The organism is Clostridium sp. NkU-1 (genome assembly GCA_001312405.1).
The window spans coordinates 110,916-166,810 of record BBDR01000008.1 but is presented as its reverse complement, the minus strand read 5'-3'; the positions used below and the strand labels follow the sequence as shown (position 1 = coordinate 166,810).

Annotated in this window: 68 protein-coding genes and 6 pseudogenes (1 of these 74 only partly in view); 61 read left to right on the top strand and 13 right to left on the bottom strand. The window is 44.5% G+C overall.

The annotated features are described in order from the left end of the window. The 5 genes and pseudogenes from JCM10519_RS14090 to JCM10519_RS14070 all read left to right on the top strand — a co-directional run. Window positions 1-965 carry the 3' portion of a nitronate monooxygenase family protein gene (locus JCM10519_RS14090; protein WP_347844236.1) on the top strand. It extends 160 nt beyond the left edge of the window, so the window shows 965 of its 1,125 coding nt (coding positions 161-1,125); its start codon lies beyond the left edge, outside the window; the stop codon is at window positions 963-965. Window positions 966-1,105: 140 nt separating this feature from the next. Beyond that, the gene (gene uraA, locus JCM10519_RS14085) at window positions 1,106-2,422 is read left to right on the top strand and encodes a uracil permease (protein ID WP_347844235.1); all 1,317 of its coding nucleotides are present in this window, start codon (window positions 1,106-1,108) and stop codon (window positions 2,420-2,422) included. 204 nt (window positions 2,423-2,626) lie between these two features. Beyond that, window positions 2,627-3,243: pseudogene (locus JCM10519_RS14080) on the top strand (nucleoside recognition domain-containing protein). Between the two features lie 225 nt (window positions 3,244-3,468). After that, the gene (locus JCM10519_RS14075) at window positions 3,469-3,954 is read left to right on the top strand and encodes a deaminase (protein ID WP_347844234.1); all 486 of its coding nucleotides are present in this window, start codon (window positions 3,469-3,471) and stop codon (window positions 3,952-3,954) included. Window positions 3,955-3,982: 28 nt separating this feature from the next. Further along, a complete protein-coding gene (locus JCM10519_RS14070) occupies window positions 3,983-5,161 on the top strand; it encodes a cytosine permease (RefSeq protein WP_347844233.1) in 1,179 nt (392 codons plus the stop codon). Between the two features lie 583 nt (window positions 5,162-5,744). Here the strand turns inward: JCM10519_RS14070 and JCM10519_RS14065 are convergent. From JCM10519_RS14065 to JCM10519_RS14050, 5 genes are all read right to left on the bottom strand, one after another. After that, window positions 5,745-7,682, bottom strand: a complete 1,938-nt coding sequence (locus tag JCM10519_RS14065) for a cation-translocating P-type ATPase (protein WP_347844232.1) — start codon at window positions 7,680-7,682, stop codon at window positions 5,745-5,747. A 126-nt stretch (window positions 7,683-7,808) separates the two neighbouring features. After that, window positions 7,809-8,084: a metal-sensing transcriptional repressor gene (locus tag JCM10519_RS14060; protein ID WP_054739918.1), complete on the bottom strand. Its 276-nt coding sequence runs from the start codon at window positions 8,082-8,084 to the stop codon at window positions 7,809-7,811. Window positions 8,085-8,346: 262 nt separating this feature from the next. Continuing rightward, on the bottom strand, window positions 8,347-8,880 hold the full coding sequence (locus tag JCM10519_RS14055; RefSeq protein ID WP_347844231.1) for a UTRA domain-containing protein: 534 nt from the start codon (window positions 8,878-8,880) through the stop codon (window positions 8,347-8,349). A gap of 1 nt (window position 8,881) precedes the next feature. Continuing rightward, the gene (locus JCM10519_RS30100; protein ID WP_347844230.1) at window positions 8,882-9,142 is read right to left on the bottom strand and encodes a GntR family transcriptional regulator; all 261 of its coding nucleotides are present in this window, start codon (window positions 9,140-9,142) and stop codon (window positions 8,882-8,884) included. Window positions 9,143-9,243: 101 nt separating this feature from the next. Continuing rightward, complete coding sequence (locus tag JCM10519_RS14050) at window positions 9,244-9,492, bottom strand: TIGR03905 family TSCPD domain-containing protein (RefSeq protein ID WP_054739916.1); 249 nt, start codon at window positions 9,490-9,492, stop codon at window positions 9,244-9,246. 274 nt (window positions 9,493-9,766) lie between these two features. On the opposite strand from JCM10519_RS14050, the pseudogene JCM10519_RS14045 reads away from it, so the two are divergent. From JCM10519_RS14045 to JCM10519_RS30095, 5 genes and pseudogenes are all read left to right on the top strand, one after another. After that, window positions 9,767-10,467, top strand: a pseudogene (locus tag JCM10519_RS14045) (5'-methylthioadenosine/adenosylhomocysteine nucleosidase). Between the two features lie 127 nt (window positions 10,468-10,594). After that, window positions 10,595-11,536 carry a hypothetical protein gene (locus tag JCM10519_RS14040; protein WP_054739913.1) on the top strand — a complete coding sequence of 314 codons (942 nt, stop codon included), beginning with the start codon at window positions 10,595-10,597 and terminating at the stop codon, window positions 11,534-11,536. 121 nt (window positions 11,537-11,657) lie between these two features. Further along, the gene (locus tag JCM10519_RS14035) at window positions 11,658-13,004 is read left to right on the top strand and encodes a glucose-6-phosphate isomerase (RefSeq protein ID WP_054739911.1); all 1,347 of its coding nucleotides are present in this window, start codon (window positions 11,658-11,660) and stop codon (window positions 13,002-13,004) included. 196 nt (window positions 13,005-13,200) lie between these two features. Further along, window positions 13,201-13,833 carry a DUF6612 family protein gene (locus JCM10519_RS14030; RefSeq protein ID WP_054739909.1) on the top strand — a complete coding sequence of 211 codons (633 nt, stop codon included), beginning with the start codon at window positions 13,201-13,203 and terminating at the stop codon, window positions 13,831-13,833. Continuing rightward, window positions 13,830-13,970 (top strand): hypothetical protein, encoded by a 141-nt coding sequence (locus JCM10519_RS30095; protein WP_347844229.1) that lies wholly within the window; start codon window positions 13,830-13,832, stop codon window positions 13,968-13,970. The genes JCM10519_RS14030 and JCM10519_RS30095 overlap by 4 nt, the downstream gene beginning before the upstream one ends. 141 nt (window positions 13,971-14,111) lie before the next feature. Here JCM10519_RS30095 and JCM10519_RS14025 read toward each other — a convergent pair whose 3' ends face one another. Continuing rightward, window positions 14,112-14,654: a GNAT family N-acetyltransferase gene (locus JCM10519_RS14025; RefSeq protein WP_347844228.1), complete on the bottom strand. Its 543-nt coding sequence runs from the start codon at window positions 14,652-14,654 to the stop codon at window positions 14,112-14,114. 409 nt (window positions 14,655-15,063) lie between these two features. On the opposite strand from JCM10519_RS14025, the gene JCM10519_RS30090 reads away from it, so the two are divergent. The 18 genes from JCM10519_RS30090 to JCM10519_RS13970 all read left to right on the top strand — a co-directional run bounded on the left by JCM10519_RS30090 (window position 15,064) and on the right by JCM10519_RS13970 (window position 27,424). Further along, complete coding sequence (locus tag JCM10519_RS30090; RefSeq protein ID WP_347844227.1) at window positions 15,064-15,666, top strand: extracellular solute-binding protein; 603 nt, start codon at window positions 15,064-15,066, stop codon at window positions 15,664-15,666. Next, window positions 15,647-16,303, top strand: coding sequence for an extracellular solute-binding protein (locus tag JCM10519_RS30085; RefSeq protein WP_347844226.1), 657 nt, complete (start codon window positions 15,647-15,649; stop codon window positions 16,301-16,303). Before JCM10519_RS30090 ends, JCM10519_RS30085 begins: the two co-directional genes overlap by 20 nt. Window positions 16,304-16,584: 281 nt before the next feature. Further along, window positions 16,585-17,331 (top strand): sugar ABC transporter permease, encoded by a 747-nt coding sequence (locus JCM10519_RS14015; RefSeq protein WP_347844225.1) that lies wholly within the window; start codon window positions 16,585-16,587, stop codon window positions 17,329-17,331. A gap of 66 nt (window positions 17,332-17,397) precedes the next feature. Next, window positions 17,398-18,153 (top strand): carbohydrate ABC transporter permease, encoded by a 756-nt coding sequence (locus JCM10519_RS14010; RefSeq protein ID WP_347844224.1) that lies wholly within the window; start codon window positions 17,398-17,400, stop codon window positions 18,151-18,153. A gap of 137 nt (window positions 18,154-18,290) precedes the next feature. Next, window positions 18,291-19,574, top strand: a complete 1,284-nt coding sequence (locus tag JCM10519_RS30080) for a glycoside hydrolase family 2 TIM barrel-domain containing protein (RefSeq protein ID WP_347844256.1) — start codon at window positions 18,291-18,293, stop codon at window positions 19,572-19,574. Then, window positions 19,571-20,530: a glycoside hydrolase family 2 TIM barrel-domain containing protein gene (locus JCM10519_RS30075; protein WP_347844255.1), complete on the top strand. Its 960-nt coding sequence runs from the start codon at window positions 19,571-19,573 to the stop codon at window positions 20,528-20,530. The genes JCM10519_RS30080 and JCM10519_RS30075 overlap by 4 nt, the downstream gene beginning before the upstream one ends. Then, window positions 20,496-21,242 carry a beta-galactosidase small subunit gene (locus JCM10519_RS30070; RefSeq protein ID WP_347844223.1) on the top strand — a complete coding sequence of 249 codons (747 nt, stop codon included), beginning with the start codon at window positions 20,496-20,498 and terminating at the stop codon, window positions 21,240-21,242. Before JCM10519_RS30075 ends, JCM10519_RS30070 begins: the two co-directional genes overlap by 35 nt. A gap of 25 nt (window positions 21,243-21,267) precedes the next feature. Beyond that, the gene (locus tag JCM10519_RS30065) at window positions 21,268-21,951 is read left to right on the top strand and encodes a hypothetical protein (protein WP_347844222.1); all 684 of its coding nucleotides are present in this window, start codon (window positions 21,268-21,270) and stop codon (window positions 21,949-21,951) included. Window positions 21,952-21,986: 35 nt separating this feature from the next. Further along, entirely contained in the window at window positions 21,987-23,588 is a 1,602-nt protein-coding gene (locus JCM10519_RS14000; protein WP_347844221.1) for a glycosyl hydrolase family 65 protein, read from the top strand. Between the two features lie 89 nt (window positions 23,589-23,677). Next, window positions 23,678-23,752 carry a hypothetical protein gene (locus tag JCM10519_RS30060; protein WP_347844254.1) on the top strand — a complete coding sequence of 25 codons (75 nt, stop codon included), beginning with the start codon at window positions 23,678-23,680 and terminating at the stop codon, window positions 23,750-23,752. A 225-nt stretch (window positions 23,753-23,977) separates the two neighbouring features. Beyond that, a complete protein-coding gene (locus JCM10519_RS30055) occupies window positions 23,978-24,454 on the top strand; it encodes a DMT family transporter (RefSeq protein ID WP_347844220.1) in 477 nt (158 codons plus the stop codon). Window positions 24,455-24,475: 21 nt separating this feature from the next. Further along, window positions 24,476-25,117, top strand: coding sequence for a beta-phosphoglucomutase (pgmB, locus tag JCM10519_RS13990; protein ID WP_054739907.1), 642 nt, complete (start codon window positions 24,476-24,478; stop codon window positions 25,115-25,117). Between the two features lie 120 nt (window positions 25,118-25,237). Then, entirely contained in the window at window positions 25,238-25,777 is a 540-nt protein-coding gene (locus tag JCM10519_RS30050; RefSeq protein WP_347844219.1) for a LacI family DNA-binding transcriptional regulator, read from the top strand. After that, the gene (locus JCM10519_RS30045) at window positions 25,728-26,240 is read left to right on the top strand and encodes a substrate-binding domain-containing protein (RefSeq protein WP_347844253.1); all 513 of its coding nucleotides are present in this window, start codon (window positions 25,728-25,730) and stop codon (window positions 26,238-26,240) included. Before JCM10519_RS30050 ends, JCM10519_RS30045 begins: the two co-directional genes overlap by 50 nt. Beyond that, window positions 26,222-26,347 carry a hypothetical protein gene (locus tag JCM10519_RS30040; protein ID WP_347844218.1) on the top strand — a complete coding sequence of 42 codons (126 nt, stop codon included), beginning with the start codon at window positions 26,222-26,224 and terminating at the stop codon, window positions 26,345-26,347. Before JCM10519_RS30045 ends, JCM10519_RS30040 begins: the two co-directional genes overlap by 19 nt. 48 nt (window positions 26,348-26,395) lie before the next feature. Further along, entirely contained in the window at window positions 26,396-26,839 is a 444-nt protein-coding gene (locus JCM10519_RS13980) for a MarR family transcriptional regulator (RefSeq protein WP_054739905.1), read from the top strand. A 32-nt stretch (window positions 26,840-26,871) separates the two neighbouring features. After that, a complete protein-coding gene (locus JCM10519_RS13975) occupies window positions 26,872-27,132 on the top strand; it encodes a CDP-alcohol phosphatidyltransferase family protein (protein ID WP_054739903.1) in 261 nt (86 codons plus the stop codon). Then, a complete protein-coding gene (locus JCM10519_RS13970) occupies window positions 27,116-27,424 on the top strand; it encodes a glycosyltransferase (RefSeq protein ID WP_347844252.1) in 309 nt (102 codons plus the stop codon). The genes JCM10519_RS13975 and JCM10519_RS13970 overlap by 17 nt, the downstream gene beginning before the upstream one ends. Before the next feature lie 109 nt (window positions 27,425-27,533). Here the strand turns inward: JCM10519_RS13970 and JCM10519_RS13965 are convergent, their stop codons facing one another. Beyond that, window positions 27,534-27,800 (bottom strand): hypothetical protein, encoded by a 267-nt coding sequence (locus tag JCM10519_RS13965; RefSeq protein ID WP_054739899.1) that lies wholly within the window; start codon window positions 27,798-27,800, stop codon window positions 27,534-27,536. A 169-nt stretch (window positions 27,801-27,969) separates the two neighbouring features. Here JCM10519_RS13965 and JCM10519_RS13960 point away from each other — a divergent pair, with 169 nt between their 5' ends. From JCM10519_RS13960 to JCM10519_RS13935, 10 genes and pseudogenes are all read left to right on the top strand, one after another. Next, window positions 27,970-29,061 carry a hypothetical protein gene (locus tag JCM10519_RS13960; protein WP_054739897.1) on the top strand — a complete coding sequence of 364 codons (1,092 nt, stop codon included), beginning with the start codon at window positions 27,970-27,972 and terminating at the stop codon, window positions 29,059-29,061. A gap of 231 nt (window positions 29,062-29,292) precedes the next feature. After that, the gene (yyaC, locus tag JCM10519_RS13955; RefSeq protein ID WP_054739895.1) at window positions 29,293-29,892 is read left to right on the top strand and encodes a spore protease YyaC; all 600 of its coding nucleotides are present in this window, start codon (window positions 29,293-29,295) and stop codon (window positions 29,890-29,892) included. 62 nt (window positions 29,893-29,954) lie between these two features. After that, entirely contained in the window at window positions 29,955-30,851 is an 897-nt protein-coding gene (locus JCM10519_RS13950) for a hypothetical protein (protein ID WP_347844217.1), read from the top strand. Next, entirely contained in the window at window positions 30,775-31,212 is a 438-nt protein-coding gene (locus JCM10519_RS30035; RefSeq protein ID WP_347844216.1) for a LysM domain-containing protein, read from the top strand. Before JCM10519_RS13950 ends, JCM10519_RS30035 begins: the two co-directional genes overlap by 77 nt. A gap of 226 nt (window positions 31,213-31,438) precedes the next feature. Beyond that, complete coding sequence (locus tag JCM10519_RS30030) at window positions 31,439-31,978, top strand: DUF5711 family protein (protein WP_347844215.1); 540 nt, start codon at window positions 31,439-31,441, stop codon at window positions 31,976-31,978. Then, window positions 31,921-32,559: a DUF5711 family protein gene (locus JCM10519_RS30025; protein ID WP_347844214.1), complete on the top strand. Its 639-nt coding sequence runs from the start codon at window positions 31,921-31,923 to the stop codon at window positions 32,557-32,559. The genes JCM10519_RS30030 and JCM10519_RS30025 overlap by 58 nt, the downstream gene beginning before the upstream one ends. Further along, window positions 32,556-33,524, top strand: a pseudogene (locus tag JCM10519_RS30020) (hypothetical protein). The gene JCM10519_RS30025 and the pseudogene JCM10519_RS30020 overlap by 4 nt, the downstream one beginning before the upstream one ends. Next, window positions 33,493-34,080 (top strand): hypothetical protein, encoded by a 588-nt coding sequence (locus JCM10519_RS30015; RefSeq protein WP_347844251.1) that lies wholly within the window; start codon window positions 33,493-33,495, stop codon window positions 34,078-34,080. The pseudogene JCM10519_RS30020 and the gene JCM10519_RS30015 overlap by 32 nt, the downstream one beginning before the upstream one ends. After that, the gene (locus JCM10519_RS30010) at window positions 34,011-34,529 is read left to right on the top strand and encodes a transketolase C-terminal domain-containing protein (RefSeq protein ID WP_347844213.1); all 519 of its coding nucleotides are present in this window, start codon (window positions 34,011-34,013) and stop codon (window positions 34,527-34,529) included. Before JCM10519_RS30015 ends, JCM10519_RS30010 begins: the two co-directional genes overlap by 70 nt. A 99-nt stretch (window positions 34,530-34,628) precedes the next feature. Next, window positions 34,629-35,573, top strand: coding sequence for an ROK family glucokinase (locus JCM10519_RS13935; protein ID WP_054739893.1), 945 nt, complete (start codon window positions 34,629-34,631; stop codon window positions 35,571-35,573). A 55-nt stretch (window positions 35,574-35,628) separates the two neighbouring features. Here JCM10519_RS13935 and JCM10519_RS13930 read toward each other — a convergent pair. The 4 genes and pseudogenes from JCM10519_RS13930 to JCM10519_RS13915 form a co-directional block, all read right to left on the bottom strand. Further along, window positions 35,629-36,775 (bottom strand): annotated as a pseudogene (locus JCM10519_RS13930) (flavodoxin domain-containing protein). A gap of 45 nt (window positions 36,776-36,820) precedes the next feature. Then, window positions 36,821-37,066: a hemerythrin domain-containing protein gene (locus JCM10519_RS13925; protein ID WP_054739891.1), complete on the bottom strand. Its 246-nt coding sequence runs from the start codon at window positions 37,064-37,066 to the stop codon at window positions 36,821-36,823. Between the two features lie 54 nt (window positions 37,067-37,120). After that, on the bottom strand, window positions 37,121-37,519 hold the full coding sequence (locus tag JCM10519_RS13920; RefSeq protein ID WP_054739889.1) for a DUF542 domain-containing protein: 399 nt from the start codon (window positions 37,517-37,519) through the stop codon (window positions 37,121-37,123). A 125-nt stretch (window positions 37,520-37,644) separates the two neighbouring features. Then, complete coding sequence (locus JCM10519_RS13915; RefSeq protein WP_054739887.1) at window positions 37,645-38,334, bottom strand: cyclic nucleotide-binding domain-containing protein; 690 nt, start codon at window positions 38,332-38,334, stop codon at window positions 37,645-37,647. Window positions 38,335-38,715: 381 nt separating this feature from the next. On the opposite strand from JCM10519_RS13915, the pseudogene JCM10519_RS13910 reads away from it, so the two are divergent. The 3 genes and pseudogenes from JCM10519_RS13910 (at window position 38,716) to JCM10519_RS13900 (ending at window position 41,564) form a co-directional block, all read left to right on the top strand. Continuing rightward, window positions 38,716-40,385: pseudogene (locus JCM10519_RS13910) on the top strand (putative manganese-dependent inorganic diphosphatase). Between the two features lie 15 nt (window positions 40,386-40,400). Further along, window positions 40,401-40,874, top strand: a pseudogene (locus JCM10519_RS13905) (flavin reductase family protein); the annotation flags it as partial. 162 nt (window positions 40,875-41,036) lie between these two features. After that, a complete protein-coding gene (locus JCM10519_RS13900; protein WP_054739952.1) occupies window positions 41,037-41,564 on the top strand; it encodes a shikimate kinase in 528 nt (175 codons plus the stop codon). A 90-nt stretch (window positions 41,565-41,654) separates the two neighbouring features. Here the strand turns inward: JCM10519_RS13900 and JCM10519_RS13895 are convergent, their stop codons facing one another. Both JCM10519_RS13895 and JCM10519_RS13890 read right to left on the bottom strand, forming a co-directional pair. After that, complete coding sequence (locus tag JCM10519_RS13895) at window positions 41,655-43,133, bottom strand: methyl-accepting chemotaxis protein (RefSeq protein ID WP_054739885.1); 1,479 nt, start codon at window positions 43,131-43,133, stop codon at window positions 41,655-41,657. Continuing rightward, on the bottom strand, window positions 43,121-43,333 hold the full coding sequence (locus tag JCM10519_RS13890; protein WP_054739883.1) for a hypothetical protein: 213 nt from the start codon (window positions 43,331-43,333) through the stop codon (window positions 43,121-43,123). Before JCM10519_RS13890 ends, JCM10519_RS13895 begins: the two co-directional genes overlap by 13 nt. Before the next feature lie 412 nt (window positions 43,334-43,745). On the opposite strand from JCM10519_RS13890, the gene JCM10519_RS13885 reads away from it, so the two are divergent. From JCM10519_RS13885 to JCM10519_RS13795, 20 genes are all read left to right on the top strand, one after another. Next, a complete protein-coding gene (locus tag JCM10519_RS13885) occupies window positions 43,746-44,843 on the top strand; it encodes a glycosyltransferase (protein ID WP_054739880.1) in 1,098 nt (365 codons plus the stop codon). 104 nt (window positions 44,844-44,947) lie between these two features. Beyond that, complete coding sequence (locus tag JCM10519_RS13880; RefSeq protein ID WP_347844212.1) at window positions 44,948-45,466, top strand: glycosyltransferase; 519 nt, start codon at window positions 44,948-44,950, stop codon at window positions 45,464-45,466. A gap of 19 nt (window positions 45,467-45,485) precedes the next feature. Then, the gene (locus tag JCM10519_RS13875) at window positions 45,486-45,998 is read left to right on the top strand and encodes a glycosyltransferase family 2 protein (RefSeq protein ID WP_347844250.1); all 513 of its coding nucleotides are present in this window, start codon (window positions 45,486-45,488) and stop codon (window positions 45,996-45,998) included. 63 nt (window positions 45,999-46,061) lie between these two features. Beyond that, entirely contained in the window at window positions 46,062-46,550 is a 489-nt protein-coding gene (locus tag JCM10519_RS13870) for a hypothetical protein (RefSeq protein ID WP_347844211.1), read from the top strand. Window positions 46,551-46,554: 4 nt separating this feature from the next. Next, complete coding sequence (locus tag JCM10519_RS13865) at window positions 46,555-47,115, top strand: hypothetical protein (protein ID WP_054739871.1); 561 nt, start codon at window positions 46,555-46,557, stop codon at window positions 47,113-47,115. Between the two features lie 294 nt (window positions 47,116-47,409). After that, on the top strand, window positions 47,410-48,234 hold the full coding sequence (locus tag JCM10519_RS13855) for a hypothetical protein (protein WP_054739867.1): 825 nt from the start codon (window positions 47,410-47,412) through the stop codon (window positions 48,232-48,234). Window positions 48,235-48,399: 165 nt separating this feature from the next. Next, window positions 48,400-48,591 (top strand): hypothetical protein, encoded by a 192-nt coding sequence (locus tag JCM10519_RS30005; protein WP_347844210.1) that lies wholly within the window; start codon window positions 48,400-48,402, stop codon window positions 48,589-48,591. Continuing rightward, window positions 48,560-48,982, top strand: a complete 423-nt coding sequence (locus tag JCM10519_RS13845; RefSeq protein WP_054739862.1) for a hypothetical protein — start codon at window positions 48,560-48,562, stop codon at window positions 48,980-48,982. The genes JCM10519_RS30005 and JCM10519_RS13845 overlap by 32 nt, the downstream gene beginning before the upstream one ends. 600 nt (window positions 48,983-49,582) lie before the next feature. Further along, window positions 49,583-50,512: an iron ABC transporter permease gene (locus tag JCM10519_RS13840; RefSeq protein ID WP_347844209.1), complete on the top strand. Its 930-nt coding sequence runs from the start codon at window positions 49,583-49,585 to the stop codon at window positions 50,510-50,512. Continuing rightward, entirely contained in the window at window positions 50,463-50,606 is a 144-nt protein-coding gene (locus tag JCM10519_RS30000; RefSeq protein WP_347844249.1) for an iron chelate uptake ABC transporter family permease subunit, read from the top strand. The genes JCM10519_RS13840 and JCM10519_RS30000 overlap by 50 nt, the downstream gene beginning before the upstream one ends. Continuing rightward, window positions 50,603-51,394, top strand: coding sequence for an ABC transporter ATP-binding protein (locus JCM10519_RS13835; RefSeq protein ID WP_347844208.1), 792 nt, complete (start codon window positions 50,603-50,605; stop codon window positions 51,392-51,394). Before JCM10519_RS30000 ends, JCM10519_RS13835 begins: the two co-directional genes overlap by 4 nt. A gap of 31 nt (window positions 51,395-51,425) precedes the next feature. Further along, window positions 51,426-51,734 (top strand): hypothetical protein, encoded by a 309-nt coding sequence (locus tag JCM10519_RS13830; RefSeq protein WP_054739861.1) that lies wholly within the window; start codon window positions 51,426-51,428, stop codon window positions 51,732-51,734. Then, complete coding sequence (locus tag JCM10519_RS13825) at window positions 51,709-52,320, top strand: ABC transporter substrate-binding protein (RefSeq protein WP_054739859.1); 612 nt, start codon at window positions 51,709-51,711, stop codon at window positions 52,318-52,320. The genes JCM10519_RS13830 and JCM10519_RS13825 overlap by 26 nt, the downstream gene beginning before the upstream one ends. A gap of 17 nt (window positions 52,321-52,337) precedes the next feature. Further along, window positions 52,338-52,535, top strand: coding sequence for a hypothetical protein (locus JCM10519_RS13820; RefSeq protein ID WP_054739857.1), 198 nt, complete (start codon window positions 52,338-52,340; stop codon window positions 52,533-52,535). Between the two features lie 11 nt (window positions 52,536-52,546). Continuing rightward, entirely contained in the window at window positions 52,547-53,236 is a 690-nt protein-coding gene (locus tag JCM10519_RS13815) for a hypothetical protein (protein WP_054739855.1), read from the top strand. Further along, window positions 53,233-53,514, top strand: coding sequence for a molybdopterin-binding protein (locus JCM10519_RS13810; RefSeq protein WP_054739853.1), 282 nt, complete (start codon window positions 53,233-53,235; stop codon window positions 53,512-53,514). Before JCM10519_RS13815 ends, JCM10519_RS13810 begins: the two co-directional genes overlap by 4 nt. Window positions 53,515-53,522: 8 nt before the next feature. After that, window positions 53,523-53,759, top strand: coding sequence for a hypothetical protein (locus JCM10519_RS13805; protein ID WP_054739851.1), 237 nt, complete (start codon window positions 53,523-53,525; stop codon window positions 53,757-53,759). Window position 53,760: 1 nt separating this feature from the next. Further along, window positions 53,761-53,889, top strand: a complete 129-nt coding sequence (locus tag JCM10519_RS29995; protein WP_347844207.1) for a hypothetical protein — start codon at window positions 53,761-53,763, stop codon at window positions 53,887-53,889. Between the two features lie 97 nt (window positions 53,890-53,986). After that, entirely contained in the window at window positions 53,987-54,742 is a 756-nt protein-coding gene (locus tag JCM10519_RS13800; protein WP_054739849.1) for a radical SAM protein, read from the top strand. Window positions 54,743-54,787: 45 nt separating this feature from the next. Next, complete coding sequence (locus JCM10519_RS13795; protein WP_347844206.1) at window positions 54,788-55,603, top strand: DUF364 domain-containing protein; 816 nt, start codon at window positions 54,788-54,790, stop codon at window positions 55,601-55,603. Window positions 55,604-55,895 lie beyond the last annotated feature (292 nt).

The following is a 55,895-nucleotide window of genomic DNA, read 5'->3' as shown; positions in this document are numbered from 1 at the left end:
AGCCTGATTTTAAGCAGAATCCTTTGGAAGCGAATTTGCGGGCCATTGGACAGGAAATGAAAAAGGCAAGGGAAATCGCGCCGGAGGGCATCATAGGCTTTAACATTATGGTTGCCACGAAAAGTTATGCCAGCTATGTAAAAAAGGCGGTAAAGGCCGGGGCGGATTTGATCATATCCGGAGCCGGGCTTCCTGTAAGCCTGCCGGAATATGTGGCAGAAGCTGCAGAAGAGGCAGGAATTGCGTTAAAGACCAAGATAGCGCCCATTGTATCAACGGTTAAGTCTGCCATGGTTATTTGTAAGATGTGGGACCGTAAATACCATCAGGCACCTGACCTGGTAGTGGTGGAGGGACCATTGGCAGGAGGACACCTGGGATTTTCCAGAGGGGATTTAGAAAACCTTGGAGTAGATACAGAGGATGTGGAACATACTTATAAGCAGGCGGAATATGAAGAAGAAGTAAAAGGCATCATCCGGCTGGTAAAGGAGTATGGGGATAAGTACAATAAGGTGATCCCTGTGGTGACTGCAGGAGGCATTTACTCTCATGAGGATGTAGCGCACCAGCTCTCCCTTGGAGCCGACGGTGTCCAGGTGGCGACCCGGTTTGTGACCACTGTGGAATGCGATGCCCCAGAAGAGTTTAAGCAGGCGTATCTTCAGGCAAAAAAAAGAAGATATCGTCATTACCAAAAGCCCGGTGGGAATGCCGGGAAGGGCTATAAAAAAAATCCTTTCTTAAAGACAGTGGGAGATACGCCTTTCCGTCTGGAGCATTGTTATCAATGTCTGGATAAATGCGACAGGAAGACCATTCCTTATTGTATTACAAAGGCTTTGGTGGACTCCGCGGAAGGACGGACCGAAGATGGACTGATCTTTTGCGGAAGCAAGGCCCATCTTGCAACACGGATGGAAACAGTGGAAGAGGTTATAAAAGATCTGGTTGGTGAGAAGTAATTCCCGTTGCGGGGGATTTGACTAAAAGGGGCTGCAAAGCTTCCGGTTTAAAGAAACCGGAGCTGCAGCCTTTTTAATGGCGCGTACGGCAGATAAGACTGTTTTTTAAGTGGTTGCGTGAACATAGAGGTAGTGCTATAATGGGAAAGATAAAAAAATTGTTAAGAAGACTTAGAGAGAAATGGAGAGCTGTATGGAAAGCAAAAAAAATCATTCAGGTGGAAGAAAAAGTGCCATTTAAGCTGCTGGTGCCCTTAAGTATCCAGCATATGTTCGCAATGTTCGGGGCATCAGTCCTGGTTCCTTTTATATTTGGAATCAACCCGGCAGTTGTACTGTTCATGAATGGAATTGGAACATTATTTTTTATTTTCATAACAAAGGGAAAAGCACCGGCATACCTTGGCTCCAGTTTTGCATTCCTGGCACCGGCAGGAATTGTTATCAGCAAATGGGGCTATAATTATGCCCTGGGCGGGTTTGTTGCCGTGGGTATTTGCGGTTGTGTTCTGGCACTGATTATTTATAAATTCGGTTCGGACTGGATTGATACTGTCCTTCCTCCGGCGGCTATGGGACCGGTTGTGGCTTTAATTGGCCTGGAACTGGCAGGAACAGCCGCATCCAATGCAGGCCTTAAGGATGAAATGATTGATATGAAGAATGTCATTGTTTTTCTGGTAACTCTGTTGACAGCGGTGATTGGTTCTGTGGTATTCAGAAAATTCTTATCTGTTATCCCGATTTTAATTGCGATTATTGCAGGATATGTGGCTGCACTTTTATGCGGTATTGTAAATTTCAATGAGGTCAGCACTGCAGCATGGCTGTCCCTTCCAAATTTTTCAGTACCTAAGTTCAGGTGGGAAGCAATTGTCATTATTCTCCCAGTGCTTCTGGTCGTTACTTCAGAACATATCGGCCACCAGATTGTAACCGGTAAAATAGTTGACAGAGATTTGATTAAGGATCCCGGACTTCACCGCTCCTTGCTGGGAGATTATATATCAACCACACTTTCCGGTCTTGTTGGCTCCGTGCCCACCACCACATATGGGGAAAATATCGGTGTTATGGCAATGACAAAGGTATACAGCGTCTATGTAATTGGTGGAGCAGCTGTTCTCTCTGTTATCTGTTCCTTTATCGGAAAGATGACAACACTGATCAACACAATTCCAGGGCCGGTAATCGGCGGAATTTCCTTCTTACTGTATGGAATGATTGGAGCCTCAGGTATTCGTATCTTGGTCGATGCAAAGGTAGATTATGGAAAATCCAGAAATATGGCAATGACCTCCGTTATCTTTGTAACAGGACTTTCCGGTGTTGCCGTAAAGCTTGGAAGCATCCAGTTATCAGGTATGGTTCTTGCATGTGTAGTAGGCATGCTGATGGGCCTCATGTTCTTTGTGCTGGACAAGCTGAACCTGACAAATGACAGGGATAATGGGTAATTAAAGTAAGAAAAGATCCGGGAGCGTCAATAACCGGGAAATGTGAACGGCAGATTATAAAAATACTGCAAAGCAACGGAATATCAGTTGTTTTGCAGTATTTTTCATATTGCTGTAAATATCCTCTGATTGTAATAAGGTCATTTTAAAGGGAATAAGATGGATTAAGAAAGATTTGAAAGATGTTAAGAAGAGGAAAAAGCAATGCTGAATTATTTATGGGCCTTTATGATGCTGGCAGGTGTCCTTTGGGGGGCTTTCCACGGGAATTTAAGCGGGGTGACAGACGGGGCTTTGACCTCTGCTAAGGAAGCTGTTATGCTGTGCATCACCATGCTGGGAATCATGTCATTTTGGAGCGGCATCATGGAGATCGGGCGAAAATCCGGACTGATCGAACGGATTTCTCAGAAGATGCGCCCCCTACTCCGTTTCCTTTTTCCCCGGATCCCGGATGGCCATCCGGCCCTTGAATACATCTCTACCAATATTATCGCCAATATCCTGGGGCTTGGCTGGGCGGCTACCCCGGCAGCTTAAGGCCATGGAAGCCTTAAAGGAACTGGAAGATAAGCGCAGGAAAGGAGAAGTTTCCGGGAGGTATCTGGCAAAGCCGTTTCCTGAAGGAACTGCAAATAATGAGATGTGTACCTTTCTTATCATTAACATTTCTTCCCTGCAGTTAATACCGGTTAATATGATTGCCTACAGGAGCCAGTACGGCAGTCCAAACCCAGTGGCCGTAGTGGGACCGGCGCTCCTTGCCACCCTTTTTTTCAACCCTTGTGGGCGTGGCCGCCTGCAAACTGCTGGACCGTTAGGCGGTCCTTATAGGACTGTTTTATCATAAATCCCTTACTTTACAAGGTTTGGGATTTATTTTTATGCCGAAAAAAATGGAATAAAAGCAATTGTGATTTAGATAATGTGCACAATAATTTTCCTCTTTATTAAGCACATTTTTTATTTACAACACATTTAATATATGTTAAATTATTACCATAAATAAGATATAAGGTATTACCTTATACAACAGGAGGTCTAATATGGACTATGAGATTGACGTTAAAAATCTGAAGCGGTGCGCGGAGATATCCCGCCAGTCAAGGGAAGGAGGCAATACGCCTTTTGGGGCGCTTTTAGCAGGAAAGGATGGAAGCATTCTTCTGGAACAGCCAAATGTAGAGATTACCGAAGGGAAATGTACGGGTCATGCTGAGACACAGGTAGCTGAGAGAGCATCCCAACTATACTCTAAGAATTTTCTTGGGGAATGCACACTTTATACAACGGCAGAGCCATGCGCATGTGTGCAGGAGCGGTCTACTGGGCAGGCATCGGACGGGTGGTGTACGGTATGTCTGAAAAAGATCTGCTTGCCCATACAGGGGCAGATCCTCAGAATCCCACCTTTGATCTGCCTTGCCGTGAGGTATTTGCAAGGGGACAGAAAAAAAATTGAAGTTGTAGGACCATTTCCGGAGCTGGTAGAGGAAATTGCAGAAGTCCATAAGGGGTATTGGAACAATTAAAAATTGATGAATCATGGAGGGTTTCGAGATGGAACAAAAAAATCAAAGTCAAGAGGTGGATACAGAATATTCCCGCAGCGCTGTGCCTTTAAATGAGCGGAAAAGCTATTTCAGCCTTACAATTATCTGGACTGGATTTGTTTTTGTTATCACCAGCATGATGGCAGGAGGGGGTCTTGCCGCAGGACTGGATTTTAAGGGGATTCTTATTGCAACGTTGGGGGGCAATATTTTCTTAAGCATCATTGCTGTGCTGATCAGTATTATTGCCTGCAAGACAGGACTTACCTTTGCCCTGCTCACCCGTTATAGTTTTGGTTCCAGCGGTTCCAAGGCCGCATCGATTTTTGTACCGATTGTAAATTTCGGCTGGTATACCATTCAGGCAGCTACTTACGGACATTTTGTGGCCCAGGTATTCCATTTTGGCTGGGTTGGCGAAGGAGTCTGTATGGCGGCCAGCGCCGTTGTCATGGGAATTTTCGCCATGTTCGGTATCCAGGCAATTGCTATCTTGGGATACATCGCCATCCCGGCAATCGTATTCCTGTCCATTGCCACTGCCATCCGTTCTCTGGGTGTCATGGGCGGCGCAGAGGCTCTGTTCTCCTACGTTCCAAGTGCGAATATACCTCTGTTTTCAGGGATTACAGCTGTTATCGGTACCTGGGTGCTTTCTACCGCCACCTGTATTGCAGATATCATGCGTTATGCCAAGGATACGAAAACAGCCGTATCCGCCACTCTTACAGGTCTTTTAGGCGGTAACATCCTCATGATCGTCTGCGGCGCGATTGCAGCCATTGCCATGCAGAACAGCGACTTGACTGTTATTCTCTTAAGCTTTGGGCTGGTCATTCCCAGTCTGATCCTTATGACCACCAACATATTTACAACCAATGCGGCAAACCTTTATTCAACCTCCTTAAATCTTTCCAATGCATTTAAGATGGAGAGAAAGAAAATGCTGGGGATCCTTTTGGCTCTGTCTGCTGTTGCAACCCTTACAAGGCCATATGAGATCGGTTTTCTGTTCAGCTTCTTAAATATTCTGGGAACCGTTGTTCCGCCGTTATCCGGAATTATCCTTGCTGACTATTTCCTGGTTCACAAGGGACGGTACGAGGATTTTGACAAAGCTTCCTTCCGCAAATGGAATCCGGTTCCTGGATCACCTGGGCTGTTTGTATCGCAGCGGTATACATAATTCCCTTTGGACTTCCCTCACTGAACGGAATGATACTGGGAGCCATTATTTATACGATATTAATGGCTGTAACAAACAAGCAGGTGACTGGTAATCTGGCTGAAGAAGCGTAGAAGGAGGGAGTTATATGAACAGATATAAATTAAGCGCCTGGTGGGTACGGTCATCATGGGGATCGGATCATTCATGGCTTGTCTGGCTGAGAAGACGCCGTATATTTTTACTGGAAATGTGCTTCTTGTGGCGAGCATTTTCATCATGATATATGGTTATGCCAAGTGGCAGCCATAAATAAGCGGTTATAGAAGGCTGGCAGATATAAAGTCCCTTATCATAATGGGAAAGGTACATAATGAAGCAACTGCAGAAACAATAAAAACATCATGGACAGCTCCAAATGCTGAAAAAACAGGATGCACTGATAACGGTACATCCTGTTTTTATCTTTTTTGGCCAACTTGGCCCTTGGCAATGACTGCGTATTTATATAAATAATCGATACAATACAGAACCTACCGTTATGATCGCCCCTATGACGGATATTACGCGATAAATCTTAACGGATTCAAGGTCGTGCTTCTCTTTAAACATGTACACGATTCCTGCAATCAGCACACCTGCTCCCACGGTTAAAAAAAAGAATAAATAAAAATAATTCTTTCACTTTTTTTTCCCTCCATTTCAAAAGTAAAGATGAATTGATAATAACTGCAACCGAACCTACATTATGAACAAGAGCGCCTACCACGGGATTGAGTATTCCGGTAATTGCAAGCGCGATTGCAGCAAAGTTGAGTATCATGGATGCCGCAAGATTCATGTTAATGGTGCGCATTGTTTTTTTAGACAGCATCAGCAGATGCGGGATTTCCCGTATATCATCACCGACAAGGGCAATATCCGCCGCTTCGATTGCAATATCGCTTCCTATGCTGCCCATTGCGATACCGACTTGTGCAGCCTTTAACGCGGGTGCATCATTGATACCGTCGCCAACCATGCAGACAAGCTCCCCGTTTTCCTGATATCGCCTGATTGCATTCAGCTTGTCTTCTGGCAGGCAGTCGGATTGTATGTCACGAATTCCCGCAATTTTTGCCATGTGATTAGCAGCTTGCGGTGAATCACCTGTAAGCAAAACGGTATTTACCCCAGTGGCTGATATTCCTTTTATGACCTCGGCGGCATCGGGACGAATTGTATCGGAGAGTGCAATCAGGCCAAACACATTCTCTTGATCCATAACATAGATGAGGGTGCAGCCCTCGGATTTGAGGTATTCCGCGCTTTCGAGCAAGCGGTCAGGAATGATGAGGCCATTATCCTTAACAAGGGCTTCATTTCCGGAAAAAAATGGATGTCCGTCTACTATAGCAGACACACCGCGCCCCGCCAAAAGCTGAAATGAATCTGGGTCAGCCGGCAGCTTCCTGTATGTTTCTTTATAGCTAGCCACAATCGCCTTTCCAAGTGGATGCTCGGACCTTAACTCCGAAGCCGCGGCAACCTGGAATAATTGTTCATCGTTCATCACAGCAGAGCAGCTTTGAACCTTTACTACAGATGGCTTGCCATATGTAAGCGTACCTGTCTTGTCAAAGGCGATACGCTTTACTTTTGCCAATCTTTCCAGCGCGTCTCCCTGGCTGACAAGAATCCCGTATTTTGTGGCATTGCCAATGCCTGCCATGATTGCGGCGGGGGTGGCCAGCACCAGTGCGCAAGGACAAAATACAACTAAAATGGTAACACTGCGAATAATCTCGCCTGTTACAAACCATGTAATTGCGGCGGCGGCAAGGGCGATAACCACAATCCATGTAGCCCATCGGTCTGCTATTCCAACAATTCTGGCTTTTCCAGCGTCCGCTGATTCTACAAGGTGAATCATGCGTTGCAGTGAGCTGTCCACCCCAACCTTTTGCGCCTGCATGTCAAAGGTTCCAAACTGATTAACGGTTCCACTCTTTACCTCATCGCCTTCACCTTTGTCAACAGGGAGCGATTCTCCTGTCATTACGGACTGGTCAACGGAAGTTTGTCCTTTCATAATGATCCCATCCACAGGAATTGTTTCGCCTGCCAATACGCGAAGGGTATCGCCAACCTTGACCCGCTCGGCGGGAATGGTGATTTCTTCTCCATTCAAAAGAACCCTTGCCGTGGCAGGTGTTAAATGCACCAGCTTTTCAATTCCTTCCCGAGCCTTGGCAACCGTCCGTTCTTCCAGAAATGCGCCAATTGTCATAATAAAGGCAACCTCGCCTGCCGCAAATATTTCACCAATCATAACTGAAGCAATGAGGGCAATGGACACCAATACATCTGCTTTAATGTCAAGCTCTGTAATAAGCCCGGCAATTGCGCCCTTTACGATGGGAATGCCGCAAAGCAGGATGGCAACCCATGCCGCATTAACGGGCAGCGATCCAATGTCAAAGAAACTGACGGTTAATGAAATAGCTGAAAGGCAGAGAAACAGTATGGTCCGCTTTTCGCTGTCTTTGAAAAATGTTAACAAATAAATCACTCCTTTTATACTTATGGGGGTATACGTACACACAACAAGAGTATACCCCTATAGGTATACTCTTGTCAATAAAAAAGCAACCGAAATTCGGCTGCTGATTTTCAGATATATATTCTTTTAGCTCATACGTGAAAAGTGCTCTATAGCTTTTGCAAATTCTGCTATCGTTTTATCGGCGTCCCCGTGTTCGATTCCTTCTCTTACACAATGATTTAAGTGCCCTTCCAGAATTACTTGTCCAACCTTATGCAAAGCGCCTTTCGCTGCATTGACCTGAATAAGTATATCCTCACATGAAATGTCTTCGTCTATCATTTTATCAATCGCCTTGATTTGGCCCATGATTTTATTCAACCGACGATGCAGATTATCTGCATCCATACACTGGCGCATTCTCCCACCTCCTTATACCTATAGGGGTATAAAATAAGAATATCATACTTAGCCCCCTACGTCAATCTAATGGTATTGTAACGTTACACACGAACAGGGATTTTAACCGCATGGTAAAAGAAAAATCCTGTCGGAACAGTTGGGCCATGAGTTAATTGCTGACCTTTAGGCATTGGCCTAAAGAAGAAAAATAAAGCGGACCGGAATGAAAGTGTTCTAAAGCTTTCATTCCAGGCCGCTTGTTGTGTATATGCTGTAAATCCTAAATTTCTTCATAGCGCAGAAGCCTCTTACGTATTTGACTATATTTTAATATGGTGGTGTCTACATACTCCCAGGTATATGCGGCAGCAGTACCATCCTCGTCATAATTCATGCCTTTCAGAAGGAGAAATGCTTTTGGCGGAATGCCAAAGCGTTCCAGAAGTCCGTTTAATAGTTCCACATCCTTACTGTATACTGCATTCAGTTCTACCTTATCCCACTCCAGCTTTTTTCCGGTGGCCTTGTACATAAAGTAAAACACAGAATTAACAAAGTTGTCCAACTCCGCCATATCCACTCCGTTAAGATAGGAGAATGGGATGTAATCCCTTGTAACAGCGCATATCTGCTTATCAGCATAAAATATCTTGTCACAGATAAGAACCAGACTGCCTTCCGCCATTTCAAGGTGGTCTGCCACATCCTTGTTCGCCTTGATGATGTCGTGGTGGATCATTTCTACTCTTGGCATGTAGCCGCTGTTAGCTATCATGTCCACAAAATGCATGGCAGGATTAAAGCTGGCCTTCATTTCAAAAAAAGCTGTTATTAATAAAGGTTCCCCTTCCATGCCTGCGGAATATCATTCCCTTTGCAGACAGATCGTCGAGGACGCTTCGCAGTGTGATGCGGCTGACTCCCAGCATTCTGGACAGCTCTTCTTCTCTCGGCAGCTTGTTATTCACCGAAAGATCCATCTGTTTGATAAAATGCAGCAGTTCCACTTCTACCTGTGTTTTTAAATCTGTTTTTTGAATACGCCGCGGTTTTGGTTCCTTGCTTTTTTCTGTCATGTAATCCCCCCATCAAATTTTATTTAAAAGAGCAGGAATTCCGTTGTTTCCATTTTATCATGACAGAATTATATTGTAAACACGTGTGCAAAATTTAAGCCTTAGGACAGAGTTTCTTTATAATGTTTTAATGCTTGTGCCAGCTGATCCGGACAGGAAGTGGGTCTGAAGCCGCACTGGATCCCTTCCAGTCTTTTGATGGCTTCATCTACATCCATGCCTTCCACCAGCCGGGACACGCCCTGGGTGTTGCCGGAGCAGCCGCCTACAAACTGAACCTGAACCAGCTTGTTATCCTCTACTTCAAAATTAATTTCCTGTGAACAGACGCCGTGTGTTTTATATTTCAACTTAATTTCCTCCAATTCATAATGTTTCATTATAACAGATTATAAAATTATAGGAAATCCGGGCAGCGTTGTCAATAGTTCTTTGCAGGCAGGACAGGTTAGACACAAGGAAATCCGGTGAATTTCCCAAGGATTTATCCTGACAAATTTGATACAAACTGTTATAATAAGTAGCAGCACACAAAAAGCAGTACTTAAGGGAAGCTTATGAAAATACTTCGGGTATACCTTTATGCCCCAGGAACATGGGCATGAGGAGGAAAGGAGAAAAATTATGTTAGGAATCATCGGTGCCATGGATGTCGAGGTGGCAGAAGTAAAAAAAGGCCATGGAGAATGTTACGGTAGAAACCATAGCTGCAATGGACTTTTATAGAGGGATTTTAAAAGGAAGAGAAGCGGTGGTGGTCCGTTCCGGAATCGGCAAGGTAAATGCAGCGGTCTGCACCCAGATCCTGGCAGACCATTACCATGTGACCGCGGTCATCAATACCGGAATCGCCGGTTCTTTAAAGAATGAGATCAACATCGGGGATGTGGTGCTTTCCACGGATACGGTACATCACGATATGGATGCCACCGGCTTTGGATATCCTGCCGGACAGATCCCCCAGATGAAGGAATTTGCCTTTCAGGCTGATGAACGGCTTCGGAATCTGGCTGAAAAATGCTGCAGAGAGGTTAATCCTGAAATTGGAGTTTTTACCGGAAGGGTGGTTTCAGGGGACCAGTTTATTTCTGATAGGGTTAAAAAAACAGTGGATATCCCAGACTTTCGGCGGATACTGCACGGAAATGGAAGGGGCTGCCATCGCACAGGCGGCATACTTAAACCACATCCCTTTTCTTATCATAAGAGCTATTTCAGATAAGGCGGATGACAGCGCAAACATGGACTACAGCGAGTTTGAGGCGAAGGCGGTTAAGCATTCTGTGAACCTTATTTTAGCCATAGCTGAACGGCATTCATATTAGGTTAAGAATCGAATCCTGACAAGATTTGACGAACGATTCTAGGCTCTCTCATCTTCCCAAAGACAAACCGGGTGATTATAATAGACCTATCACCGGTCGTAACCGGGAAGAAAGGGGAGCTATTATTATGCTGGAATTTTTACAGACAGGCAAGGCGCTATTCGTGCTGGCAGCCCTGTGCGGCATCGGCATTGTCACCAGATGGCTGACACGTAACCTCTACAAAAGATTGATCAAAGAATCCGATAACCTTACATTGACTAAAAACAAGAGTCTTCGGGCATTTAAACAGAAGACAGAAAACACGTACCAGATGAACCAGGGAATCCCAAAGGTAAAGCCGTATCTGGAACGGCAGATGTATGATTTTAAATATATGGGTGTAACACTTCACGGATGGAATATGTTTTCCAACCAGATGACGCTCTGGTGCTTTCTGGCAGGAGGTGGGTTGGCATTTGCATCCTATTGGTACCGCACCGATTCTTATTACATAGTCTTGTATGGCTCTGCGGGGATCATGGCTGGACTGTTCACCATTCTGGTGGACCACGGTGCAGGAATTGTGGAGAAACGGCAGCAGCTGTTTGCGTCCCTGGACAATTATCTGGAAAATACGCTGATTTATCGGTTGGATTTGGAAAGAGAGGATTTACAGGCAATATCGGGGCCTCATGTGGAAACCCGTGAAAATATAAGATCCATTTATTCCCAGTCATCAAAGTCCGGGGCAGAAGACGAGCCGGAGCAGGACAAGAAGACGGACAGGAGAAGCGCAAGGCAGAGAAACGGAACCCTGGAAAAGCCTTTAAGGAACCGCTCTCAAAAACAGTCCATGGAGGTATTTTCTGAAGCTTCGGGGGAAGTGCCCGAAAGAGGAGAGATCCAGGCCCAGCCGGAGCTTAAGAACTCCAGGCGGGATGTGGACTACTTAAAACGAAGCCTGGAACAGATTGCCGCCAGCAGGGAAAGAGAACGTGGAGGCAGGCAGGGAGAGGACTGGTTAAAAGATCTAAGTCCTGATGAGTTAAAGCTGATCGGTGAAATTCTCCAGGAATATTTAACATGAACGTTTGGAAGGCCAAATGAAAATCATGTCGCATTTAGAACTGTTCTGTGGTATAATTTTCCCAAGCAGGGGGAAGAGACGTTGCCTTTGCGAGAATAAAAGGAAAAGGAGAATATTAGCAATGGGAAATATAAGTTTTGATTATTCCAGGGCAGCAGGTTTTGTATCAGCAGAGGAAATGGAGAATATGAAGGCCACAGTTGTGTGTGCAAAGAATGTGCTGATGGACAAATCCGGTGCAGGCAATGATTTCTTGGGTTGGATTGACCTTCCGGTGGATTATGATAAGGAAGAGTTCCAGAGAATAAAGACGGCAGCAGAGAAGATTCAAAATGATTCTGATGTTCTGCTTGTCATCGGTATCGGTGGTTCCTATCTTGGAGCCAGGGCAGCCATAGAATTTTTATCCCACAGCTTTTACAATGTATTGCCAAAAGGAAAACGTAAAACACCGGAGATCTATTTCGTTGGAAACAGCATCAGCAGCAAATACATCCATGACTTAAAGGATGTGCTGGAAGGAAAGGATTTCTCCGTTAATATTATATCAAAGTCCGGTACGACCACAGAGCCGGCAATCGCTTTCCGGGTATTTAAGGATATGCTGATTGAGAAATATGGCCGTGAGGAGGCAAATAAAAGGATTTATGCCACTACGGATAAGGCAAGGGGCGCACTGAAGAATCTGGCTGATGAGGAAGGCTATGAATCCTTCGTGGTTCCGGATGACGTAGGAGGACGTTTCTCAGTGCTTACAGCAGTCGGCCTTCTTCCGATTGCAGTGTCCGGCGCTGATATTGATAAATTAATGGAAGGGGCGGAGGCGGCCAGGAAGGAAACCCTGGAAGCGCCCTATGAGTCAAACGGCGCCCTTCAGTATGCGGCCGTGCGCAATATCCTGCTTCGTAAGGGAAAGACAGTGGAGATCGTGGCAAATTATGAGCCAAGCCTTCATTATGTTTCCGAATGGTGGAAGCAGTTGTTTGGAGAGAGTGAAGGAAAAGATCAAAGAGGGATCTTTCCTGCCGCAGTGGATTTGACCACAGACTTACACTCTATGGGACAGTTTATTCAGGATGGGTCCAGAATTATGTTTGAAACCGTACTGGAGATGGAAGAATCTCCCGGGTCGATCCTTCTTAAGGAAGAAGAGGTCGATACCGACGGTATGAACTATCTTGCAGGAAAGAGTGTTGATTTTGTAAATAAGAGTGCTATGAACGGAACCATTCTGGCTCATACCGACGGGAACGTGCCTAACCTGATGGTTAAGATTCCTAAACAGGATGAGTACAGCCTGGGACAGCTTTTCTACTTCTTTGAATATGCATGCGGTATCAGCGGATATATTTTGGGCGTAAATCCGTTTAACCAGCCGGGAGTAGAAAGCTATAAGAAGAATATGTTCGCGCTCCTTGGAAAACCGGGATATGAGAAGGAGAGGGAGGAGCTCTTAAAGAGATTATAGGATGTTGGCAGAAAACGCCGGTGTTCTGGTCCAGACTTTTATAAAAGGTCGGGCCGGGACACCGGCGTTTTTGTGAACCCTGGTTTCATTGGAAAAATTAAAGAGATATTTAAGAAAATTTTAGATATGAAATTACAGCGTAGTATAGTATACTTAAAAGTGCGTTAAAAAAAACACAAGATTAAAGGAGGAAGATATGAAAAAATGTTTAATGCTTTTCCTTGCTCTGGCCACGACCCTGTCATTGGCTGCCTGCAAGGGAGAAAAGGATCCCAAGGTGCTCTATGATGAGGCTTCGAAAAAAACATCGGAGCTGGCCTCTATGGATGTGATCTCTGCGATCAATATGCAGATGACCCAGGGAGAGGAAACCACGGATATCAAGATGGACCTGGATATGAAGATGGCGGACATAAATACGGAGAAGATGAGATACCTTGCACAGGGGACTACTTCCCTTATGGGCCAGGATCTGAATATGCTCATGTATTATGAGAATGGGTATTATTATATGGATTCCATGGGCCAGAAGGTTAAATACGCCATGGATTTAGATGCCATGATGAAACAGATAAAGCAGAGCACAGAAGGTGCAAGTGTAGATTCTTCTTATCTGAAGGAGATCACGGCAAAGAAGGATGGAGAGAACCAGGTCCTTACCTTTACGGTTGATGCTGAAAAGATGGACTCCTATGTAAAGGATATGCTGGTTCAGTTAGGAACCAATATGGAAGGGGTAACCTACTCCATCAAGGAGGCCAGCGGAGAGGCGACAGTCAATAAGGAAGGGTATTTTACCAGTCAAAGATCAAGATGTCCTTTGAAATGACCGCTGAGGGCGAGACGATAGCCATGGTTATGGATACGGATTCCACCTATAACAATCCTGGTCAGACCGTTGAAGTCACTGCACCGGATCTGGAGGGATATACAGAAATCGATGCCAGCGCGCTGGAGAACCAGTAAATAGATTGCAGGATAAAAGATTCCCAATCATCAGCTGACACCGAATAAAGAAGTATTAAGGAATATTAGAAAGGCAAAGGATTGGAAGCGGCAGAATATGCCGGACAGCTTCCGCCTTTGCCTTTTATTCATATTCCAGGTTTATATTAATGTAGAAGCAGCATACATTCGTTCAGAACTGCCATCATCTCCATTTACCATTGTAAGGAAGTCCCAACCGCACTTTTCATAAAATTCTGTATGGTCAGTTATTAAATATATCTTTTCAAATCCCATATTACTTAAATCTTTTCTGGAAAAATCTAAAATGTACTTTGCAATGCCCTGTCCCCGATAATTTTCTTTTACATACAAAGCGCATAAATTTGGGCTTAAGTCTTTCCGGTCATGGAAGTCATTTTCTATAATTCCTGCCCCGGCTATCATCTCCTGCTTTTCATTTAAAACAATATACCATTGGGGGATTCCTGCTTTTTGGCTGATGGACTGCTTCATGCTTTCCCTGTAAGCCTCAACAGGAATGCCCCACTTTTGAGAAAACCAGAAAGCTGCTTCTTCTAAAAATTCAGGATAGTCACATAATTTCTTCAATGTTATGGTTTCCAATTTATTTCCCCTTCCTTCGAAAACTAAATTTATCTGTTCATTTCTGTCACAGACTTTATGAAAAGCAGTATATATCATTCTAAAGTGATTTACAATTACTTTAACGGTATACCAGTCATTTTTCCAGACTAATATCGATCATATTTTTATCCTTATGTTTTTCTTCTTCAACAGATGCAAAAACAGGGACATTCCGTTGGAACAATACTGCTTTGCCTTAGAATGCCCATCCCCATTTCTTTTATCATGGCAAGTGTTAAGAACAATGCTTATCAATATGGGTAAAACAAGGTAAATATTTACTGGACGAATATTAAAAAAAAATCAAATGGGTTAGTGTTAATTATCATATTAGGTAAATGTGCACAAAAACAATATGGTAAAAATGTTGAAAATAGAAGAAAATACAAGGATTAAACTAAAAATGTTGAAAAATTACTTAGTAAATTATATAATGATTTTATCGAAAAAAAGAGGAGGTATTTTTATGAAAAGAAAGTTGGCAGTATTGTGTATGCTATCACTGACAGCAGTAACCGTATTAAGTGGATGTGGCGGAAGTAAAACCAATCAGGGTACAGCAAAAGACGGAAAAACAAAAATCCGTTTTGCGTCCTGGGATGTGGCGGAAGATGTAGACCGCCAGCAGGAACTGGTGGATAAGTTTAATGGGGCACATGATGACATTGAAGTAACTCTGGAAGCCTATGGACAAGATTTTGATACAAAAATCAGTGCAGGCATGGGATCCGGGGATACTCCCGATGTAATGTATATGTGGAATTATCCGGCATATTATCAGGGGTTAGAACCGTTAGACAGCTTTATTGAAAAAGAAGGGGAAGCGTATAAAGCAAATTTCTATGACACCTTATGGAATTACAATTCCATGGATGGACAGGTATATGGTATTCCGATCGGATTTACAACACACACCTTGTTCTATAATAAGGATTTATTCCAGGAAGCAGGAATCTCTGAACCTACCAATGATTGGACATGGGATGATTTGCAGCAGGCGGCAAAGACCATATCTGAAAAAAACCTCTGCAAAAGGCTTTGCATTCCCAATGAAGCCGGATCCATATGATTTTGAAATGTATTTATGGAGCAATGGAGCAGCATATTGTGACAAAGAAGGAAACCTGGAGGGAAATATTAATTCCAAAGAATCAGAGGAAGTATTTCAGATGTTCCAGGATATGGAGAAAGAGGGATATGCAGTGGCCACGGAAAAAAACGGAACCGATGAATTCCGTTCTGGTGCTGTGGCAATGTATGTCTATGGTGCGTGGTCAATTAATTCCCTGAAAGAAGACGGGTTAAACTATGGCGTGGCTGCGATTCCTGCTTTTGCCAATGCAGGGAAAGATTCTGTCAGTATTTTAAGCTCTTCCGGTATTTCCATTTCTAAAGACAGCAAGAATAAAGAAGCAGCCTGGGAATTTGTGAAATTCTGGACAAATGAAGAATCCAATAAAGCACGTATTGGTTTGGAATTACCGGTATTAAGCAGTGTTGTAGAGTCTGAAAAGATTATGGATCAGCCGGAGTATGCGCCATTTTACTTAATGCTTGAACAAAGCACCGGCTATACTTCTGCAAGCTTTATTATTAAAGAATGGTCTGAATTATCAGAAAAACTGTCCCTGTCCTTTGAAGAAGTATTTAATCCAAGCTCTCTTCAGAGCGTACCGGATGTATTGAACAGTGCAGCACAGCAGTAAAACAAAATGAAACGAAGAATTTGGCCGTCTGGGTGAACAGGCCCAGACAGCCGGATTCCTCTAAGGGGCTACGAAAAAAAGAATCAGCTTAATGGGAGAAACGCTATGAAGCAAAAAAAAGTTTATAAGGAATGCAACTCCGTACTTCTTCATTACTCCGTGGATTATTGGGTTTTTAGTATTTACAATCGGACCGCTTATTCTGTCCCTGGGCATGAGCTTTTTTTGACTGGCCATTGACGTCTGATCCGGTATTTAAGGGGTTTGGCAATTATGCTGAGATGTTTACAAAAGATACTCAGTTCTGGAAGTCCCTGACAATCAGCCTGAAGTATGCGGCGATTTTTGTACCGTTAAATATGGCAATTGCGCTCTTTCTTGCTATGTTAATCACACAGCCGGTAAATGGCGTAAAAATATACCGTACGATTTTCTATATACCGGCAGTTATTTCCGGGGTGGCAGTATCGATTATCTGGGGCTGGATTTTAAACGGGGACTATGGGGTATTGAATTATTTATTATCTTTACTGGGGATTACAGGCCCCAGGTGGCTGGTAGATCCTGCCTGGGCGCTGTTTGCAGTAATTTTGGCCAGTGCTTTTGGTGTAGGAACCATGATGCTTATTTTTTACACGGATATTAAGAATATCCCCATTGATTTATATGAAGCATCATCCTTAGATGGAGCCAGTCCTGCAAAACAGTTTTTCAGCATTACGCTGCCGATTATTACACCAACAATTTTGTTTAATTTAATCACTTCTGTCATCAGTTCCTTCCAGCAGGTGACGCTGGTAATGCTGCTGACCGGGGGAGGTCCGTTAAAATCCACTTATTTCTATGGGCTGTATACTTATAACAATGCGTTTAAGCACCATAAGCTGGGGTATGCAAGTGCCAACGCATGGGTGATGTTTATTATTATCTTAATTCTGACGGCATTGATCTTCAAGTCTTCTTCTACATGGGTATTCTATGAAACGGAAGCAAAGAATGGTAAGAAGAAAAAGGGAGGGAAAAAATAATGAAGATGTCCATGAAATCAAAGGTTATTATCTATACCCTGCTGACTGCTGTTGCAGTTTACTTTCTTGCACCTTTTATTTATATGTTTTTTTACTGCCTTTAAGACAGAAGCAGAAGCCATTGCTTATCCGCCCCGGCTATTTCCTTCCAAATGGCTGTTTGAGAATTTTAAAAATGCATGGCAATCACAGCCCTTTGGCACATATTTAAAAAATTCTATTATCATTACGGTTATGACAACTGCAGGACAGATCATTTCCTGTTCTCTGGTGGCATATGGTTTTGCAAGGTTTGAGTTTAAGGGAAAAAACCTGTTATTTATGATTTTGCTTTCAACGATGATGATTCCATGGGATGTTACCATGATTCCTCAATATATGGAATTTAATTTATTTGGCTGGATTAACACATTAAAGCCCCTGATTGTACCGGCATGGTTTGGCTCTGCTACTATATTTTTTTTAATGAGGCAATTCTTAATGGGAGTTCCCAAGGATTTTGAAGAGGCGGCGCGAATTGACGGTGCCAATGCATTTCAGATTTATTGGAAAATTTTCATGCCGATCTTAAAGCCCTCCCTCATTCTGGTAGGTGTCTTAAATATGATTACGGTGTGGAATGATTATCTGGGACCATTGATTTTCCTTCATGACAGAAGTAAATATACACTTGCTTTAGGACTTGCAACCTTTAAGGGAGTTCACAGCACACGGATTATCCCTATGCTTTGTATTACGATCATTATGATTATCCCGCCAATTATTATATTCATTATTGCGCAAAAGTATATTGTAGAAGGGACAAGTGGTTCTATTAAATAGAAAGAGCAGCCGGGTTAAGTATCTCATGTGCATCTACGCACTGTTTTCTTCCCGGCTATATATTTGTTTGACATAAACACATAGAGGAGAAACAAAGATGACAAGGCGAACAAAAAAAGAGATGGGAAGACCAAACGCTGGCACATATTGGAAGAAGGGAAGCCCGCACAGAGTTTTATAAAGATTCTGCTTCCAGAATTAATTTAAATGGAGAGTGGAGATTCCTCTATTTGGAAGCGCCGGAACTGTCCCCGGAAGGATTTATGAACAGAGGAACAGGAACAGACTGGGATATGATTGATGTGCCTTCTGTGTGGCAGTTAAGAGGATATGACCGGATGCACTATACGGATGTGTTATATTTGTTTCCGATCAATCCGCCTTTTGTACCTTCAGAAAATCCCACAGGAATTTATAAAAAAACAGTCCATTTAAACGGGGAGTGGATTCAGAATGATACTATTTTAAAATTTCATGGTGTGGACAGTGCGTTTGATGTATGGATCAATGGGGCCCATGCAGGATACAGCAAGGTCAGCCGCCTTCCGAGTGAATTCAATATTACAGACTATGTCCAGGAAGGGGAAAACGACATTACAGTACGGGTCTATAAATGGTCTGATGGAACGTATTTGGAAGACCAGGATATGTGGTGGCTTTCCGGGATTTACCGGGATGTGGAATTAATTAATGAGCCGGAAGAGAGTATTATTGATTGTACGGCAGATGGTGATCTGGACAGCTCTTATAAAGATGGAATCTTAAGAGCAGACATTACCACAAAGCAGGAAACATGTGATGGTACATGGAAATTAGAAAGAGATGGAAAGGCAGTTGCCAGTGGAAGCTTCCAGTCAAAAGAGGGCAGGGCCCACTTAAAAGAGCTAATTCCCGGTGCGGACCTTTGGACGGCAGAAACCCCTGATTTATATGAATTAACAGTATCTGCGGGAAAGCATGAAATCGTGGTACGGGTGGGATTCCGTAAGGTTGAAATAAAAGATAATAACTTTAGGGTGAATAATCAGGTGATTCTGTTAAATGGTGTGAACCATCATGATTTCAATCCCAAAGAAGGGCGCTGTGTCACACGGGGACAGATGGAAGCAGATATCCTGCTTATGAAACAGCATAATATCAATGCGCTGCGCTGCTCCCACTATCCAGCCAATGGATATTTGTATGACTTATGTGATGAATACGGGCTTTACGTGATTGATGAGGCAGATCTGGAATGCCATGGATTTGAATGGGTAGAGCGGTATGACTGGATTACAAATGATCCGTCATGGAAAGAAGCCTATGTGGACAGAAGCGTGCGCATGGTAAAAAGGGACCGGAATCATCCATGCATTATCATGTGGTCCATGGGAAATGAATCCAGCTTTGGCTGCAATTTTAAAAGTGCTGCAAGGCAATAAAGGAACTGGACGCGACCAGGCTGCTCCACTATGAGGGAGATTATGAAGCAGAAGTGACTGATGTTTATTCTACCATGTACACTAGGCTTAATAGGCTGAAAGAGATTGGAGAATCAGATTCTAAAGGAAATAAGCCCCATGTTATGTGCGAATATGGACACGCCATGGGAAATGGTCCGGGCGGATTAAAGGCATATCAGGATATGTACCGCAAATATAAACGGCTTCAAGGCGGTTTTCTGTGGGAATGGTATGATCATGGAATTTATACGGAAGAAGGAAAGGAAACCTACTACCGTTATGGAGGCAATTACGGAGATTTTCCTACCAATGGGAATTTCTGTATCGATGGGCTGCTGATGCCGGATAGAACCCCTTCCCCCGCCATGCTGGAATACAAACAGGTCATTGCACCGGTGGAAGTGACAAGGACAGGTGCAGGACGGGAGGTTCTTGTAAGGAACCATTATGATTTCCTGACACTGGGTCACGTTACATTAAAGTGGGAGATCCAGGCGGAAGAACATAGTATTCAGGAAGGATCCATTACCAATATGACTGCCCTCCCTCATGAAGAAGAAAAGGTGGCCATACCCTTCCTTCCATTCATGCCTGAGGCAAATACTGATTACTATCTGAATATTACTGTATGCCAGAAAGAAGATACAAACTTTGCAAAAGCAGGCTATGAAATTTCAAAAGTGCAGTTTCCGCTTGATATAAGCTGTGATGTACTGGAGGAACGCCCAAAAGGAGAACCATTACAGGTATCTGAAACAACGGATATCCTTAAGGTAGAAAATGGGGCAGTCACGGTAACCTTCCATAAAATATTTGGGAAACTGCTGTCTGTTGCAGCAGGGGATCAGGTATATTTAAGTGAAGGTCCGGTAATGAGCGTATACCGTGCTGCCATTGATAATGACATGTATAAAAAAAGAGGATTGGCTGAATAAATATTTTATTCAGAAATCCAGTGAACAGACAGAATATGTTACCTGTAAAGCAGGGACGGATCAGGTAGTTGTTACCATTGGAAAATATTTTGGATGCTTAAATCAGTCCTGGGGCTTTGAATGTGACTATGAATATACCATCTACTCCTGCGGCCAGGTCAAAGTGAATCTGCAGGGCAAGGCGGTTCAGAGAGGAAAGCTGGAACCTTCTTTCCTTCCCAGAATCGGTGTGGTCATGAAGGGGAATAAGTCCCTGCAAAAGGCAGTGTGGTATGGCCTTGGACCCGGTGAAAACTATTCAGACAGCAAAGCCGCCAGCATTATGGGGATTTATTCCAGCTCTGTGGATGAGATGGGAACCAATTATGTATTCCCCCAGGAAAATGGCCACAGGGAAGAAGTAAAGTGGTTTGGGATAGGAGATGGGAATAAGAGCCTGTTATGTAAGATGGAAGCGCCTGTGGGACTGAATCTTGCAAATTATACAGATGAAAGCCTGGAAGAGGCAAGACACCCATTCCAGATACAGCGGGCAGACCATGTTGAAATCCATTTGGATTATTTGCAGTCCGGCCTTGGAAGCAATAGCTGCGGAGAGGAACAGTTAGAAGAATATAAAGTAAAGCTTCAGGACTTTTCTATGGCATTTGTGATGCAGGTTGTTGATGATAAGGAAGTGAGAAAGGAAGCAAAGAAGCGTTATTTGGACTAGGAAGAGATAAAGGAGCAGTCAAAGAATGATAAAAGAGAGATTTTCGGGAAAATTAAAAGAGATGCTAAGCTCCGATGACTGGATGATTTTGCAGCCGGAATATGATCCGGAAGAAAATCTGAAGTTTGAAAGCTTATTCAGTTTATCCAATGGTTATCTGGGGATCCGGGGAAGTCATGAAGAAGGAGGGAACATAACCCTTCCCTATTTATACATTAACGGGGTATTTGATAAATCAGAAACCTTTATGCGGGAGCTTGCTGCCCTTCCTAACTGGCTTGGGATAAAGCTTTATATTGAAAAAGAGCTGATTGGAATAGAGAGCTGCCAGATTCTTAAGTTTACAAGAGCCCTTGATATGAAACAGGCCCTTCTTGCAAAAAGCTTTATACTGCGGGATAAAAAGGGAAGAGAAACCCTGGTGGAAGGAATCCGGTTTGTAAGCCGTGCCAATGTACACCGCATGGGAATCAAACTGTATGTCACACCGTTAAATTACAGCGGAATCATAGAAGTGGAAAACATCATTGACGGAACGATTATCAACTTCCATGATGCCCCCCGTTTTAAAGTAAAGCATACGTACATGACAGCAAATGAATCCCTTGATAAAGACGGTATTTATATGGAGCTGCCACCAGGGATAACCATCTTCATACTGGAGTTGGCTGCCGGATCGAAGCCTATAAAAACGGCAGGGGTATTTTAAAGAACAGGATGTTCCACGCTTTTGGGGAACAGGGAGTGGAGTTTGGTGATTTTGATGCCGTAAAAGGGGAAACCGTAGAAATCATAAAATACGTGTCCATGTATACGGAACGTGAAGCCGCAAGATACGCACTTCACATGAAGGTAAAAGAAGAAATAGATGGATTTTTGGAAACAGGGTTTGAAGAAGAGCTGTCAGCCCATAAGGCGGTTTATGAAGATATGTGGAAGGCCGCAGATATCCGTATTGCAGGTGATTATGAGCTGGACCGGGCAGTCCGTTTTAATATTTTCCATTTAATGAGCACGGGAAATGAGAGAGATTCCCGGGTCAATGTAGGGGCGAAGCTCCTTTCCGGCGAAGAATACGGAGGCCATGCCTTTTGGGATACGGAAATATTCATGCTTCCCTTTTTTGCATACGTTTTCCCTGAAACAGCGAAGAACCTGGAATCCTACCGGTATCATCTGCTGGAAGCAGCAAAGGCAAATGCCAGGAAAAACGGCTATAAAGGCGCACAATATCCCTGGGAATCTGCGGATGACGGCACAGAGCAGTGCCCTGATTGGACCATTGAGCCGGATGGTTCATGCTACCGCTGTTATGTAGCCGTTTATGAGCATCACGTGACTGCAGCCGTTGCTTATGGCATTTATAATTATGTAAAAATCACCAGGGACATGGATTTTTTACTGAACCAGGGAGCGGAGATATTAACAGAGACAGCAAGGTTTTGGGCCAGCCGGTGTGAATATGTGGCAGAAAAGGACCGCTATGAGATCAATCAGGTAACCGGACCTGATGAATGGCATGAGCCGGTGAACAACAATCTTTATACCAATTATCTGGCGAAATGGAATCTGCGGTATGTAATCTCCTTAATTGATACTCTTAAGAAAGGACATTCCAAAGAATATGATGGGCTGATGGAAAAAAACAGGGCTGACTGTTCAGGAAATCAAAGATTGGGAGATGGTCCAGGAAAAATGTACCTTCCAAGAAAAGAAGGCACAGACCTTTTGGAGCAGTTTGAAGGTTACTTTAAGCTGGAAGATGTGGTAATTGAGAAATACGATGAAAATGACTGGCCTGTACGTCCGGAAGCCTTAAAAACCAGGAGAGCAAGTCAGACACAGATTATTAAGCAGGCGGATGTTGTCATGCTGCTCCATCTGATGGGACAGGAATTTACGGAAGATGAGATTCGGAAAAACTACGAGTATTATGAGAAACGTACCCTTCATGGCTCTTCTTTAAGTCCAAGCATTTACTCTGTTATGGGATTAAAGGTAGGAGATGACTCCAAGGCATACCGTTATTTAAAAAGAGCAGCCTTCCTTGATTTGCTGAATTTACAGAAAAATACAAGGGAAGGGATTCATGCCGCCAATACAGGAGGCGTATGGCAGACCGTGGTATTTGGCTTTGCCGGGGTTTCCATTGGGGAAGACGGTATGCTGACTGTACGTCCTCACATGCCAAAGGAATGGGAGGGGCTGGATTTTTGCCTCCACCATCTGAATTCCCGGTTAAGGATCACCATCAGCAGAGATAATAGCGTCTTAGTGAAGGTATTGGATGGAGAAGCTCTGGAAGTAAATGTGAATGGGCAGATCGTAAAGGCAGTAAGGGAATAGAGAGGACATATTCATGAAAAAAAAGGCTTGCAATCGGGGGGCTTATCTTAGTAACCATTATATGGGGCGGCGGTTTTGTTGCCAGCGACATGGCACTGGAGAGCCTGAGGCCATTCCAGATTATGGCAGTCCGGTTTCTGTTAGGCACTGTTTTAATGGGCTGATCAGCATCCGGTCCCTGCGGGGAATCACAAAATCAGAAGTAATGGCAGGGGGGCTTATGGGACTCGCCCTCTTTGCCGGATTTGCATTTCAGATTGTGGGGCTTCAATATACGACACCCTCTAAAAATGCTTTTTTTAACAGCATTAAATGTAGTGATTGTTCCGTTTATTTCATTTCTGATCTTAAAAAAGAAAATAGGAGCAAGAGGGATAGCCGGGGCAGTGATGTCCGTAGCAGGCGTGGCGCTGCTGTCACTGGACCGTAATTTTTCTTTGGGTCTTGGGGATGGGCTGACCCTTATTTGCGCTGTTGGGTTTGCATTTCAAATCTTTCTTACAAGTGAATTTGTAAAGAAATACCGTGCCACTGTATTGAACTTTATTCAGATGATAACTGCATTCCTTTTATCCTTCATCAGCCTGATCGCCTTTGGAGAGACGCAGTTTCACGTGACTGGAAAAGGAATATTAAGTGTGCTTTATTTAGGCGTGATCAGCACGACAGTATGTTACCTGCTTCAGACAGCCAGCCAGAAATATGTGGATGAAACAAAAGCGGCCATAATTCTGTCTTTGGAGTCCGTCTTTGGAACGCTGTTTTCTATTCTGATTCTTGGGGAAATTATTACCCCCCGCATGCTGGCGGGCAGCGTGATTATCTTAGGAGCAGTTGTAATATCAAATCTTTCGGAAGCCGGATAAGCAGAACAGGAGGAATTCCTTATGAAATATAAGGCAGTTATTTTTGATTTAGATGGGGTTATCTGCCACACGGACAGATACCATTATCAGGCCTGGAAACAGGTTGCAGATGAAATGGGCGTTTATTTTGATGAAGAAATCAATAACCGTTTGCGGGGAATAAGCCGGATGGAAAGCCTGGAGATTATTTTAGAGAATTATCAAGGAGACATGAACCAGGAAGAAAAGACGTCTTTGGCAGAAAAGAAAAATGAGATCTATAAGGAATTACTAAAACATATGAGCCCGGAAGACCTTTCTAAAGAAGTTAAGGCAACACTGGATGCCCTCCGCTTAAAAGGGCTGAAGCTTGCCATTGGCTCTTCCAGTAAGAATGCAAAATTTATCTTAGAGCGCCTTGGACTTTCCGGGTATTTTGATGCCATTTCTGACGGAAATAATATTACTAAATCCAAACCTGACCCGGAAGTGTTTATAAAAGCGGCCAGATTCCTTTCTGAGGATCCGGAATACTGCCTTGTGGTAGAAGATGCCAAAGCCGGATTAGAGGCTGCTAAAGCCGGAAATATGGACTGCGGGGCAATTGGGGATGGGATATCCTGTAACATTGCTACTTATGTATTAAACACATTCTCTGATTTGCTGAAAATCGTAGAACCATAATGAATCCCAAGGACGGACCGCAGCAAATTTGGTATTGCAGCCGGCATATGTGATAGTTGCGGCACAAAATCAGATATGATAAAATGAGGACAGTATAAGAAGCGAGGAAGGAAAAAAATAGTGGCAACAATTAAAGAAATAGCTGAAATGGCAGGCGTTTCTGCTGCGACCGTATCTCGTGTCCTTAATTTTGATGACACGTTAAATGTACAGGACGAGACGAAACAAAGAGTGTTCGAGGCCGCAGAGCGATTAGAATATCAGATGCGGAACAAGAAGAAGTATAAAAAGAAATTAAAGCTTGGTATGATATCTTCTTATTCCCTGGAAGAGGAATTAGAAGATACCTTTTATCTATCTGTACGCATTGCAATAGAGAGGAAAATAGAAGAGGAAGGGTTTAAAAAGTTTACGGTCAATTTAGGAGATTCGGTAGAAAGCACATCGAATCTGGACGGATTGATCTGCCTTGGGACCTTTAGTGAATCCATGGTAAACAAGGTAAAAGCCTTTCATAAGCCGGCTGTTTTTGTGGATGCATTAGGTGATCTGGATTTATTTGATTCCGTGGTAACAGATTTAAAACACTCTGTAAAGAAGGTACTCAGCTATTTTTTTACAGGAAGGCCACAAAAAGATTGCATTTATCGGAGGCCGTGATGTAGATGCGGATGGGAAAGAAGTGGCGGATTTAAGGGTTCCTATTTACCGTTCTTTCATGGAAGAGAGAGGGATTTTAAATGAGGATTATATTAAAATAGGCGGCTACACGCCTAAGCATGGATACAGGCTTGGAAAGGAACTCCTGGCTATGGAAGAAAGACCAAGCGCTATCTTTACTGCAAACGACTCTTTAGCCGTTGGCTGCTATAAAGCCATACAGGAGGCAGGGCTTGGAATTCCGGAGGATATCAGTGTGATCGGATTTAATGATATCTCCATTGCGAAATATTTGGTTCCACCACTTACGACGGTTCATATTTATATGGATTTTATGGGCTCTCAGGCGGTAAGCATACTGGCGGAAAGGATATATTCGGGCCGTGAGATCAGTATGCATATTTCCCTGCCAACAAAATTAATGGTTCGGGGAAGTGTCAGTAAATGGAGGGGCGGGAATTAGGTTCTGTCAGATATTTAAAGATGCTGTTTCTTCGCATTTATGCGGAAGGAACAGCATTTTTTGTGGATTTGATTAATCTCCTTGACAACCATCTGATTCCGGACTAAACTTTAAGTGTCCGAAATCGGATACTTAATGATAGAGGAGATTCTGAAATGATTGAACAGATCAAAAAGCAACTGGAAATTTTAAACCAACAGGAAAAGGAGCTTACAGCTATCTATCACAGCGCTGCTATCAAATTCGGGATTTCTGACAGTGAATTTTGGGTATGGTATTCCCTTTTAGTTTTGGGAGGCGAGTATTCCCAGCAAAATATCTGCGATATGTGGTCTTTGCCGAAACAGACCGTTAACTCCGTAATAACAAATTTAACAAAAAAGGGCTATGTATTTCTGGAAACAGTTCCAGGCACACGCAACCGGAAAATTATCCGTCTGACGGAAGAAGGAAAAAGGTTTGGCGAAGACAGGGTTCTGCATATATATGAAGCAGAACAGAGAGCCATTGAAAAGATGCCGGAGCAGGAACTGCGGACCTACATCGCGTTGATGGGGAAATATATTGCCCTTTTGCGTGAAGAAATCAATAAAGAATAAACAATTCATGATAACAGGCAGAAAGGAGAATTATGAATCAAGAGCCGCAAAATAAGATCCTGACAATCCCCAATATGCTTTCCGCTTTACGCCTTTGTATGATACCGCTTCTTGTCTGGTTATACTATGTAAAACAGGATTATTTATGGACAGGAGGCCTGCTGATCCTGTCGGGCCTGACAGATGTTGTGGATGGTTTTATTGCAAGGCGTTTTCATATGATCAGCAATTTGGGCAAGGTATTAGACCCAATTGCTGATAAACTGACCCAGGGAGATCGTAAGGCCGGATGATATTTTTCAGTGTGTCAGCGAACACGAAACGGATCTTCTGCTCCCGGACCAGGATGTTTTTAATTATCTGTATGGGCAAAATACGCTGCAGGTGGATGACGCCATATGGAACTATGATGCCAGGTATTATTCCAATTATCTGATTCGGAGCGGCGGAATCTGTAATCTGGAATGGGTGATTCAGAACACGGCAGTTCTTCATTTCTGCGGGAAGAGAAAGCCCTGGGCAGCTTCCTACTCCCAGCGTTTCGGGGCATTGTACAAGCATTATATGCAGGCCGCCGCCAGATAACAGTCAGAAACCGCAGGTAAGATTGCAGGGCAGGATACCAGTGGATACAACAGCAAAACGGCATAGTCAAAACTGACTATGCCGTATGGTATACAAAGACTTCTTTCACTTATTCTTCGATGACCTGAATCTCCAGAAAATCAAAATCAATGTGCTCTATGAAATTATCCTGGGTAAACCGGGCTTTGGAATGTTTTTGAAATTCATGGACGGTAGCATCCAACCACATGGGTTTTCCAAGATCGAACTGGAGGCAGATGTCATCAAGCGCCTGAAAGACCATGGAAGTCCTGGAAAGACTGTAGTCTGAGATGCAGATAACAGTGTCTCTCATAATCCTGGTGTCTTTCATTAATTTTGCCCACATACGAAACATAATCGAATTTTCCTTTCTAAAATAAGGGGATGCCGTCAGTTGTTTTTATGATGCAACGATTATAGCATTATTACTCAGAAAAAGGCAAGAAGGAAAATGCCGGACATTGTAAAATAAGGAAAAATATGATAGAATCTTTGTAGGAAAAACCGAAGGAGGAAGACTTAAGATGGCGCAACCCATAACAGATCAGGTTGGATTTCTTGGAGAGGCCTGCAGGGCTGTCCAGGAATTATCTGCAAGCAGGAGTTTATTGGAAAAGTTCCGCCTGGAGGAGAAACGTCTGGAAAAAGAACTGGATGCAGAAAGAAAGGCTGTGACAGATGCCATCAGCCTTACGGTGAAGAAACGGATCGAGGAAATTTGCGACACCTATGACAGGGAAATAGCCAGGGAACAGGACCACTTAAAACGGGTGAGAGGTAAGCGGGAGAAGGCGAAGACCCAGGGAGTCAGGGAACGGATTGAAGAGGAGACGGCAGAGCTTAAGGGAAACAACCGGGAATTAATGCTGCAGATGAAGTCTGTTTTCCAGCAGGACCGGGTTCCCGGGTTTTGTAAAAGCGGCTGGTATTATGCCTTGTATCTTCCCAGGGGATTTTCAGAATTCCTTGTGCTGCTTTTAAACATTTTTTTGTTCTTTCTTTTAATCCCCTGCGGAATCTATCTGCTGCTTCCGGAGAAGTCACCGTTCTACCTCATGGGAATTTACTTTGCTGCCATCCTGTTTTTTGGGGGCCTTTACATCTTCATCAATAACTTTACCAAGGTGAGGCATCAGGGCGCATTGAGAAAAGGAAGGTCTATCAGGGACATTATTAAGTCCAACAAACGGAAGATCCGTGTTATCATTCATTCCATAAAACGGGACCGTGATGAAGCCGTATACAATTTGGAGAAATACGATGACGAGATCGCCCGGATCGACCAGGATTTATCAAACATCGCTGATAAGAAACGGGAAGCCTTAAATACCTTTGACAAGGTAACACGGACGATCCTGTCCGATGAGATCGCAAACAACAGCAGGGATAAGATCTCAAAGCTTGAGGAAGCTTATGAAGGGGCAGCAGCTAACGCCAAGGAGGCAGAAATCAGGGTAAAGGAGCAGACCCTTTTTATCAATGACAACTATGCATCCTATATTGGAAAAGAATTTATGGTTCCGGAGAGGCTTGACGAACTGGCCGATATGATCCGGATGGGCAAAGCTTCCTCCATCAGTGAAGCAAAAACCCTTTATAAGAGTATGAAAGAATAAGGTCAAGGTGCAGGATGAAAGCATGTATATGCTTTTTTTCCTGCATTTTCTTAATTTAATTTACTTAATGAAGGCAGTTAAATTGAAATCTGAATTTAGAAAATCAACCCTTTGATGAACCAAAGGCACACCAATTTTTCCTTGGACATTTCCTGACCCTGCAAATGAATAATTCCATAAATGGCGGCTTATAATAGAACAGAGAAAATAAGGACAGCAAGGCAGGATATTATGAAATTATGGGAAAGAATTGCGATCCGCGGAAACCGGGACGTTTTTTATTATGATACAAAGCAGGCATTCCAGGCAGAGGAGTTTGCTTCCAGGCTTTTTGACATGATACGTACGGAGCAGGAAAACGGAAAGGTGGCGGGAGTGCTGTTTTTGTGCATTGGTACCGACCGCTCCACCGGAGACAGTCTCGGGCCGCTCATCGGCTACAAGCTGAAGGAAAAGGAGCTGGAATATCTAGAAATTCTGGGGACACTGGAACGTCCGGTCCATGCCATGAATCTGGAGACTTACCAGACCATTTTAAAGCTTCGTTATCCGAATCATGTGGTGGTGGCAGTGGATGCCTCCGTTGGGAGTATGGAGCACATCGGCTATGTGACATTGGGAAAAGGAGCGTTAAAGCCTGGCCTTGGAGTCAGTAAGGAGCTTCGGGCCGTAGGGGATATTTTTATTACCGGGATCGTAGGAAGCTGCGGAAATTATGACCCTTTGATGCTGCAGAGCATCCGGCTTTCCATTGTTATGCGCATGGCTGACTGCATCAGCCATAGTATTTATCTTGTCGAAAAGTTATGGGAAAACACTGCCCTGCTTTGACACGATTTTCACCTGTTGTATGCTATGATTCATTGGATTAAAAAGAATAGCGGGGTGAGCCAATGGGTGAATTATATAATCCGTTCCCCAAGCTGCCGAAGAATATCAGGCAGATCGGGGAAAGGGATCAGAGTGTAAAATTATATGTGGAAGATTATGTAAATACTTATTTGAAACGTCTGTATCCTGCGGGTGGACAGGAACTGCGGGTTGGTCTTCTGTTAGGCGGCATGGAATTCAATGACGGAACGCCATATATCTTCATTGACGGAGCTTTGGAAATGGAGGATGTGGCGGAGGCCGGAGGCCGGGTGGTGTTTTCCGAGCTGTCCTGGAAAAGAACCTATCGGAATATGGAGCAGCTTTTTCCAAAGCGGTCCATACAGGGCTGGTTTTTATGCGGCAGGCCGGGAGATGATCTGAGTCCTATCAATTACTGGAAACAGCATATGCAGTATTTTGGAGGACCCAATAAGCTGATGTATTTAAGCACTGGAGCAGATGGAGACGAAACAGTTTACATAACATCGGAGGATGGATTTTACAAGCTGCGTGGATACAGCATTTATTATGAGCGAAACCAGATGATGCAGGACTATATGGTACTGCGAAAGGATGTAAAACGTATCGAAACTGATACAAATGATAAGGTAATCGAAGAATTCCGCAAGCGGATGGACGAGCATAAGGTAGAAGCTACGGACCGGCATCAGACGGTAGGGCTTCTCCGGGGCATGTGTATGGCCATGTCAGTCGTCATATTAGCTGGCGGAATTGTTATGTTTAACAACTATGAACGGATGCGGAGTATGGAGAGTGTGATCGCATCGGCCATTCCGGCCAAGGCGGAACAGATTCTGATTGGAAAAAAAAGGCACGGAAATGGCAAACAAGGGCGAATCCAGGGTAGTTGTAGAGGAGGCAGAGGGAGGCGTTTATCCTACCACTGCTGTGAGTAAGGAGACCATGTCCGAGACAATGCCGGAGCGGTCCCAGGCTGGGACAATGGCTGAGAGCAAGGCAGCAGAGACAATGGCCGAGAGCAAGGCCCCAGAAACAATGGCTGAAAGCAAGGCTGCAGAAACATTGCCCCAGGAGACTCAGGCGGCGACTCAGGCAGCAACTCAGGCGGCCGTTCAGGAAACAGAGGCGGCAGCAAATGGAAGTTCGCGGGTTCATGTGGTACAGGAGGGAGAGACTCTTTACGGTATTTGTATAGCAGAATATCATACGGTAAATAAATTAAAGGAAATTTGCGAGCTTAACGGGCTGGATGATGAAAATAAGATTGTCGCTGGCCAGAAATTACTTCTTCCATAGAAAAATATAATGCGTTTCTTCCTAAAATGATGTATACTACCAGTATATATGGGTATTTTTGGGAGAAAAGAGCATGATTGACAGGAACTCTATGAACAGAGAGATTAAGAAAAACCAGCTTCGGCGGCAGATTGTTTCATCTTCTCCTCAGGAGGCGAAAACAGCCAGGAAATCATAAAGAAAGCCCTCACCAGGGTGAAAAAAAAGAAGAATCAGGATCGCACTGGTGTTGTTTTTGGTGCTTCTCGCAGGAACCATAGGGATATATGAGTATTTTACCCTTTATCAATATACCCAGTATAGCGTAGCCTGGGCGAAGGAAATGAATGAGGGAAGCTATGTGGGGTATTTAAGCTTTGGTTCCAATGTATTAAAATACAGCAAGGATGGTGCCTCCTATCTGGATTCCCAGGGAAAAGAAGTATGGATACAAAGCTATGAGATGAAGTCTCCCAGGGCATGCGTAAACGGGAATTATGCGGCCATTGCGGACCAGCAGGGAAATTCTATCTATATCTTTGATAAAACAGGAAATACCGGCATAGCGACCACGGTACTTCCTATTGTGAAAGCAACGGTGTCCTCTTACGGAGTGGTGGCCGCGATCCTGGAGGACTCCACGTCAAATTATATTTATTTCTTTAAGCGGGATGGAAGCGCCCTTGATGTGAAGATCAAAGCACTTTTAGGGGGGATTCCGGTTATCCGGTGGATATCAGCTTGTCCCCTGACGGAACCCAGCTCATCGGAGCTTATGCATATTTGAAAAACGGGACTTTAAACGGCAGGGTTGCATTCCACAATTTTGCGGAAATCGGTAAAAGCATTCCTGACAGGCTGGTGGGCGGTTTTGACGAGCCTTATGACTCTTCATTGGTTGCCCGGGTCCAGTTCCTTGACGATACATACTCCTGTGCCTTTGCAGACAACAGTATATCCTTTTATTCCACAAAGAATGAGCTTTCTCCGGAGCTGATCCGGCAGGTGGCTGTGGAAGAGGAGATAAAGAGTGTGTTCTATTCGGAAAAATATGCAGGGCTTATTGTGGACAACCCGGAAGGAGAAAATCCCTACCGGCTGGATGTATATAAACCCAATGGGAATCTTGTATTTTCCAAAGGTTTCCAATACCAGTACACCCATGCTGATATTGACGGGGACCATGTAATTTTGTATAATGAAGATTCTTGCAGAGTCTATACCATGTCCGGAAGGCTTAAGTTTGCCGGGACATTTGATTTTCCGATATCTAAGATCCGAAACGGCAGGTTCCCCAATACTCTGATCGTAACCGGCCCCCAAAACATGAAAGAAATAAGATTACAAATAGGAGGACAATACCAATGAGCAACATCGATACCATGTCAGTCAACGCAATCCGTGTCCTTTCTGCGGACGCCATCCAAAAAGCCAATTCCGGACATCCGGGACTTCCATTAGGCTGCGCATCAGCAGCTTATGAATTATGGGCAAACCACATGAACCACAATCCAGCAGATCCAGACTGGGCCAACAGGGACCGCTTTATCTTATCCGGAGGCCATGGTTCCATGCTTTTGTATTCCCTGCTCCATTTATTTGGTTATGGGAATTTATCAAAAGAGGATGTAATGAATTTCCGCCAGCACGGCTCTAAGACTCCAGGACATCCGGAGTATGGACATACCGTAGGCGTGGAAGCTACTACAGGACCTTTGGGTGCAGGTATGGGTATGGCAGTTGGTATGGCCATCGCCGAGAAACATCTGGCATCCGTATTCAACAAAGAGAATTACCCGGTTGTTGACCATTACACCTATGTACTGGGTGGGGATGGCTGCATGATGGAGGGTATTTCCTCTGAGGTCTTTTCCCTGGCAGGAACTTGGCCTTGGGAAATTGATCGTTTTGTATGATTCCAACCAGATTTCCATTGAAGGAAGCACTGACATCGCATTTACCGAGGATGTCCAGAAGCGTATGGAAGCTTTCCATTTCCAGACCATTACAGTTGAGGATGGTAACGATCTGGAAGCGATTGGACGGGCGATTGAAGAAGCAAAAGCAGATACAGAGCATCCAACCTTTATTACAATCAAGACCCAGATAGGCTATGGCTGTCCTGCAAAGCAGGGGAAGGCCAGTGCTCACGGGGAGCCTCTGGGAGCTGACAATGTAACGGCCTTAAAAGAAAACTTAGGCTGGCCTTCCATGGAGCCATTCTATGTTCCTGAAGAGGTGTACAGCCATTATCAGAAGATCGCAGAGGAGAAGGCAGAGACAGAAGCGGCATGGAATGTGATGTTTGCTGCATACTGCCAGGAGCATCCTGATATGGAAGAGCTTTGGACTGCATATCATGATCCGGATGCAGGAGAAAAGGCCATTGCAAAATGTGAGGATTACTGGAAGCGGTCTGAGAAAGCGGATGCAACCAGGAATTTATCCGGGCAGGTATTAAACCGTTTAAAGACTTATATGCCTAACCTGATCGGAGGTTCTGCGGACCTGGCTCCTTCCAATAAGACCAATATGTCCGATATGGGTGATTTTTCAAAGACCAACGGCAGCGGCCGCAACCTGCATTTTGGCGTAAGAGAGCTTGGCATGACAGCAATCGGAAACGGAATGATGCTTCATGGCGGCCTTCGCACCTATATTGCAACCTTTTTCGTGTTCAGCGATTATACAAAGCCAATGGCACGCTTATCCTCATTAATGGGCGTTCCGCTGACCTTTGTATTTACCCATGACAGCATCGGCGTGGGAGAGGATGGTCCTACCCATGAGCCGATTGAACAGCTTGCCATGTTAAGGCAATGCCTAATTTCCATGTATTCCGTCCCTGCGATGAGACAGAAACAGCAGCAGCCTGGTATTCTGCGCTGACCTCTAAGAAAACTCCTACTGCCCTTGTTCTTACAAGACAGAACCTGACGCCTATGCCAGGAAGCAGCAGGGAGGCCTTAAAGGGAGGCTATGTAATCGATGACTGTGAAGGCACTCCTGAGATCATACTGATCGCAAGCGGTTCTGAGGTGGAGCTGGCAGTCAATGCGAAGAAGCTTCTTGCTGACAGAAAAGTACGTGTGGTTTCCATGCCCTGTATGGATCTGTTTGAGGAACAGACCGAAGAGTATAAGGAATCTGTCCTTCCAAAGGCAGTTCGCAAGCGTGTGGCAGTAGAAGCCTTAAGTGATTTCGGCTGGGGCAAATATGTGGGCCTTGACGGAACTTATGTGACCATGAAGGCTTTGGCGCCAGCGGTCCTGCAAATCTTTTATTTGAACATTTTGGATTTACAGCGGAGAATGTGGCACAAGCCGCAAGATCCTTAGATTAACGAAAGAAATGAGCAGTGCGAGACAGGACAGGAGAAGATTTTGCCAGCGGCACTGCGGACTTATAGTACGACAGGTAAAAGGAGTGTATTCAAAATGGAAATGAAATGTGTTGGCGTTGATATTGGCGGTACATCTGTAAAGATCGGAATATTTGAAGTGACAGGAGAGCTCATCCATAAGTGGGAGGTTCCCACCAGAAAGGAAGAAGGCGGAAAATACATCCTTGAAGACACCGCTGCTTCCATACTGAAAACCCTTAAAGAGCTTGGTATTTCTCTGGAAGAGGTAAAAGGAGCGGGCATGGGAGTTCCAGGACCGGTCATGCCCAGCGGATATGTGGAGGTCTGCGTGAACTTAGGCTGGCGCGATATGTATCCGGAAAAAGAGCTGAGCGAGTTGCTTCACGGCATTCCGGTAAAAAGCGGCAATGATGCCAATGTAGCGGCTCTTGGCGAGATGTGGCAGGGAGGCGGAAAAGGCTACGACGACATCGTTATGGTCACTCTTGGCACCGGCGTAGGCGGCGGCGTTATTATTGACCAGAGGATCGTTGCCGGAAAGCATGGCCTGGCCGGAGAGATCGGACACATCCATATCCGTGACGATGAAACAGAAAGCTGTAATTGCGGAGGCGTGGGCTGCGTGGAACAGATCGCCAGCGCAACAGGCATTGCAAGAGAAGCCAGAAGAAAAATGGCTGCAGTTGATACTCCCTCTGTTCTCAGGTCCTTTGGTGACAGCGTAACGGCAAAGGATGTGCTGGATGCCGCCAAGGAAGGGGACGCATTGGCCTGTGAGGTCATGGAGGTTGTAGGCCATTACCTGGGCCTTGCCCTGGCTCAAATTTCCATGGTAACAGATCCTGAGGTCTTTGTCATCGGAGGAGGCGTTTCAAAGGCCGGAGCGTTCCTGGTTGATTTAATCTCTAAGCATTTTGATAAGTACACTCCTATTTCTCAAAATAAGAGCGGCATTGTCCTGGCGAAGCTGGGAAATGATGCAGGAATTTATGGAGCAGCAAGGCTGATCCTTAATTAAGTATTAAGGCGGATTCTTAGGAATCCGCCCTTTTTATATTTCTATGAATACAGTTTTACTGGCAAAGGGCCCGGGCAATTTCCGCTGCCTTGTTAAAGTCCTCTTCTTCCGGATTCCAAAGGCATTTGGCTTCCTCTTCCACCACAGAGAACCCGGCCTCTGTCAGCCGTTCCCGAAGAACCTTTGTTCCCTCTCCACTCCAGCCATAGCATCCGAACACGGCAGCCTTTTTCCCTTTATATTTCAATTCCTTCAGGAAATCAAGCCATCCTCCCACAGAAGAGAGAATGCTGCCGCCTACGGTTGGAGAGCCGAGAGCGATTGCTTTTGATTTAAATACCTCTGTCATAATATCATTCTTATTTATCTTGGAAATATTAAAAATCTTTACTCTGGTATCCGGTGAAATCCGTGCAATTTCGGCACTGATTTTATGAGCCAGCTGCTTTGTCCCATCCCACATGGTATCATAAACCACGGTGATCTGATCCTCCTGATAGTTCTGGGACCATTCGTAATATTTTTCCACGATCTGCAAAGGATTCTCCCTCCAGATGGAGCCATGGCTGGTTGCAATGATATCGATGGGCAGGTTAAGCCCCTGTATCTCCTCTATTTTCTTTTTTTACAAGAGGAGAAAATGGAGTCAGGATATTGGCGTAGTACTTGATGGCTTCTTCCCAAAGCCGGCACTGGTCGGCTTTGTCATTAAATAATTCCTCAACCGCGAAATGCTGTCCAAAGGCGTCATTGGAGAAAAGGATATTATCACCTGTCAGGTAAGTAGCCATGCTGTCAGGCCAGTGGAGCATTTTCATTTCCACAAAGACCAGCTTCTTACCGTTTCCAATATCAATGGAATCTCCGGTTTTCACCACCTGATAATTCCATTCCGGATGGTGATATTGTCCGGTAAGGGATTTCACCCCGTTAGCCGTACAGTAAATAGGAGTGCCGGGGATTTTCTCCATTAATGCGGGAAGAGAACCACTGTGATCCACTTCTCCGTGGTTTGCAACAATGAAATCTATTTCCTTTAAATCAATCTCTTTTTCCAGGTTATCTATAAACTCCGTGGAATGAGGCTTCCAGACCGTGTCAATGAGGACCGTTTTTTTCTTCCCTGATTAAATAAGCATTCTGGCTTGAGCATGATTAATGGAGTAATCCGCCCCATGGAAGGATTCCAGCTCCCAGTCCATAAAACCTACCCAGTAAACATTGTTTTTCACAAGTTTTTTTCATTATTAATTTCCTCCTTCATATTTTGGAAACAGCAGTGAATTTTCTGTAAATATATGAATATACACGTCTTTAACCAGTTCATGCAGCTTCTGAAAGGCCAGGCGGTACGAAGCGCAGCCGTCTTTTGGCGCAGTAAAATCATTGGTGCAGGCAGTGATTTCTTTTATCAGGTTCCCTGCCGCTTCATGTTCATCCTCCAGCTCCTTCACATATTCTGCATCTTGCTTTCCGTTAAAGTTCTTTTTCATATAGGGGAAAATAAGTTTTTCTTCCTTTGCAAAATGTTCCTGAAGCTCTTTTTTTCAAATCTGAAAAAGTCCGTGTAAGGGAACAAGCTGCTCCTGATGGTGTTCATAATGGGCCAGCAGGACTTTATTGATCAGCTCATCGACTTCTGCCAGCAGGATTCTTTCCTTTGAATGGTGTGTATTTATAATATAATCAATTAAATCGGGGATATCCATCTCTGCCAGATGTTCCACAGCCAGCACTTGTCCTTTGTTGGATTTATGAGGTTTATTCACAAGCTTTTTATTCAGCAGCTCGATAAAGCTTTTTGACTCGATTCCAAGCTTTTGTACGGCCTCTTCTAAGGCATCCGTTCCGCCGCAGCAATAATCAATGTGAAAATCATTAAAGATCTCAACTGCTTCCGGATAGGCCTTAACCACATCAGTTACTTTCATTTTACCTGTAATCATGGTTCTCCTCCTCTTTCCTGAATTTTCTGTTTTTCAGAAATGTTTGTTTTGTTTGTAAGGCCAGTATATCCGGAAAAGAGAATAAAAAATGTGATTCAGATCATTATTTTAAATCTTTTTTTATTTTAAAATTCATTTTCAAAAGCATCTCTTAAAATATCTTTGTTACGGATGTGAATCTTACGATTCCCTTCTAATTCAATGGCGCCTTCCCTGGAAAGCTGGCCAAGCTTTCTGCTGATGGTCTCTCTTCTGACATTGATATAAGCGGATATGTCATCTCTGGTCAATTCAATGGTTTCTCCCTTGATCCGGCTGCTTCTGAATAAAAGAAAGCCGGCGACCCGGGCCTTGGCATCGTTTACGGATAATAGCTGTACCAGTTCATTTGCAGCCGATAACTTCTGTCCCACCACGTTTAGTATTTTGACTCCGATCTCAGGTTTTTTTAAGATCAGCTCCTGAATATCTGTCAGGGAGATGAGACATACTCCGCATTCTCCCAGGGCAATGGCATTTGCTTCAAAGGCTTTCCCGGCGAATATGTTCTGTTCTCCATAGATATCTCCTTCTGTCAGCATATCAAGAACGTATTCCTTTCCTTCCAGGGAATAGCGGCTGATTTTGGCTTTTCCGTAACGGATGATCAGTATTTTATCTGCCGGGTCATACTCATGAAAAACCGTTTCCCCTCTTTTGTAATCCAGATGCCGGGCCTTTGATATCAGTTCTTTCTGCTCCTCTAAGGATAGGGGCTCAAAAAGAGGGATTTTTGAGGTGCACAGTTTGCTGCAGCAATTACACTTAAATTCCATGCCGTTCTCCTTTCGGACATTTGACTTTTATAGAAATAATTATATGATATCTGACAAAGGGAGGGAAGGATATTTTTACAATATCTTTCCCTCCCTCTTTCTTTTGTATCCTGTTTTTTAGATTACACAATAGCCATAACAGCCTTCCTCTTATTTACAATTTACTAAATTATGATATAATGGGAATACTTCACAAAGAAAAAGCCTCATAAAATGAGGAGACCCCGGTTGGCAGGCAACCGGGGCAATTATGAAAAATCTATGTGCAATTTGACGATTTAATCAATTTGACTCATATATTTTCTATGTATTTAGTATAAAAAACATATATGAACGGAATATGAACGGCCTGTAAACACATTATGAAAAAAGGAGGAAAGTATGGGAGAAAATTATAAGAACAGAAAGACCATAGTAATTGGCCATAAAAATCCGGATACAGATTCCATCTGTTCTGCCATCTGCTATGCAAATTTAAAAAGAGTGCTGACTGGAGAACAATATCAGCCAGGCAGGGCGGGCCGAGTCAACGAGGAGACACAATTTGTGCTCCATTACTTTGGAGTGGAAGCACCGGAGCTTGTGGAGAATGTAAAGACGCAGGTCCGTGATATCGAAATTCGTGAAACAAAGGGTGTAAAGAAAAACCTGTCCTTGAAAAAAAGCCTGGAATCTGATGCAGGAAGCCAACGTAGTCACCATTCCGACTGTGACTGAGGATGGGATACTGGAAGGCTGATCACCGTAGGTGACATAGCCAAGTCCTATATGAACGTCTATGACAGCAGCATTTTATCAAAGGCAAATACTCCGTATGAAAATATTGTGGAAACCTGGAAGGGGCTATGGTAATCGGCGGAAAAAGCAAATATTTCAATCATGGCAAAGTCCTTATCGCGGCAGCCAATCCCGATATGATGGAATACTACATTTCAAAGGGCGATCTTGTGATCCTGGGGAACCGCTATGAATCCCAGCTGTGCGCCATTGAAATGGAATCGGCCTGCATCATTGTCTGCGAAGGTGCGGCGGTATCCATGACCATCAAAAAGCTGGCTCAGGAAAGGGGCTGTACGGTCATGACCACCCCTTACGACACATATACTGCAGCCCGTCTGGTAAACCAGAGCATTCCCATCAGCTATTTCATGACCACGGAAGGGCTGATTTCCTTTGAAGAAGACGATCACATTGATGAAATAAAAGAAGTTATGGCAAGTAAGCGCCACCGGGATTTTCCGATTCTTGATAAGGACGGAAAATACATGGGAATGATCTCCCGCCGGAATTTGCTGGGTGCAAAGGGAAAGCGCCTGATCCTGGTAGACCATAATGAGAAAACCCAGGCAGTAGAAGGCATGGAAAGTGCGGAAATCCTGGAGATCATTGATCATCACAGGCTTGGTACCGTAGAAACAATTGCCCCGGTATTCTTCCGCAACCAGCCGGTGGGCTGTACGGCTACGATTGTTTATCAGATGTATCAGGAAAACAATGTGGAGGTTAAACCGAAGATTGCTGGCCTGCTGTGCAGCGCCATTATTTCCGATACCCTTTTATTCCGTTCCCCTACCTGTACGGAAGCGGATCGAAAGGCAGCTCTCGCCCTTGCGGATATCGCAGGAATCCAGGTAGAAAAATATGCTTCTTCCATGTTCGCGGCAGGAAGCAACTTAAAAGGAAAGACGGATGGAGAGATCTTTTATCAGGATTTCAAGAAATTTACCGTTGGGAAGGTGTCTTTCGGAGTCGGACAGATCAGTTCCTTAAACGCCAAGGAGTTAGATGAGTTAAAGGGCCGGATGGTGCCTTATATGAAAAAGGCAAGAGAAGAGCATGGCGTGGACATGATGTTCTTTATGCTTACCAACATTTTGACGGAATCCACCGTGCTGTTATGCGAGGGCCAGGGAGCAAAGCAGATGGTTGTAGGAGCTTTCCGCGCAGAGGAAGAGGAAAAGTCTGTGGAAGACCATATCGTAAGCCTTCCCGGCGTGGTATCCAGAAAGAAACAGCTGATTCCTGGCATTATGCTGGCGGTTCAGGAATAGGAGGCTTCCGCGTCAATGAAGAAGAAAGAAACCAATGAAAACAAAAAGTCCGTAAAAAGCAGCAGGGTTACCTGGAAGCCGGGAAACATGCTTTACCCGGTTCCTGCGGTCATGGTCAGCTGTCAGCGGGAAGGGGAAAAACCGAATATCATAACCGTGGCATGGGCAGGTACCATCTGCTCCACCCCGGCTATGCTGTCCATATCCATCCGCCCGGAACGGCATTCCTATAAAATCATAAAAGAAACCGGAGAGTTTGTAGTAAATCTGGTGACAAAGGATCTGGTGCGGGCTGCCGATTACTGTGGGGTGAAGTCAGGCCGGGATGTGGATAAATTTGCGGAAATGAGGCTGACGCCCTGTTCCCTGGAACATATTAAGGCCCCTGGAATAGAGGAATGCCCGGTGAATTTAGCCTGCAGAGTGGTGGAAATCAAGCCCTTGGGAAGCCATGATCTGTTTTTAGTAGAGGTGGTGGGAGTGACCGTTAACAGCCGGTACATGGATGAGAAAGGGAAGTTCCACCTTAATGAGGCAGGACTTATCTCTTATTCCCATGGGGAATATTTTGAACTGGGGAAAAAGCTTGGAAGTTTCGGCTATTCTGTGAAAAAGGCAGGAAAAAAAGCCGTCGGGCAGGAGGAAAAGCAAATGACGGGTAAGCTTGATAATATTACGCTGATCGGTATGCCGGCCTCCGGTAAGAGCACAGTGGGCGTTTTGCTGGCAAAACGCCTTGGATATTCCTTTGTGGACGTGGACATTGTGATCCAGGAGCAGGAAGGATGCCTTTTAAAGGAAATTATCGCCAAGGAGGGCCAGGAGGGCTTCCTGGCTGTGGAAAACAGGATCAATGCCGGTTTAAATGTCCATCATAGCGTCATTGCCCCGGGAGGAAGCGTGATCTATGGAAAAGAGGCAATGGAGCATTTAAAGGAGATCAGCACAGTGGTTTATTTAAAGCTTAGCTATGAAAGTCTAGAGGAACGGCTGGGCAATCTGGTAGACCGGGGAGTTGTGTTAAAGGATGGTATGACCTTAAGGGACCTATATGAGGAACGGGTTCCTTATTATGAAAAGTATGCAGACATAACCATTGATGAAAACGGTCTTGATGCAGGAAAGACGGTAGATAGTCTTAGAGCCATTATGGAAGAACGGTTTGGCCTGACTACATAACAGCCGGTTTTCAAAACAGCCTGCCTGCTTGAAGAAAATTTAAAAGGTGTCCCCAAAGTCAAATTTTGGCTTTGGGAGCACCTTTTTTGTTTAAATCTTTAATTGGAACTTTTCCATTAAAAGCTTCAGCATCTGAGCCTGTCCGGCCATTTCCTGGCTGGCGGCGGCACTTTCCTCTGATGTGGCGGAATTGGTTTGAATCACGCTTGATATCTGGTCAATTCCCTGAGTTACCTGGGCAACAGCAAATGCCTGGTCCTTGGAGGCGGTGGATATCTGATAGGCTAAGTCTGCCGCTGTTTTGGAAGACTGGACAATGCGGTCCATGGATTTTGCAGTTTCCTTTGCAATGTGATTTCCAGCTTCAATGGAAGCCAGGGTGTGTTCAATTAATGCGGCAGTGTTTTTGGAAGCCTCCTGGCTTTTATTGGCCAGGTTGCGGACTTCGTCTGCCACAACTGCAAAGCCCTTTCCGGCCGCTCCTGCCCTTGCTGCTTCCACGGCTGCGTTAAGGGCCAGGATATTGGTCTGGAAGGCGATGTCCTCTATGGTCTTTATTACCTTTCCGATTTCTGCGGATGCATTGCTGATATCCTCCATGGCATTTGTCAGATCCTGCATCTGTGTCTTGCCATATTCCAATTCAGCTGCAGTATTGTTTACCTGCTGGTTTGTTTCTTTGGCATTTTCCGCATTAAGGTTTATATTATTGGAAATATCGTTGATGGTGGCAGCCAGCTCCTCAATAGAGGAGGCCTGCTCGGTTGCACCCTGGCTTAGGGCCTGGGCGCTGCTTGCCACCTGTTCGGCTCCTGAGGCCACCTGGTCTGAGGACTGGGTTATTTTTGCCATGACATCATTTAAAGAGTTTGTGAGATTCTGTATGGAGAGCTGTACGGAACGGAACTCTCCTTTAAATTCTTCCGGGTCATGGGGAATATCAAAATCCCCCTGTGCCATACGGCTAGTGGTGACAGAGATATAATCCATGTAATAGGATAGACGTCCCATCATGGTCCTCATGCTGTCGGCAAGATGCCCAAGTTCATCCTCTGAACTGTATTCCAGCCGGCATTTTAAGTCACCCTGTGCCATACGGTCTGCAACCATTTTCAGTTCGTCAATGGGACGGGTGATGCCCCTTGTAATTGCGATTGCAATAATCACGGAAGTACCAATGGAAAAAAAGATGATTGTTCCCATAATTGCAATGAATACGGAGGTCTGGCGGGAGAGCTGGGCAGATTTTATATCTCCGGCGGCTGATTTATCCGACAGCATGGTATTGATGGTATCGGCGATTTCCGCTGCCAGCGGAGCAGCATAGCTTCGGAAAAAGGCCATAGACTCCTGGGAAGATTTTGATGCAAGCTCGATCGTCCGGCTGCGGATATCTTCATAGGACTTCATCTTCTCTGAAAGCTGGCTGTAAAGCTCCTTTTCCGAGTCTGTCTTCATCCTTGTCTGTACCATCTGCATCTTTTCATTTATCAAATCGATCTGTTTGGTCAAGTTTTCCTTCTGCCTGGCGGTTTCAGCTGCATCTTCTGAATAGATTATGTATAACACTGTGGCGCGGTGGGCCTGAAACGCTGTCCCAGGCTTCCGATATCCCCCTGTGCAAATCCATAATCCTCCAGCTCCGCATGATATTCCTTATTAATGGCCCGAATGAGCAGGATCCCAATGGTTCCGGCCAGACCTGAAAACAATACAACGATAACAAATGCAACAAGCAGCCGGTTCCCTACTTTTAGTTTTTTTAACATACAATTTCCTCCCTGGTTTTAAAGTCATATTTCTGTGAATTGTTTATTCCCATGAATTTTTGGATAAATGTCAGATTTGGCATAATATTAGATGGTTATGTAATATTACATCTTTTCGTGAATTTCCTGAATATGGAATTACTAATAATTATAGTTATCTTTCCGATTTTAGTCAATATGGTAGATACTGGTAGATTCTTGCGTGGAAATTTTTGTCAGCAGAGTGTTGGAAGACGGAAGAAATATTTGCCGGCAGCATTGGGGGAGCAATATTTTACCATAATTAGGGCATTCTCCCCATCCATCATTCACCATGACGGCAAAGATTGACATAATTTTTGTTGGGTGTATATTATAAACGAATCCTTTTATTTATTAACTGAAATTATTTATAACAGAAACGGGAGCTGAGATGAAACAAACGATAGAACATGCCATTGTATTGATTCCCTCTCTTGAACCTGACAGAAGGCTTCCGGTTTATATAAAGGAGCTGGGAGAATACGGGTTATCCCGTATTATAATTGTAGATGATGGCTCTGGAAACGATTATCAGGATATTTTCAAAGAATTAGAGGAGTGGGGCTGTACTGTAATCCATAACAGCATAAACCGGGGAAAGGGTTTTGCTCTTAAAGCGGGATATGATTACATAAAGGGAAATGTGTCCGGCTATTCGTGCATCGTAACTGCGGATTCCGATGGACAGCATGCCCCGGAGGATGTTTATAAGCTGGCCATGGAAGCCGAAGGCCATCCCGATGCGTTAATATTGGGGGTAAGAGATTTTAAAAAGGCCGGAATACCAGCCAAGTCTCTCATTGGAAACCGTGTTACTTCTGCAATATTTGCTGCACTGTACGGGAAATACCTTCCTGATACCCAGTCAGGGCTCAGGGCCTTTGGTCCGAAGCTTACAGGCCGGATGCTTGACATAAAGGGAGAAGGGTTTGAGTATGAAACCCAGGTCCTGATCACCTGCATCCGGTCTAAAATATCTGTCCTCACCATCCCCGTTCAGACCATATATGAAGATGAGAACAGGGGTACGCATTTTAAGGCTGTAAGGGACAGCTTAAAAATTATTGCTATCCTTGGGGCTGATTTTATGAAATTCTTTTCCTCATCCGTCATCTGTTCTTTCGTTGACATAGGAATAGCCTGGACGCTTCTTGACTGGCTGAAGCCTTATATGAAGGGGGAGGATTTCCTTAGAATCATGATAGCCACGGCTTTTGCCAGATCGGTTTCAATTGCCGTGAATTATCTGTTGAATAAAAATGTGGTGTTTAAGGACAGGCAGGCTTCAGGCCATAGCCTTATCCGTTACCTGAGCTTGTGCGCATTCAATATACTGCTGTCCGCTGCCGGGGTGTATATCCTCCATCTGGCTCCGGGATTTAATGAAAAGACGGCAAAGCTTCTCTGTGATGGCTGTCTGTTTCTCCTTGGTTATCAAATACAACAGCGCTGGGTATTTTCACGCGCAGGGGGCTGGTTCCGTGAATAAAGAAGAGAAAAAAACGAAATATAATTTTTATCATTACCATGGTCCTGATGACAATTTATCTGGGCTGGCGTATGATATTTACCCTGCCGCTTCATGAGGGGACAATGAGCCTCATATTTGGTATATTGCTGATTGCAGCGGAGACTGTTACGGTATTTACCTCCTTTGAGCTTTTTTATCAAAAGATGCAGATGAATAAATTTCAACTGGAATGTCCGGAAATACCGGATGAATATTATCCGGATGTGGACGTTTTCATTGCGACCCATAATGAACCGGCTGATATTCTGTACAAAACGGTCAATGCATGTACATTCATGGAATATCCCGATAAAAGTAAGGTACATATCTATATTTGCGATGACGGAAACCGTGAAGAGATTGCCGGACTGGCCAGACAATTTGGAGTCGGCTACCTGGGGCTTGCAGATAATAAGGATGCAAAATCAGGTAATTTGAATAATGCTTTAAGTAAGACCTCATCTCCTCTTATTGCTACCTTTGATGCGGATATGATCCCCCAGCATACGTTTCTCATGAAGACGGTTCCATATTTCCTGCTTTCCAGGTTCGCAAAAGAAAACGGGAAGTGGAGGCTAAAAAAAGGACGAGGAGGTCGATAAAAGGTTCAGGCTTGGATTAATTCAGACGCCTCAAAGCTTTTATAACCCCGATCTTTTTCAGTTCAATCTGTATGCGGAAGGAAACATTCCCAATGAGCAGGATTTCTTTTCCAGAGAAGTCAATACCATGCGAAATACCTCCAACGCGATCGCTTATACCGGCAGCAACACCGTCATTTTAAGGGCGGCCATGGAGGAGATAGGAGGTTTTCCCCTAAAAACCATTACAGAGGATTTTGAGACAAGCCTGCGGATACAAAAAGCAGGATTCATCACCTATGCAACGGATGAGATTCAGGCGGCCGGGCTTACTACCACAACAATAAAGAGCATGATCAGGCAGCGGGTGCGATGGGCAAGGGGCATCATTCAGAGCCTTCAGAATACCCATGCCATTGCTACACCAAGGCTTCCCCTGCTTGCAAGGCTTACGTACCTTAATACTTTTTTTATACTGGTGGTCATTTTTTTAACAGGCTCATATTCGTTATGTCCCCCATCCTGTTTGCCCTGTTTGATTATAGGATCGTGAACAGTCATTTCTGGGATGTGATCGTGTTCTGGCTTCCTGCATACTTTTTTTTACAGTATGTCCATGCGTTATCTCTCAAGCAACGTCAGGAACCAGAGATGGAGCCAGATTATTGATACCATATTTATGCCCTATTTGATTGTCCCGGTATTGCTTGAGACCTTTCATATCCATCAAAGAAAGTTTAAAGTCACCAATAAAAAGAAAGAAGGAAAGGGCATTGGCTTTGAGTTTGCCGTGTTTGCGATTCCTCATGTGATATTGCTGGCACTGTCCGCAGCGGCCATGATACGCTTTGTCCATGGAAAATATGGCTGGGCATTATTTTACAGCAGCATTATCCTGTTCTGGATCATTCATAACATGGTTTCCTTATTCTATGCCATATTTTTTATGCTGGGAAGACCTGCTTACAGGAGCAGTGAGCGGATCAGGGCAGAGGAAGATATCACCATACAATATAAGGCCTTAACTTATGAAGCCAGGACGGCAGACGTTTCCGAAAACGGATTAGCTTCTGGTCGGAGAAGCCATATATCTTCCGGAAAATAAAACCGTGGAATTTGTGATTACCACGTCTCGTTATAAAGCCAGACTTGAGGGGAAGATCGTTTATGTGAAAGAGCAGGACAAAGGCTGGCGTTATTCCGCAGCCATCCGGGCAGTTGACGAAGAAAACAAACGCCAGTATATGCAGATCATATATGACAGGACCCATTCCCTCCCAATGCAGATGGATTTATGGGTCACCGCTTATGACGATATGCTGAGAAACATAAAAAAACGGTTGAAGCAGCCGTTTAAAGACAAAAGAAAGATGCCCAGGATCCCCATGGAAAGACAAATTACTTTTACAAACGGGGCTGCCTGCAGGCTGGTTGATTTTAACTACTGCTATTTTTCAGTTTCTGATTTTAATACGAACGGAAGCCAGGATGATACGTTTATCTATAATACAGAAAGCGGGATTCCGTTGGTCCTGAAACGGACGGGAATATACATACGGCATTCATCGGAGGAGCTATTGTCAGTTGTGAACCTGGATGATCTCACTGGGAAAAATATAATCAATCAGATTTTGGTTGACATAAAAAATACAGATGAAAAAGAGGGTTAAAGGATGAGTGTTATAGTCCATATAATTATGATAGTGGCGCTTTTGTGCTCCCTGTTCGGCTATATGATGTTTACAAGGGAAAAACTGAGCTTCAGCCAGAATTCATTCCTGTTTTTGTCTGCTCAGCCATTGCCTGTATAATTTACTTTTGCGGAATGGCCGGTTTTTTACTGCCAGGGTCGGTAGCTGTGCTTATGGCAGGAATCCTTCTGTTTTTCTTCTTTTTATTAAAGAAGATCAGGAACCGGTCCTATGGGAAATTCCGCATTTCCCTGTTCCAGGCGGGGTTTGCCCTTGGAAGCCTGTTCTTTTTTTCAGCTGCTGTTTGTCAGCAGGCTGGTACATTATGATAATTTCTCCCACTGGGCCATAGCCGTCAAGCAGATGCTCAGCACCAATACGTTTCCTGATGCCGCATCTGCCTTGATTGATTTTAAAAATTATCCACTGGGCTCTTCCTCGTTTCTATATTTTATCTGCCGCTTTGCCGGGAATTCCCAGGGGATTATGCTGGCAGCCCAGGGAATCCTTATTTTTTCCTGCTTCTATGCCATGTTTGGGGTGATCAGGGAAAAGAAGCGGTTTCTGCTGTTTGCATTTTTGGCGGCAGGCTGTTCCCTGCTGTCCATATTTAACATTACCATACGGATCACCAATCTGCTGGTCGATTTTCTCCTTCCCATATATACCCTTGTATTGTTTGTAATGATATACAGGTATCAAAGGGAAATAAAAAAAGCCTGCATTGGCATTATACCCGTAGCAGGATTTTTGATGATTATAAAAAATACCGGTACCATATTTGCGGGAATCGGGTTTCTTTATCTGATCTATGCCTGGTTAAAGAACAGGGATAAGCCTTTATGGAAAAATGGGGTGGCGGTGCTTCTTTCCCTTGGGGTGTCTTTTATCCCATATCTTTTATGGAATATCCATATGTCGGTTAATTTCCAGGGGGTGGAAAATAAGTTTGAAGTTTCTGCCAATAACCTCCACGGTATTTCCGGTGGAAAAAGTCCGGAGGAGGTACGTCAGATAGTCGATCTCTTTGTCAAATCAGTGTTTGATATCAAAAGCCGTCCTGCCATGGGGATTCTGGCTTTCATGCGGTTGCCATAATAGCCAGTGTATTTGCAGCTGTTCTCCTAAAGAAAAACTGGAATTTATGGAAGGCGCTGATTGCGTTAAACGTTGTTCTTATTGGTTACTATCTTGGCATACTTGCTCTTTATATCTTTTCCATGCCTCTTGATGAGGCACTCCGATTGGCAGGGTTCGATCGTTATGCATCAAGTATCGTGGTTTTATTTGCCGGAGCTGGTGCTGTGCGCAACTGTTGACATTGAAAATTCGTTTTACTATAAATCTGGTGAGCTGCCGGATTACCGGGCGTTTAAAACCGTAGAAAGCAAGAACCGGTATCAAAAGGGCGTCATCTTTTTTTATGGCCTTAGCCACAACCCTTCTGATGTCTGAATACAATGGCATGCAGAACATCCGGCATTCCTATAAAACGACTTTGCCTTACAAGGTATATCAGGTCACGGGAGACCGCTGGTATTCCGGCGGAAGGGTGGATGAAAGCAGGTATTTATTCTACGCATCGGACGCGGACAGCCAGGTAACGGATTATTACCTGCAATACATTGGGAGATACATGCTTTATGCCTCCAATGTAGACGGCATCTGCGCATTTTATGAAGATAACCTGATCCATCTGTTAAGCAGCTATGACTACCTTGTTATAGTTGAAAGTGATGGGGAAGCAAAACATCTGCTGAAAAAGTATTTTGGGGTTTCCGGGCAGGAAGGGATTTATCGGATCATTCCTTCTAATGGAGGACTGACCATTGAGCTGGTGAAATAATATGTATACAAATAAAGCTGCTTTATAATGAAGGATGATTGCTAATTGGTCATTAATCATTCATTATGAAGCGGCCTTTTATTATTTAAAACTTAAACTGGTGCATAAGACCATTTAAAATTTATTATGAAGCTTCATTTGGTGAGGCAGAAAAATTAATTCAACAGGTCCTCTTTAAAGCAGTCTCTAAGAACTTTTTAAATCCATAAGTTTATACAATACTAGAGCAATTTAGGTAATAAAGAAACAAGAATATCTGCTCAAAACATGCAAATGCACCAATGCCAAATTCACTTACATTTTCACGGCTTAACCGTCTCCCCTTTTTTGCAATCCCAATGGCTTAAAATATATATTAATTTATATCTTTGTTCATAATTCGGGTTTTTCCAGTCTGTCTCCATTTTGTAAGAATCACTTTAAAACCAAAATCTTTTAGGAATACTAAAAATTTTTTTATGTGAGTTGCTATTTTAAAGTTGTTATTGTATAATTTTAGAAAAGAATCGTTATTTTTTTGCGAATATAACGATTTTATATTTTTTTGTCGTTATTCTTAAGTGAGTATATCGAAAAGAAAAAAAAGCAGGAGGGTTACATATGAGAAAAATAAACCGCCGGTATTTTGCGGTGATCCTTTTATTTCTAAGCATGCTGCTGTTAGCAGCATTTTCCTTATCCTTTTTGGTGGGGAGATATGCTATACCGCCTAAAACTGTATGGAAAATTATTCTTTCCCGCATCTTTCCGGTTGAACCTACTTGGGAAGAAACGCTGGAGACCGTAATTTTGCAGGTACGTCTGCCACGTATCTTGTTAGGAATTCTTGTGGGAGGCGCACTTTCGCTTTCAGGAGCAAGCTATCAGACGTTGTTTAAAAACCCCATGGTATCTCCGGATATTTTGGGCGTATCTGCCGGTGCAGGCTTTGGGGCAGCACTTGCAATGATCAACGATGCCTCCTGGTGGGAAATTCAGGTTTGTGCGTTTGCTTTCGGAATGGCAGCGGTGGTATTGACCTATTTTATCGGCTATACAATCGGACGGCAGGCAATTACGGTGCTGATTCTTGGAGGGCTTGTGGTCTCCAGCCTGTTTCAGGCGCTGCTTTCCATTGTGAAAACCATGGCAGATACCGACAATGCGCTGCCCTCCATTACCTTTTGGCTGATGGGCAGTCTGGGAAGAGGATCCGGCCGCGAGGTTTTGTTTTTGCTGCCTGCTGTTATCATTTCATCGGTACTGCTGTTTTTGTTCCGCCACCAGATCAACGCACTTTCCACAGGAGAGGACGAAGCCGCTGCGTTGGGCGTGAATGTACCTCTTACCAAGCTGGTTGTGGTGGTTGCTTCCACGCTGATGACCGTCTCCGCTGTCAGTATCAGCGGAATTATTGGATGGGTGGGATTGGTGGTGCCGCATATTGCACGTATGATCAGCGGCTCCAGCTTTTCCCGGCTGGCTCCGGTTTCTTTTTTTAATTGGCGGTTGTTTTCTGCTGGCAATAGACGATGTTGTACGCGGAATTGAGGGTGTTGAGCTGCCCCTGGGCGTGCTGACCGCTTTAATCGGTACACCGATTTTCATATTGCTTCTATACCGTGTCAGAAAGGGGTGGTCATGATGCTTGAGGTGAATGGCATCAGCTTTTTTTATAAGCCGGACCGGATGATTCTGGAAGACATTTCTTTTCATGCGGATAAAGGAGATATTGTGTGCCTGCTGGGTCCTAATGGAACCGGAAAAACTACATTACTGAGGTGCCTGCTGGGATTCAGCAAAATGAAATCCGGAAGCATACGCATTGATGGAAAGGATCTGTCATCGTCTGTTTCCTCACGCCGGCGCGCGCGCATGATGGCCTATGTGCCCCAGTCCAGCGGTATCACATTTCCCTATGAGGCATTTGAGGTTGTTTTGATGGGAAGGCTTTCCCATCTTTCTTTGGGGGGCTCGCCCAGCGAAAAAGACCGCTCCGTTGCACGGGAAGCGATGGAACGCATGGGGATTCTCGAACTGGAGCATACTCTGTTTCAGGAACTGAGCGGCGGCGAAAGACAGATGGTGCTGGTTGCGCGCGCTTTGGCACAGCAGTCGGATATCTTAGTTATGGACGAGCCAACCGCCAATCTTGATTATGGCAATCAGGTTAAGATGCTGCGTGTAATCAAAAAACTCTCTGCGCAGGGGTATACCGTTTTAATGACCTCTCATTTTCCTGAGCATGCTTTTCTCGCCTGCAGTCGTGTCGTGATGATGCAGGACGGATATATTATGGCCCAGGGAACACCGGAAGAAGTCGTTACCAGTGATTCTCTTTCTGCGCTTTATCAGACACCGGTACATGTCACTGAAACAGACATCAGCATGGACGGACACGCAGTTAAGGTTTGCGTTCCGCTTATGTTTTGATAATTAAAAATTATATCAGGAGGAAGTATTTATGAAATCAGTAAAACTAACAGCCGCATCACTTTTGGCGACGGTGCTTCTGCTGGGCGGCATTACGGGCTGTTCGCAGAAAGCAGCCCAAACAGAGCCGCCGTCTTCTGCAGTAACAGTCACTTCTGAAGCGCCATCTTCGCAGGCGGATTCAGCTGAACAGACTCCCGCCGCCGAACGTACCATTACGGATATGGAAGGCCGTACGGTTACTATACCGGCGCAAATTGAAAAAAATTGGTACCTTTGGGTCTGTGGGTGTTCTCAATGCTTTTGTGGAGCTGATGGGGGAAGGTTCCAAAATCTGTAACGATATGCCGGAAAACTTTACGAAAAATGATAACTGGAAGCTGCAGTACGAGTTCGCGCCTCAAATTAAGGGTGCTCCTATTTTCGAAGCCAATAAAGAGATTGCTATGGAAACCGTACTTGCAGCCAAGCCGGATGTTTGCTTTACCATGACAAAGGAAACTGCAGAGCTTCTTGAAAAAAACGGAATCAGCGCAGTTTATCTGGCCTGGTCGGAGATAGACGATGTTAAAAAGGCGGTCACCCTGATGGGCGAGGTACTGAATAAACAGGAGACCGCTGCTGATTACATAAAATACTTTGATGAGAAATTAGCCAGAGCTCAGGAACTGACCAAAGACATCACTGATAAAAAAACCGTGCTTTACGGCAGTGTTACCACACTCACCCAGCCTCATAAAATTGCTGAGTGGTGGATTGCCCAGGCTGGCGGCATCAGCGTCACTGACGATGGGCGCAAGGAGGATACTCTGACCTATACATTGGAGGACTTACTTAAATGGAACCCGCAGGTCATGATTCTTACCGCTAAATCACAAATTGCAGAAATCGAGCTGACAGCCGTTTTGCTAATATTACCGCTGTAAAGGATAAGGCGTTTTATGTGACGCCTACCGTTGCCCATGTATGGGGAAACCGTACGGTAGAGCAGCCGCTTACCATTTTCTGGGCAATGAACAAGCTCTATCCTGAAATTATGACCCGGGATGAGCTGGCCAGGGAAATCAAATATTTTTACAGCCATTTCTTCCTTTATGAGATGAGCGATGCACAGGTTTCAGAAATCATTGACGGAAAGTAAGAGGGGACGGCATGTATTTAGACAGCGAGCACTTTATAACAAGGGCTGAGGCGATTAATGCCTTAATGGCACGATGGACTCCGGACATTGCAACGGAAATTCTGCCCTTGGAGCAATCAAAGGCAGAATCTGCACGCGGGATGTTTTTTTCGCAGAATACGCTGCCCGTATGCCGCAGTTCGCAGGCGGATGGCATCGCTGTACGCTTTGCAGATTTTACCAATGGTATTCCGGACACTTCTGCATGGAAAAAGGATCTGGATTATGCAATGGCAGATACTGGTGACGATTTTGCTGACGCTTTTGACACTGTTATTCAGGTGGAGGACCTTGTTTATAACGCTTCGGGCACATTTTCCATTGTGCCCGAAGCACCAATTGTGCAAGGGCAGCTGGTCAGTCCACAAGGTTCTATGCTGCGTTCCGGAGAACTTTTACTTAAAAAGGGGGATGTTGTGCATCCCATGCAGCTATGTCTTTTAGCGGCAGGCGGTATCTCTGAGCTTGAGGTTGTAAAGCAGCCGGTGGTGGCTTATATTCCTACAGGAAACGAGCTGGTTTGCCTTGGGGAAAAGCCGCAGCGTGGACAGAATGTGGAAACCAATGGCTTAATGATCAGCGGATATCTGGAGGAATGGGGCGCGGTTATCCGGACTATCCCATTCTCCCTGACGATCAAAAGCTGCTGGATGAAACGTTGACTGATGCGTTGCAAAATGCAGACATTATCCTGATTAACGGGGGATCTTCCAAGGGCAGCGAAGACTATACCGTTCGGCTGCTGAAAAAGCGCAGCAGCTTTTTGCAGCACGGCATAAAGTCCATTCCGGGAATTCCAGTTGCATTGGCGATTGCAGACGGAAAGCCGGTTATCAACCTGCCAGGTCCACCTTTTGCAGCGTTCTGCGCTTTGGATTGGTGTGTCCGCCCATTGGTTTACCAGGCGGAGGGACGTGCTATGCAGCCCCCCGGAGGGTAAAGGCAGTTTTGCAGAAGGAGGTGCATAAACCTGCACCTTACGAGTTTTACCTGCGGCTAAAGGTATATAAAGCTGGGGACGGATTCTTTGCAGAGCCGCTGTCATGGGGCAGCCGGTTTGCACAGGCAATGAACTGTAATGCGCTAATGGTGATACCGGTGGGATCAGAGGGTTATCACAAAGGCGATGTGATCGAGGCAGAGCTGTTGTATGGACTGCCGGATGATGACGAAAGGAGGAGTTAAGGTGGAGCGCGGCCTTACTCCTGCAGAAGCATTGGAATTGATGCAGAATGCACGAAATTTAAATCAGCCCGATGCCGCATTTGATCTTTTTCGGCGTGCGTGCCAAAAAAAGAAATCAGATCCTTGGTGATCAACTATGGTGGACATCCGGTTCTGGTGGTATTTTTCCGTGCCATGTGGTTCCACGCTGTTCTTATTGCAGCTTTTTTACGGAAGATCATTTTCCAATGGATGCTCTTTTAAGAGGGTTGGAACTGATTGAAGATGTGGGGATCCGGCAATTTCATATCAGTGGGGGAACCGATTTAAACGGCGGTTTTGAGGAACCGCTTCTTGCGATGGTGCGGACAATCCGCGAGCATTCCAACCTGGAGCTTGAAGTGAATCTGGGTCCTTCTTTTTCTGAACAAGGGGTTCTGGAACTAAAGCGCTTAGGGGTAGAGAGTGTCACCAGTTCACTGGAATGCACCAATCCTGAAATATTTAGGGCTGTGAAGCCCGGTGACAGCCTCCCCAGGCGACAGAAGCTTCTTGAAATCTGTGAGGAGCTTGAAATGCCCAGCCGCACTATGATGCTGGTAGGGCTGGGAGAAAGCGATGCAGACCGAATTGCCCAACTGTTTTATCTTAAGCAGTTTAACAGGCTGTATCAGTTAAGGATCTCCCGTTTCATGTCCTTTGCGGGAACGGCGCTTCAGGCACATCCGCGTTGCTCACCATGGGAAACCGCTCTTGTAACTGCAATTGCAAGGTTAATTTTACCCGACCGGGAAATCAGCCTTGCGGCGGGCAACAGCCCGGAGGATATCCCGCTATGGTATTTGGCTGGAGGGGGAAACCAGGTGCTGGGCGTTTCCATTACAAGGCGAGCGCCAAAGGCATCTTCCGGGGTCTTTGTGCATGAAATCGGTGAACAAATGTATGTTGTAGACAAAAGAAAAGAGATCCAACGCATACTTGAAGGAATGCTGTTGAAGATTTAGAAACTGCTGATATTTTTAAAATAAAACGATATAAAGGTGTATCTTATGGGAAATATTTTGTTAAAAGAAACTGCTGCACTTGTGCAAAACTGCCTGGGCAGTGACTTAGAAGGGATTACTGTGGAAAGAGCAGTATTCGGACTGTTTTTTTCTGGAGTAAAGCTAAGCAATGGTATGGGAGGCTTGTGTTTTACACCGGTTAAGGAAATCCCGGAGGCTGTGTGCTGTCCCAGTTCTGCGAAAGCAATGCCCTTATCCGGCAGGCTGAAGGGCCGCAGCGCAGCAGATTATCTATCTGATTTGGACCATTCCAATATTTTGCGAAAAACATTGGCAATTGCCACCCTGAATGCCCTGTCCGCTGCCTGCTGGCAAAGTGGAGCAGCAAAGGGGTATCAGCTTCAAACCGGGGTGGATGCCTTTGATGACGTGCAGATTCCCGAAGACGGAAAAAGCGTAGTCGTGGGGGCTTTGGTTCCCATTTTGAAAAAGCTGATTGCCGCTGAGGCCGACTTTAAAGTACTTGAGATGGACAACCGTACTTTAAAAGGAAAAGAGCTTGAGCATTATGCACATCCGGAAGATGCATCAATGTATATTCCTGAGGCTGATCTTTTGGTGATTACAGGTGTTACCGTGCTCAACGACACCCTTCCGGATTTACTGAATATGATAAAGCCTGGTGCCAGGGTGATCGTTACAGGGCCGACTGCCAGCATGCTTCCGGATGCTTTTTTTCAGCGTGGGGTCACGACAATGGGCGGTGTTCTGGTTACTAAGCCGGATGAAGTGCTTGACATCATCAGCGAGGGTGGTTCCGGCTATCATTCTTTGGAAAAAGTGCAGAACGGCTCATCATAAATAAAAGTTAATCCAGCGTCCAAGTTTTATTTTGGCTCCATATGCCATGAATAATTTCATTGTAATATTTAATAAAAAGGAATAACACCAAGCAGATCCTTCAGGCAGTTAACTGCCTGAGGGATTTTTGCGTTTCAAAAAGCTTGGATTGAAAACTATTTATAGGAAAAGGAAGATTAGCTTGATTTGGGTATAACAATAGTAAGAAAAAGTTTGGGAAGAGGTGATAAGAAAATGACTGTTTCAATGAAAGCTATACCGGAAAACGATTGTACGCTGTGGAATTAATCCA

Coding starts and splice junctions, on each gene's coding strand:
- uraA (WP_347844235.1), top strand. CDS start 1,106: ATGGGAAAGATAAAAAAATTGTTAAGAAGACTTAGAGAGAAATGGAGA.
- JCM10519_RS14075 (WP_347844234.1), top strand. CDS start 3,469: ATGGACTATGAGATTGACGTTAAAAATCTGAAGCGGTGCGCGGAGATA.
- JCM10519_RS14070 (WP_347844233.1), top strand. CDS start 3,983: ATGGAACAAAAAAATCAAAGTCAAGAGGTGGATACAGAATATTCCCGC.
- JCM10519_RS14060 (WP_054739918.1), bottom strand. CDS start 8,084: ATGCGCCAGTGTATGGATGCAGATAATCTGCATCGTCGGTTGAATAAA.
- JCM10519_RS14055 (WP_347844231.1), bottom strand. CDS start 8,880: ATGAAGGCCAGCTTTAATCCTGCCATGCATTTTGTGGACATGATAGCT.
- JCM10519_RS30100 (WP_347844230.1), bottom strand. CDS start 9,142: ATGACAGAAAAAAGCAAGGAACCAAAACCGCGGCGTATTCAAAAAACA.
- JCM10519_RS14040 (WP_054739913.1), top strand. CDS start 10,595: ATGCTGGAATTTTTACAGACAGGCAAGGCGCTATTCGTGCTGGCAGCC.
- JCM10519_RS14035 (WP_054739911.1), top strand. CDS start 11,658: ATGGGAAATATAAGTTTTGATTATTCCAGGGCAGCAGGTTTTGTATCA.
- JCM10519_RS14030 (WP_054739909.1), top strand. CDS start 13,201: ATGAAAAAATGTTTAATGCTTTTCCTTGCTCTGGCCACGACCCTGTCA.
- JCM10519_RS30095 (WP_347844229.1), top strand. CDS start 13,830: ATGACCGCTGAGGGCGAGACGATAGCCATGGTTATGGATACGGATTCC.
- JCM10519_RS14025 (WP_347844228.1), bottom strand. CDS start 14,654: ATGATATATACTGCTTTTCATAAAGTCTGTGACAGAAATGAACAGATA.
- JCM10519_RS30090 (WP_347844227.1), top strand. CDS start 15,064: ATGAAAAGAAAGTTGGCAGTATTGTGTATGCTATCACTGACAGCAGTA.
- JCM10519_RS30085 (WP_347844226.1), top strand. CDS start 15,647: ATGAAGCCGGATCCATATGATTTTGAAATGTATTTATGGAGCAATGGA.
- JCM10519_RS14015 (WP_347844225.1), top strand. CDS start 16,585: ATGTTTACAAAAGATACTCAGTTCTGGAAGTCCCTGACAATCAGCCTG.
- JCM10519_RS30070 (WP_347844223.1), top strand. CDS start 20,496: ATGACATGTATAAAAAAAGAGGATTGGCTGAATAAATATTTTATTCAG.
- JCM10519_RS30065 (WP_347844222.1), top strand. CDS start 21,268: ATGATAAAAGAGAGATTTTCGGGAAAATTAAAAGAGATGCTAAGCTCC.
- JCM10519_RS30055 (WP_347844220.1), top strand. CDS start 23,978: ATGTCCGTAGCAGGCGTGGCGCTGCTGTCACTGGACCGTAATTTTTCT.
- pgmB (WP_054739907.1), top strand. CDS start 24,476: ATGAAATATAAGGCAGTTATTTTTGATTTAGATGGGGTTATCTGCCAC.
- JCM10519_RS30040 (WP_347844218.1), top strand. CDS start 26,222: ATGGAGGGGCGGGAATTAGGTTCTGTCAGATATTTAAAGATGCTGTTT.
- JCM10519_RS13980 (WP_054739905.1), top strand. CDS start 26,396: ATGATTGAACAGATCAAAAAGCAACTGGAAATTTTAAACCAACAGGAA.
- JCM10519_RS13975 (WP_054739903.1), top strand. CDS start 26,872: ATGAATCAAGAGCCGCAAAATAAGATCCTGACAATCCCCAATATGCTT.
- JCM10519_RS13965 (WP_054739899.1), bottom strand. CDS start 27,800: ATGTTTCGTATGTGGGCAAAATTAATGAAAGACACCAGGATTATGAGA.
- JCM10519_RS13960 (WP_054739897.1), top strand. CDS start 27,970: ATGGCGCAACCCATAACAGATCAGGTTGGATTTCTTGGAGAGGCCTGC.
- yyaC (WP_054739895.1), top strand. CDS start 29,293: ATGAAATTATGGGAAAGAATTGCGATCCGCGGAAACCGGGACGTTTTT.
- JCM10519_RS13950 (WP_347844217.1), top strand. CDS start 29,955: ATGGGTGAATTATATAATCCGTTCCCCAAGCTGCCGAAGAATATCAGG.
- JCM10519_RS30035 (WP_347844216.1), top strand. CDS start 30,775: ATGGCAAACAAGGGCGAATCCAGGGTAGTTGTAGAGGAGGCAGAGGGA.
- JCM10519_RS30015 (WP_347844251.1), top strand. CDS start 33,493: ATGTTTGCTGCATACTGCCAGGAGCATCCTGATATGGAAGAGCTTTGG.
- JCM10519_RS30010 (WP_347844213.1), top strand. CDS start 34,011: ATGCCTAATTTCCATGTATTCCGTCCCTGCGATGAGACAGAAACAGCA.
- JCM10519_RS13935 (WP_054739893.1), top strand. CDS start 34,629: ATGGAAATGAAATGTGTTGGCGTTGATATTGGCGGTACATCTGTAAAG.
- JCM10519_RS13925 (WP_054739891.1), bottom strand. CDS start 37,066: ATGAAAAAGAACTTTAACGGAAAGCAAGATGCAGAATATGTGAAGGAG.
- JCM10519_RS13920 (WP_054739889.1), bottom strand. CDS start 37,519: ATGATTACAGGTAAAATGAAAGTAACTGATGTGGTTAAGGCCTATCCG.
- JCM10519_RS13915 (WP_054739887.1), bottom strand. CDS start 38,334: ATGGAATTTAAGTGTAATTGCTGCAGCAAACTGTGCACCTCAAAAATC.
- JCM10519_RS13900 (WP_054739952.1), top strand. CDS start 41,037: ATGACGGGTAAGCTTGATAATATTACGCTGATCGGTATGCCGGCCTCC.
- JCM10519_RS13890 (WP_054739883.1), bottom strand. CDS start 43,333: ATGTTAAAAAAACTAAAAGTAGGGAACCGGCTGCTTGTTGCATTTGTT.
- JCM10519_RS13885 (WP_054739880.1), top strand. CDS start 43,746: ATGAAACAAACGATAGAACATGCCATTGTATTGATTCCCTCTCTTGAA.
- JCM10519_RS13880 (WP_347844212.1), top strand. CDS start 44,948: ATGAGCCTCATATTTGGTATATTGCTGATTGCAGCGGAGACTGTTACG.
- JCM10519_RS13870 (WP_347844211.1), top strand. CDS start 46,062: ATGCGTTATCTCTCAAGCAACGTCAGGAACCAGAGATGGAGCCAGATT.
- JCM10519_RS30005 (WP_347844210.1), top strand. CDS start 48,400: ATGCATCAAGTATCGTGGTTTTATTTGCCGGAGCTGGTGCTGTGCGCA.
- JCM10519_RS13845 (WP_054739862.1), top strand. CDS start 48,560: ATGGCCTTAGCCACAACCCTTCTGATGTCTGAATACAATGGCATGCAG.
- JCM10519_RS13840 (WP_347844209.1), top strand. CDS start 49,583: ATGAGAAAAATAAACCGCCGGTATTTTGCGGTGATCCTTTTATTTCTA.
- JCM10519_RS13835 (WP_347844208.1), top strand. CDS start 50,603: ATGATGCTTGAGGTGAATGGCATCAGCTTTTTTTATAAGCCGGACCGG.
- JCM10519_RS13830 (WP_054739861.1), top strand. CDS start 51,426: ATGAAATCAGTAAAACTAACAGCCGCATCACTTTTGGCGACGGTGCTT.
- JCM10519_RS13825 (WP_054739859.1), top strand. CDS start 51,709: ATGGGGGAAGGTTCCAAAATCTGTAACGATATGCCGGAAAACTTTACG.
- JCM10519_RS13815 (WP_054739855.1), top strand. CDS start 52,547: ATGTATTTAGACAGCGAGCACTTTATAACAAGGGCTGAGGCGATTAAT.
- JCM10519_RS13800 (WP_054739849.1), top strand. CDS start 53,987: ATGGATGCTCTTTTAAGAGGGTTGGAACTGATTGAAGATGTGGGGATC.
- JCM10519_RS13795 (WP_347844206.1), top strand. CDS start 54,788: ATGGGAAATATTTTGTTAAAAGAAACTGCTGCACTTGTGCAAAACTGC.